Here is a 57,671-nt window from a genome sequence, read left to right on the forward strand (position 1 = left end):
GGATCGATCGGTTTCGTCAGGAAATCATTCATTCCCGCAGCAATCGCTCGTTGTCGCTCTTCTTCGAGGGCGTGAGCCGTCAGGGCGATGATCGGAATGTCATTGCGGATCTGGCCATTCCGGATGCGACGGGTTGCTTCCAGGCCATCCATGGTCGGCATCTGGATATCCATGAGGATGAGATCGATTTTTTGGCCAGTTTCGGCAAGCTGTTGAATGGCCTTGGCACCATCGCCCGCCATGACGACTGATGCACCGAGGGATTCAAGCAAATCACGCATGATCAGTTGATTGGTTGGAACATCCTCCGCCACAAGGATATGTAGCCCATCCAATGCTGTTGTCGTTCCCGTCGGCAAAACATTGCTCAATGCGACCTTGCCTTGCAATTCCCCAAGGACATCAGTCAGGCGGGCTGCCGTCACTGGCTTCTCGATCACTTGGTCAAAGTCTTCCAGAGCATCGCGATAGCACGCTGCATGCACATCGGCGCCGGTGACCATGACCAGCTTTGTGGTTTGGTGCCATTCAGCGCGAATTCGGCGGGCTAGTGCCAGTCCGTCCATATTTGGCATGTTCAGATCTATCATGATGCAATCAAAAGGCATGATCGTTGCCCCGTGCAACTCGATTAGCGCTGCCTCGCCTGAGTCAGCAGTACGGACGGCACAGCCGTTGTTGATCAGCAATTGCTCAAGTACTTTTCTCGCCAAAGCATTGTCATCAACGACTAAAACGCGATAGCCGGGTTTGGTTAGCAATTTGGTTGGAGAATTGTCGACGCCGACCCAGACCGTAAAGCCAAATGTCGAGCCGCCTTCCGGCTGGCTATAAGCGGTAATCGTTCCGCCCATCATCTCGATCAGTCGCTTGCAGATCACCAACCCCAAGCCAGTGCCACCAAATTTTCGGGTGACTGAACTGTCCGCTTGCGAAAATGCCCGGAAAAGATTGCTCAATTGCTCCTTGGAGATGCCGATTCCAGTGTCAACAATCCGGATGGACAGCTTGAAGCGTTCACCAGTCGGCGGCTCTGCGTCGACGTGGACGGTAATTGATCCTTCGGCGGTAAACTTGATCGCATTACCGACCAGGTTGATCAGGATTTGCGACAGGCGCAAGGCGTCTCCGCGGAGCGTCTGAGGGGTGTTGGCTGCGACGACGTATTGGAGGACAAGGCCTTTTTCCTGGACCCGATTGCGGAGCAGATTTGATAGATTATCGAGAACGTCATCGAGTCGAAATGGTGCCTCCTCAAGCAGCATCCGACCTGCATCAATCTTTGAAAAATCAAGAATGTCGTTGACGATTGCCAGTAATAACTTGCCTGCACTATCGATGCGTTGGACATACTCGGTCTCACGGTGCCCGAGCGTACTTTGTTGCAATAGATAAGCGAGACCGATCACGGCATTCAGCGGTGTCCGGATTTCATGGCTCATGTTGGCGAGGAATTCGGCGCGAGCACGCGATAGACTCTCCGCTTCATGACGCGCATGCTCTCGCAAGACAGCCAGTGTGCGCTCACGCTCGCTTTCGAAAGCCAGTCGGTTGCGCAGGGATTCCAGTCCCTGAAAAACCTGCGAAATTTCATCGCTGCCGCGTATGTCCAAAGGTGTATTGAAGCGTCCGTCTGCCATGGCCTGAAAAGTCGGCAACACCGCCGTGTTCAGAGGTTTCAGCACCAGCTTCCTGAGCAATATCAAGGTGATGAGGAAAATCGCCATAGCCATTGCGATGCCTCCTGCAACCGCCAATGCGACGATTCGATGCGGTAGCGCCGTGAACTCGTCAATCGGGACGCTTCCGGCGATGATCCATCGGGGATCTTCGAGCGATTCGAAAATTACCAATTTCATGCGCTCAACCGTTTCACCGGCTTCAGCATTTTTCCAGGCGTAGTAAATTTCTCCGTTGTGCAGACTCGCCATCTCGGCAATAAGGCCACGTCCGCCACGTTCCTGCGCATCGGATAAAATCTGGCCTTCGCGATAAGGGTGCAGGATCATCCTTCCGAAATTCGGGCCAGGTGTGCCATCAGCAATGTAGTAATAACCGGTTTCGCCAATTTTCATCGTGCGGATTTGTGTTTTCAGTGTCGCCAGTTGATCGGCCATGTCGATGCCTATGACGCTGATTCCGATCACCGCGCCCGATGCAGAGAATATCGGTGTGTAACTGGTCTGGTATTGGCGGTCGAAAACGCGTGCCGGGCCGACATAGCTTTTTCCGGCGAGTAATTGGGCGTGAGCCGGATGATCCAGGGCGAGCATTGTCCCGATGGCTGAACCGCCGCTTTCATTGACTGCCGTCGTCAAGATTCGCTTGAACCCGTTCGGTGTCAGCACAAAGATGGTAGCAGCACCATGTAAGTCGCGCATAAAGGGGTCGATGGAATTATGCCGGTTGCTGACATCCTGTCCGCTCAGTGCATTGAGCGCCGCCAGGCTCGCCGTTTTCTCACCGCCCATGGCTTCATACACCCGTTTAGACAGGGTTTTTGAATACTCGACCGCTTCGATGTTGGCACTCTCGACACGCGCAGCTACAGCTGCGCGCAACAGGCTGACGTCATGGCGAAGTTGCTGGTGGGCACTGGCATTCAGTGCCTGGGTAACATGCTCTGCCAGAAAGTAGGCGGCGGCACCCAGCACAACGATGGCGGCAATGAGTGAGGAGAAGATGATCTTGGTGGTCAGTCCTGCATTTCTGTATTTTTGCCGCAACTTGTCGGCCAGATTGTTCGAAGTCAGGACACCATGCTTGAACGAAAGTGCGAGCGAGGGGGCGGCGCGCATTGCCGCATAGGATTGCTCAGCCTGCTGAATTTGGGCTCGACTGGCCTTCCGTCGCATCGACATATAACCTGCGATGACGCCGTTTTCAAAAATTGGTGAAACATGGGCCTCAACCCAGTAGGAATCGCCGTTTTTACAGCGGTTCTTGATCACACCAACCCAAGGTCGGCCGCCCTTGAGGTCCCGCCACAAATCGGTAAAGACGGCGCTGGGCATGTCCGGATGACGGACTATGTTGTGCGGATGCCCGAGTAACTCGTCCTCGGAGAAGCCACTGATGGCGGTAAATTGATCATTGACGAAAACGATTCGGCCTTGAACGTCGCTCCGGGAGATGATGATTTGGTCATCACGGATTTCGATTTCATGGCCGTTTGTAAAACCGTTATCGCGCATTGTCCCTGTGCCTGAGAATTCGATCGGCTGACGTCGTATCGCTCGCAGGCAGATTACGTAGTCGTTGGGGTGGGCTTGGCGCAATCCCGGGGACGCCAAGTATCACTTAAGACATAATATCACCATATATATCAAATATTAAAAATCCGTGCTTTTTTCAAAGCCATCCAGAGTTTTTCGATGTTCGATATCGGTCCTGTCAGACCAGTTTACTGTAGCCAGAAAAAGGTAGCCGGCACCATACACGGTCTTGATAAAAGCCGGGCTTTGCGGATCGGGTTCCAGCTTGCGGCGCAGGCGTGAGATGCGGACATCGATGGCGCGGTCATTCGGGGCAAGGTCACGGGTACCCATCAGTTTTTCACGCTGAAGGATACGGTTCGGGTTACTGACGAATACTTTCAGCAGCTCGGTTTCGGCCATGCTCAGTGCGTGCTCGGCGCCGTTCGGGGAGGTGAGGGTGTTGTTGCCCAGATTGAATTGCCAGCCTGCAAACTCCGCGATCTGGCGATTCGGTGCTTCGTTGCCCTCGCGCCGGCGCAGGATGCTTCGGACGCGGGCAACCAGTTCGCGTGGCTCGAAAGGCTTCAGTACGTAATCGTCAGCCCCAAGCTCTAGGCCCATGACGCGGTCGCTGACATGGGCACGTCCGGTCAGGATGAGAATACCGCAACTGGATTGGGCGCGAACACGTTGCATGGCTTCAAGGCCATCCATGTCGGGCAACCCGAGATCGATGATGCAGAGATCGGGGGCCAGTGTACGAAGGCGGCGCAGCAGGTCGGTGCCGCTACGGCACCAGACCGTACGAAATCCGAAATCAGCCAGGACCTGTTCAATGATTTTGGCGACATCAGGATCATCTTCGACGATGGCGACCAGGTGTGCGGGTTCAATATCTCTCATGAATTGCCTTTGTGTGCGCGTTGCAGGGCGCGGGCCAGATCCTGGCGGACGAATGGTTTTGCCAGTACCGGCAACACGTGGGTGCTTTCTGCTTCGGTTTCATCGGCGTAGCCGCTCATCAAGACGAAGCGCATCTCTGGCCGCTCGGCCAGCACGCGGTCGGCCAACTGCCGCCCATTGATGCTGCCGGGCATTATGACGTCGCTGACGACGATGGCGATATCTGCAATGTACTCGATCATTTCCAGTGCCTGCATCCCGTTCTCCGCCTCAATCACCGGGTAGCCGAGATCGATCAGTTGCTGGCGGACGACGCGGCGCACATTCGGCTCATCTTCGACCAGCAATACGAGTTCGCTACGATGGGGCAGGACCGCTTCTTCGCCGGGCTCGTCGGCTTCCGGCTCCGGTGCAGCCAGCGGCAGGACCATCAGAACCGTGGTGCCCTGATCCAGTTGGCTCTGGATCGAGATGCCGCCGCCCGATTGTTTGGCAAAGCCGTAGGCCATGGCTAGCCCCAGACCGCTGCCCAGACCCAGCCGTTTGGTCGTAAAAAAAGGTTCGCAGGCTCGGGAGAGGGTGTCGGCGTTCATGCCTGTACCGTTGTCGGCGACTTCAATCAGGGCGTAAAACCCGGGAGAAACGTCGAAAGCGGCGGCGTCGGCTGACAGTTCAACGGGACGTGCCGCGATGTGCAGGCGGCCGCCTTGCGGCATGGCATCGCGCGCATTCAGTGCGAAGTTGAGCAGGGCACTTTCGAGCTGCCCGGGGTCGACCAGCGCATGCACCGAAGCGCCGGCCAGATCGGTCGATACCGCAATTGACTCGGGCAGCGAGCGGCGTACGAGTTTGGTCAGACTGCCGATCAATTGGCCGATATCGACCGCTTGTGGCTCCAGCGGCTGTTGGCGCGAAAAGGTAAGCAGTCGCTTGATCAGTTGCACGCCGCGTCGCGCTGATTGCAGGGCGGGGTCTACGAATTCGTTGACCCCGGGATCGTCCGGGCGGTGATCCTGCAAGGCGGCAAGGTTTCCGATAATGACGGTCAGCAAGTTGTTAAAATCGTGGGCCAGGCCACCGGTCAGCTGCCCGATAGCCTCCATTTTCTGAGCCTGGATCAGTGCTGCCTGCATTCTTTTTTGCTCGGTGATCTCGTACGAAAACACGAAAAATCCAAGAACGTTCCCATCTGCCGTCACTTCCGGTACCAGCGTGCTGCGGGCGAACAAGGTCTGTCCCTGACGTTCCATCTGGTACTCATAGGTGACTTGCTGACCGCCCAGGGCTCGACGCACCGGGTCGCGTACCTGGCTATAGACATGCGGGCCGATGACGTCGCGTACTGCCCGCCCAGTGACAGCGTCTTCCGGGTGGCCATACCAGTCGGAGTAGCCTTTGTTGGCGTATTGGTAGACTTCGTTCTGGTCCACGTAGCCGATCAGGATGGGAATGGTGTTATTGATCAGGCGCAGGCGTTCTTCACTGCGCCGCAGGGCGCCGGCGATGCGTTCATTTTCCTCGCTGGCCAGCCGCAGGTTGGCATTGGCATTTTCGAGCTGAGCGGTTCGACGGCGCACGCGCTCTTCGAGCTGGATATTCTGGTGCTCGGTCAGGTGCTCGATGTAACGTTGTTCAGTGACATCGCTGTACAGCGTGACGAAGCCCTTGTGCGGCAGCGGTTCGCCGCGCAGGAGCAAAACCCGGCCGTTCGGCCGTTGCCGTTCCGTGACGTGGGGCGCAAAGTTTTTAGCCGCTGCGACACGCTCGGCAACCTGCATTTCGACGTCACCCGGGCCGTATTCGCCGCGCATCGCGTTATGGCGAATGAAGCTGGCAAACGGGGCGCCGATGTAGGCCAGTTCTTCGGGAAACTCGAGCAATACGAGGAACGTCCTGTTCCACGCCACCAATCGTAATTCGGCATCGAAGACGGTAATTCCCTGGTCGAGCAAATCCAGTCCGGCCTGCAACATTTCCGGGCGCGGCATGAGATCGGACGAGGAATTGATCTGAAGCATGCGCCGATTCTAGTGCAGGCTTCAACGGGCAATCTACAATGTAACGATTCGTTACATTCTGCCAATACTTGCGCAAGAGTGTTTTGCGATTCTAGCAACAAATAAAAAACCTTGCCCCAACGAGAACAGCACTCGGCAAGAAAACATGAGGAGATAAACTGTGGTGAACCCGTATTCCGTCGGGCTGGAACAAAATCCGGCCAACTTTGTTTCGTTGTCCCCGCTCAGCTTTCTTGAGCGTTCGGCCTTCGTTTACCCGAAACGTATTTCGGTGATTCAGGGCTCGCGCCAGTATAACCTGGAAGGAAAGCTACGACCGTAGCCGCCAACTCGCCTCCGCCCTGAAAAATCGCGGCATCACCAAGGGCGACACCGTTGCCGTCATGCTGCCCAATACGGCATCAATGTTCGAGTGCCATTTCGGTGTGCCGATGATCGGCGCCGTACTCAATACGCTGAACACCCGCCTCGACGCTGAAGCCATTGCCTTCATGCTGGCCCATGGCGAAGCCAAGGTGCTGATTACCGATCCCGAGTTTACCAAGGTGGTCAAGGCCGCGCTGGCGCTGCTCGAAGGGCCGAAGCCGCTGGTGATCGACAGCCTTGATCCGGATTACACCGAAGGCGAAGCGCTCGGTGAGAAGGATTACGAAGCATTCCTGAATGAAGGCGAACCGGACTTTGCCTGGCAACTGCCCGAAAACGAGTGGGATGCCATCGCGCTGAACTATACGTCCGGCACCACCGGCAATCCGAAGGGCGTTGCTACCACCATCGTGGCGCCTACCTGAATTCGTCCTCCAATATTATTTCCTGGGGCATGCAGCCGCATTCGGTCTACCTCTGGACACTGCCGATGTTCCATTGCAATGGCTGGTGTTTCCCGTGGACGCTGGCCGCCAATACCGGCACCAGCGTGTGCCTGCGCAAAGTTGACCCGGCGCTGATCTTCGGTTTGATCAAGGAGCACAAGGTCAGCCATATGTGCGGCGCGCCGATTGTGTACGGCATGATGATCAATGCCCCGGCCGCCCTTAAGGAAGGTATCGAGCATCAGGTAAACGGCCTGATTGCCGGTGCCGCACCACCCGCCGCCATCATCGAAGGTTGCGAGACCATGGGTTTCAATATCACCCACGTCTATGGCCTGACCGAAACCTACGGCCCGGCGTCCGTTTGTGCCAAGCACCCGGAATGGGACAAGTTGCCGATTGACCTGCGCGCTGCCCGCAACGGTCGCCAGGGCGTCCGTTACCACATGCAGGAAGCGATTGCCGTGCTCGATCCGGTCTCCATGGATCCGGTGCCATGGGATGGCGAGACGATGGGTGAAATCATGTTCCGCGGCAATCTCGTCATGAAGGGCTACCTGAAAAACGAGAAGGCGACTGAAGAGGCATTCGCTGGTGGTTGGTTCCATACCGGCGACCTGGCAGTCGTGCATAGCGATGGTTACGTCAAGATCAAGGATCGCTCCAAGGACGTCATTATCTCCGGTGGCGAAAATATTTCTTCGCTGGAAGTCGAAGACGTGCTTTATCGCCATCCGGCAGTCATTGCTGCTGCGGTTGTGGCCAAGCCCGACGAGAAGTGGGGCGAGGTGCCGGCAGCTTTCATCGAGCTCAAGGTCGATGCCAAGTGCACCGAAGCCGAGATCATCGAGCATTGCCGTGCGCATCTGGCACGTTTCAAGGTGCCGAAAACCGTGGTATTTGGTGAGTTGCCGAAGACATCAACCGGCAAGATCCAGAAATACGTTCTGCGCCAGCACGCCAACTCGGCGCTAGCTATCGAGTAATCCGTGCCCCCTGTCACCTGATGCCGGTCGACAGGGGCTTTTTGTCCGGAAAAGGAATATCCCATGAAGATTCTTGTCCCAGTAAAACGGGTAGTAGATTACAACGTCAAGGTGCGAGTGAAGGCAGACGGCACGGGCGTTGACCTGGCCAACGTCAAGATGAGCATGAACCCCTTTGACGAAATTGCCATTGAAGAAGCCGTGCGGCTCAAAGAAGCCGGCATCGCCACCGAAGTCATTGCCGTCAGCTGCGGCGTTGCTGCCTGCCAGGAAACCCTGCGCACCGCCATGGCCATTGGTGCCGACCGCGGCATCCTCGTCGAAACCGACGTCGACCTCCAGCCGCTCGCTGTTGCCAAGCTCCTCAAAGCCCTCTGCGCCAAGGAACAACCCCAACTCGTCATCTGCGGCAAACAAGCCATCGACGACGACGCCAACCAGACCGGCCAGATGCTCGCCGCCCTGCAAAACTGGCCGCAAGCCACCTTCGCCTCCAAAGTCGTCATCGCCAACGGCAAAGCAGCCGTCACCCGCGAAATCGACGGCGGCCTCGAAACCCTCGAGATCAGTCTGCCGGCTGTCGTCTCCACCGACCTGCGCCTCAACGAGCCGCGCTACGCCACGCTCCCCAACATCATGAAAGCCAAGAAAAAGCCGCTCGACACCGTCAAGCCGGCCGACCTTGGTGTTGACGTCACCCCGCGCCTGACCACCCTCAAAGTTGCCGAACCCGCCAAGCGCAGTGCCGGCATCCGCGTGGCCGACGTCGCCGAACTCGTCAACAAACTCAAGAACGAAGCCAAGGTGATCTGATCATGACTATTCTTGTAATCGCCGAACACGACCACCAGTCCCTCAAGGCCGCCACCCTCAACACCGTCGCCGCGGCTCAAAAGATCGGTGGCGAAGTGCATGTCCTCGTCGCCGGCAGCAACTGCAGCGCCGCCGCCCAGGATGCCGCCACCCTCAATGGGGTCAGCCTCGTCAAAGTTGCCGACGCTGCCCACTACCAAAGCCAGACCGCCGAGAACCTGACCGCCCTGGTCATTGCCAACGCCGTCGGCTACAGCCACATCCTCGCCCCGGCTACCACCTTCGGCAAGAATCTGCTGCCGCGCGTCGCCGCCTTGCTCGATGTCGCCCAGATCTCCGAAATCACCGGCGTCGACAGCCCGGACACCTTCGTCCGTCCGATCTACGCCGGCAATGCCCTGGCCACCGTGCAGAGCGCCGACAAAGTCAAAGTTATCACCGTCCGCACCACCGCCTTTGATGCGGTCAACCGGGAAAATGCCGCAAAAATCGAAAGCATCAGCCCAGCCAACGACACCGCCCAAAGCACCCTGACCAACCGCGAACTGACCAAGTCCGAACGTCCCGAACTCGGGGCCGCCAAGATCATCGTCTCCGGTGGCCGTGGTCTGGGCAGTGGCGAGAACTACCACACCCTGCTCGAACCGCTCGCCGACAAGCTTGGTGCTGCGCTCGGTGCCAGCCGTGCCGCCGTCGATGCCGGCTTCGTCCCGAACGATTACCAGGTCGGCCAGACCGGCAAGATCGTTGCCCCGCAGCTTTACATCGCGGTCGGTATCTCGGGCGCCATCCAGCATCTGGCTGGCATGAAGGAGTCGAAGGTCATCGTCGCCATCAACAAGGATCCGGATGCACCGATCTTTCAGGTGGCGGATTACGGGCTCGTGGCTGATCTGTTTGAAACCATTCCGGCCCTCGTTGCAGCCGTCTAAACAAACAATTCGCAAGAAACACGGAGAGAAACCCATGAGCACCTATATCGCCCCGATTCGCGACATGCAGTTCGTCCTCAACGAAGTGGCCGGCCTCGAAGAAATCTGCGCCCTGCCCGGTAACGAGGAATGTTCCGTCGATCTCGTCGAGTCCATTCTTGACGAAGCCAGCAAGTTCGCCACCGGCGTCCTTGACCCGATCAACAAGGTGGGCGACCAGATCGGTCACGTCTGCAAGGACGGCGTTGTCACGACGGCGCCCGGCTTCAAGGAAGCCTACAAGCTGTTCGCCGAAACCGGCTGGAACTCCATGCCTTTCGATCCGGAATATGGTGGTCAGGGTTTGCCGGCGGTCGTTTCGATGGCCGTCAATGAAATGTGGAAGGGCGCCAACATGGCCTTCGGCCTGTGCCCGATGCTGACCGGCGGCGCTATCGAAGCTATTGCCCACCACGCTTCCGACGAACTCAAGCAGATCTACCTGCCGAAGATGATCGAAGGCACGTGGACTGGCACCATGAACCTGACCGAGCCGAATGCCGGCTCCGATCTGGCCGCCATTTCCTCCAAGGCCAAAGCGGTCGGCGACGGCAGCTATCTGGTCAGCGGCACCAAGATCTTCATCACCTGGGGCGAACATGACGTCGCCGAGAACATCATTCACCTCGTGCTGGCCCGTCTGCCGGATGCGCCGCCGGGACTGAAGGGCATTTCACTCTTCCTGGTGCCGAAATTCCTGGTCAATGCCGATGGTTCGCTCGGCAAGCGCAACGACCTGATCTGCGCCTCGATCGAACACAAGCTCGGCATCCACGGCAGCCCGACCGCCGTCATGTCCTACGGCGAGAACGAAGGGGCCGTTGGCTACCTGATCGGCGACGAGAACAAGGGCATCGGCTACATGTTCACGATGATGAACCACGCCCGCGTCAATGTCGGCCTCGAAGGCGTCGGCATCGCCGAGCGCGCTTACCAGCACGCGCTGTGGTACGCCCGCGAACGCGTTCAGGGCAAGATCATCGGTGACAACTCAGGCGAAAAGAAGACCATCCTGCATCACCCCGATGTCCGCCGCATGCTGATGGACGTCAAGTCGCGCACCGAAGCCATGCGTACGTTGGCTTACTACTCTGCCGCCAACATCGACCGTGCCCATGCCGGCGATGCGGCTGCCCAATCCCGCGTCGATCTGCTGACGCCGGTCGTCAAGGGCTGGAGTACGGAGCAGGGCGTCGAGCTGTCGTCGACTGCGCTGCAGGTTTTCGGTGGCGTCGGCTTCGTCGAAGAAACGGGTGCCGCCCAGTATTACCGCGATTCGCGCATCACGACCATTTATGAAGGGACGACGGCGATTCAGGCCAACGATCTGGTCGGTCGCAAGCTGGCTCGCGAAAAGGTGCCGGGCGCTGCGATGAAGACGCTGATTGCCGAAATGAGCGCAACGGCTGAAGAAATTGCCGGCGACGCGCAACTGGCAACGATTGCGGTCAACCTGAAAAATGGCATCAATTCCTTGTCGACCGCAGCAGACTGGATTTTGGCCAACTACGACAGCGCCCCGGCTGCCGTTCATGCTGGTTCCGTGCCTTTCCTCAAGCTGACCGGTATCGTCGTTGGCGGCTGGTTGATGGCCAAGTCTGCAGCGATTGCCGTCAAGCACCTTGCCGAAGGAACGACCGACGACTTTTACAAGGCCAAGCTGGCGACAGCGACTTACTTCGCTGCCCACCAGATTCCGTTCGCCGCTGCCTATGCCGCTGAAATCATCGGCGGTAGCGACTCGGTCTTCGCCCTACCTGAAAACCTGTTCTGATCATGACCATGCGCACCGATCGCGATGCGATGGAATACGATGTCGTGATCATCGGCGGCGGCCCGTCCGGGCTGTCGTCGGCGATCCGCATCAAGCAACTGGCTGAAGCCGCCGGCAAGGAAATTTCCGTCTGTCTGTTGGAAAAGGGCTCGGAAATTGGTGCCCATATTTTGTCCGGCGCCGTGCTTGAACCGCACGCACTGGCTGAGCTTTTCCCTGACTGGCAGGAACGCGGCGCGCCGCTCAACACGCCGGCGGGTGAAGATCGCCTGCTGTTCCTGACCGAGAGCGGCTCCTGGAAACTGCCGACGCCGCCGCAAATGGGCAATCACGGCAACTACATCATCAGCCTGGGCAATCTGGCCCGCTGGCTGGGTGAACAGGCTGAAGCCCTGGGTGTTGAGATTTACCCTGGTTTTGCTGCGGCCGAAGTTCTCTATCACGAGGACGGTTCGGTCAAAGGCGTGGCGACTGGCGATCTTGGCATTGGCAAGGAGGGGCAGCAAACCCACAACTTCCAGCCGGGCATGGAGTTGCATGCCAAACAGACGATTTTCGCCGAAGGCTGTCGAGGTTCGCTGACCAAGCAGTTGTTTGCCAAGTTTGACCTGCGTGATGGCGTCGATCCGCAAACCTACGGCATCGGCATCAAGGAGCTGTGGGAAATCGATCCGGCCAAGCACCAGCCGGGGCTGATCGTACACACCGTGGGCTGGCCACTGACTTCCGATACCTACGGTGGCTCCTTCCTTTATCACCTGGAAAACAACCTCGTCGCCATCGGCATGGTCGTCGGTCTGGATTACAAGAATCCCTGGCTGTCGCCCTACGAGGAATTTCAGCGCTACAAGACGCATCCGGCGATCTGCGGTTTCTTTGAAGGTGGCCGCCGCATTTCCTACGGCGCCCGTGCGCTGTCAGAAGGCGGCTATCAGTCCATCCCCAAGCTGACCTTCCCTGGTGGCCTGCTGATCGGTGATACCGCCGGCTTCCTCAACGTGCCGAAGATCAAGGGCACGCATATGGCGATGAAGTCAGGCATGGTTGCCGCCGAAGCGGTTTTCGAACATCTCGGCAAGGAAAACGCCGGCAGCGAAGCAACTGAGTACGCCGAGCAAATCAAGAAAAGCTGGCTGTGGGATGAGTTGTATCAGGTGCGCAACATTCGCCCGGCTTTCAAGTGGGGCTTGTTTGGTGCATTGGCCTATGGCGCCATCGATACCTACGTTTTCAAGGGCAAAGCGCCGTGGACCATGCATCACCACGACGACCACAGCCAGCTTGGGGACAAGAACGACTACGCGAAGATCGCCTATCCGAAAGCAGATGGAAAGATTACTTTCGACCGCCTCTCTTCCGTCTTCCTCTCGGCCACGAACCACGAGGAAAACCAGCGCTGCCATCTGCAATTGAAGGATGAAAGCGTTGCGATCAGCGTCAATTACGCCAAGTACGGTTCGCCAGAAACCCGTTATTGCCCGGCTGGTGTTTATGAAATTCTTGGTGAGGAAGAGGGCAAGCCGCGACTGCAGATCAATGGGCAGAACTGCCTGCATTGCAAAACCTGCGACATCAAGGATCCGACCCAGAACATTAACTGGACGGTTCCGGAAGGTGGCGGTGGACCTAACTATCCAAACATGTAGTTGAAATCGAGTCGATCGGGGTCTTCCCACGGTCGACCGGAAAAAATGCAAAAAACGAGAACAGCACAACCGTATTAACCACGCACGTATCAGGAGGGGTCATGTCACTACCCAGTATTCAGGAAAAAATTCGGGCCAACCCGAAATTTGCCGAATTGGTCGGCAAGCGTACGCGCTTTGCGATCATTCTTTCGCTCGTCGTTCTGGTGCCTTACTACAGCTTCATGCTGCTGGTTTCGCAACAGCCGCAACTTTTCGCCGCCAAGATCAGTGAAGGCAGCGTCATCACCATCGGCTGGCCGATTGCTGCGCTGATCGTTATCGGCAGCTGGCTGCTGACAGGTGTTTACATCAGTCGCGCCAATGGCGAATTCGACCGCCTTACCGAAGAAATGCTCAAGGAGGCTCGTAAATGAAGCGCTCGATCACTGCACTAATTGCTGGCAGCCTGCTCGCTATCTCGTTTGCTGTCTTTGCCGCTGGTGGCGCCATCGAAGGCGTCGAGAAGCAGCCGGTCAACGTCAGCGCCATCGCCATGTTCATGGTTTTCGTGCTTGCTACCCTGGGCATCACCAAGTGGGCGGCTGGCAAGAACAAGTCTACTGCTGACTTCTACACGGCTGGCGGCGGCATTACCGGCTTCCAGAACGGCCTGGCCATCGCTGGCGACTACATGTCGGCTGCGACCCTGCTCGGTCTGACCTCGATGGTCTACTTCAAGGGCTACGACGGTTTCATCTACGCCGTGTGCTTCTTCATCGGCTGGCCGATCATCATGTTCATGATGGCCGAACGCCTGCGCAACCTCGGCAAGTTTACATTTGCCGACATCGCCTCCTATCGTCTCGACCAGAACCGCATCCGCACCTTCGCGGCCATCGGTTCGCTGACCGTGGTCTGCTTCTACCTGATCGTTCAGATGGTTGGTGCCGGCCAGTTGATCCAGCTGCTGTTCGGGCTGGAATACAACACGGCTGTGATCGTCGTCGGCCTCCTGATGATGGTTTACGTGACCTTCGGCGGCATGACCGCAACGACTTGGGTGCAGATCATCAAGGCCTGCCTGCTGCTTGGCGGTGGTATTACCCTGATGCTGCTGACCCTGGCGCAGTTTGACTGGTCGCTGGAAAACCTGTTTACCAAGGCAATCCAGAATCACAAGCTGGGCGAGAAACTGATGGTTCCGGGTTCGCTGATGGCTGATCCGATCTCCGCATTCTCGCTGTCGCTGGGTCTGCTCTTCGGTACTGCCGGCCTGCCGCACATCATGATGCGCTTCTTCACCGTGCCGAACGCCAAGGAAGCACGCAAGTCGGTGTTCTATGCAACCGGCTTCATCGGCCTGTTCTTCATGGTGACCATGATCCTCGGCGCCGGTGCGATCTATATCGTCGGTACCAATCCTGCCTTCTTCGAAGGCGGCCAACTCGGTGGCAAGGTCATCGGCGGCGGCAACATGCCGGTCATGCACCTGGCCAAGGCAGTCGGCGGCGACATCTTCCTCGGCTTCCTGTCGGCAGTTGCCTTCGCCACCATCCTGGCCGTGGTTTCCGGTCTGGCTCTGGCTGGCGCATCGGCCATCTCGCATGACCTGTACGCCCGCGTGATCAAGAAGGGTACGGCAACCAGCCAGCAGGAAATGAAAGTTACCCGTATCGCTTCCGTCGGTCTGGGTATCACCGCCATCCTGCTCGGCATCGCCTTCAAGGACCAGAACGTGCTGTTCCTGGTTGCGCTCGCTTTCGGCGTCGCTTCCTCGGTCAACTTCCCGATGCTGATCCTGTCCATGTACTGGAAGGGTCTGACCACCCGCGGCGCGCTGTGGGGCGGTATTGCCGGTCTGGTTTCGTCGGTCGGCCTGGTTGTCCTGTCGCCGACCGTGTGGGTCAAGATTCTCGGCAACAAGGCTGCCATCTTCCCGTACGACCACCCGGCCATCGTTTCGATGACGCTTGCCTTCTTTGTTACCTGGCTGCTGTCGGTTACCGACAAGAGCGTCCGTGCTGACAAGGAAAAGGAAGCTTTCGAAGAGCAGTACATCCGTGCCCAAACCGGCCTGGGTGCTTCGGGAGCCCACGCTCACTAAGCTCCATATGAAACTCTGCGGGTGAGATATCGGGAGAACAGCGCCCGCCGTCTCATTCTTTTCGGGGCCTTCGGGCCCCTTTTTTTGGAGGTCGTATGAATGCCGATATCGATATTCCCTTTCGTGGCATCGTCGAGCAATCCCTGGCCGGCATGTACGTCATTCAGGACGAAGTCTTTCAGTATGTGAATGCGACTTTCGCCGGGATGCTGGGCTACACGCCGGAGGAAATGACCGGCATGCATCTGCGGGAAGCGGTCATTCCGGCTTTGCAGGATGAAGCCGTTGCCAATTTTCATCGTCGCATCAGTGGTGCCGTCCCGAGTATCCGCTACACCACGGCGGGGCAGCACCGGGATGGCCACGCTGTGCAGCTTGAAGTGCACGGCTCCAACCTCTTGTATCGCGGCCGGCCGGCAGTGGTCGGTGTCGGCATCAATATCACTGAGCAGTTGCGGCAGCAGGAAGAGTTGCGCCTGTCGCGCGAACGCCTGCGCGAACTGGCCGCCTATATCAATACCGCCCGTGAAGAGCAAAGGGCGCGCATTGCCCGCGAACTGCACGATGTGGTTGGCGGCATGCTGACCTCGATGAAACTGGACATCCACCGGATCAACCGCCGCATCGATGATCCCGAGCTCAAGGAGATCACCGCCGATCTGTCGCAACTGGTGCAGGAAAGCATCGATACCGTACGAACCATCTCCGAACACCTGCGCCCCGGCGTGCTCGACCACCTTGATCTGGCCGCCGCCCTGCAAAGCGCCTTGCGCGAGTTTGCCGAACGGACCGAGATCAACTGCGAACTGGACGCCAAAGATTTTGCCGAGAGCCTCTCGCAGCCGCGCGAGACAGCCGTCTATCGGATCTGCCAGGAGGCGCTGACCAACATTGCCCGTCATGCCCACGCCAGTCGCGTGATCGTGCGCCTTAGAGCCACTGATGGCTGGTTGCATATGGACATCGAAGATAATGGCCGCGGCATGCCAAGCACGACGCCGACCGGCAAGAGCATCGGGCTGATCAGCATGGCCGAACGGGCCAGGGAGTTCGGTGGCCGGTTGTCAGTTCACCCCAGCACGGCCGGGGGCGCTTGCCTCCGGGTCGCGATACCGCTGGAGGACGCGATATGATCGAAATCCTGATGGCCGATGATCATGCCATTTTCCGAAGCGGTGTTCGCCGCCTGCTGTCGGATGAACCGGACATGCGCATCGTTGCCGAGGCGGCCAATGGCCAGGAAGCCCTCGATTGCCTGCGCCAGCGCCCATTCGGTCTGGTCTTGCTCGACGTCAACATGTGTGGCCGCAGCGGTCTGGATACGCTGCGCCGCATTCATGCAGATTGGCCCAGCCAGTCGGTCATCATGCTCTCGATGTACCCAGAGGCCCAGTACGCGTCCATCGCCCTGCAGTCCGGGGCGCACGGTTATTTGTCGAAGGACCGGGATGCGGACGAGCTGGTGGCTGCCATCCGAATTGCTGCCGGTGGGGGGTATTACCTGCCGCCCGGCATCGGCCCCGGTACGCTACTGCAAAGGGGTGACGTTACAGCAACGCCGGCCTGGAAACGTTTGACCGAGCGGGAGTGGCATATCCTGCGCCTGATCGTCAAAGGGGTCTCGCTGACCGATATCGGCGAAGAGCTCAGCCTTAGCGTCAAGACGGTCAGTACCTATCGCGGTCGCGTACTGGCCAAGCTCGGATTGCACTGCAACGCCGATCTGGTCCGCTATTGCCTGGAGCACGGCATCGCGGAATGAGTGAAATCGTCATCCAATTTCAATATCAGAAAGTTCTGACAGCAACGATGGAATTATCCGGCATGAATTGATCGGCAACCGGCCTAGGCTCCTTGTTCTAAACCAACAACAAGGAGACAAGCATGTCGTTTGAGCCAATCGCCACGACCCCCTCAGCCTATGCCTACCCGCTGCTGATCAAGCAGTTGCTACATTCGGCGCGGGCGACAGCAGGTGAGCAGGAGATCGTTTATCGCGATCAGTACCGCTGCAACTATCGCCAGTTTTTCGCGCGCATTTCCCGTCTGGCCAACGCACTTTCCGGGCTCGGCATCGGCCCGGGCAATACGGTGGCGGTGATGGACTGGGACAGCCATCGCTACCTTGAAGCCTTCTTCGCCGTACCGATGATGGGCGCTGTGCTGCAGACCGTTAACGTCCGCCTGTCGCCGGAACAGATCCTCTACACGCTGAATCACGCCAAGGCTGACATTGTTGCGGTCAACGTCGAATTCATCCCGATTTTGGCCATCATCAAGGACCAGCTCGAAACGGTGAAACAGTTCATCCTGATCACCGATGACGGCGCAACCATGAGCAGTTTCAAGGTGCCCTACGCCGGCGAGTACGAAGCCTTGCTGGCCGCCGCACCGGCCAGTTACGATTTCCCCGATTTCGACGAAAACACCCGCGCCACGACCTTCTACACCACCGGTACCACCGGTCTGCCGAAGGGCGTCTATTTCAGCCATCGCCAACTCGTGCTGCACTCGCTGGGCGTGGCGACGGCGCTGGGCACGGCAGCCGGCCAGGGGAGGGTGGATCGGAGTGACGTCTATATGCCGATCACGCCGATGTTCCATGTTCATGCCTGGGGCATGCCTTATGTCGCGACCATGCTCGGCTTGAAGCAGGTCTATCCCGGTCGCTATACGCCGGAGATGCTGTTGCAGTTGATTGCTAGCGAAGGCGTTACTTTTGCCCATTGCGTGCCGACCATCCTGCACATGCTGTTGAGCAACAAGGCCGGCGAGAGCGTTGATCTGTCGCGCTGCAAGATGATCATTGGCGGCGCGGCCTTCCCCAAGGGGCTGGCGGCGGCCGCTTTGGCCCGAGGAATGGACGTTTTCACCGGTTATGGCATGTCGGAAACCTGCCCAATCCTGACCATTGCCCATGTCCGTGGCGAATTGCCGGACGCCGATGCCCAGGCGGCCGAACGCATCAAGACCGGCTACACCATTCCGCTCGTTGACCTGCACACGGTCGACGCCGAGATGCTCGATGTCGAGCGCGATGGCAAGGCGACCGGCGAAATTGTCGTTCGCGCCCCGTGGCTGACCCAGGGCTACCTGCATAACCCGGCGGCCTCCGAAGAGCTGTGGGCCGGCGGCTACCTGCATACCGGCGACATCGGCAGCATCGACCCGCGCGGCATGTTGACCGTGACCGACCGCCTGAAGGACGTCATCAAGACCGGCGGTGAATGGGTTTCCTCGCTCGAACTGGAAAGCATCATTTCACAGCACCCGGCGGTCAATGAAGTCGCCGTCATTGGCGTCAAGGATGACAAGTGGGGCGAGCGCCCGATGGCCATGATCGTCCTCCGTGCAGAGCACACGGCCAGCATCGAGGACATCAAGCAGCACGTCCACCGCTTTGCCGAGGAAGGCCATATTTCCAAATTTGCCATCCCCGACCAGGTTCGCTTTGTCGACAGTCTGGCCCGGACCAGTGTCGGCAAGCTCAACAAGAAGGCCATGCGCGAGCAACTGGCCTGATAACGTGATTCAGGAGATTCAGCAATGAAATTAGTGGTCAATAAAGCGGCGGTACTTGGCGCCGGGGTCATGGGTGCGCAGATTGCCGCCCACCTCGCCAACGCCAACGTGCCGGTGGTGCTGTTCGACCTGCCGGCCAAAGAGGGCGACAAGAACGGCATCGTCAAAAAGGCCCTCGACAGCCTGAAGCGTCTGCAACCGTCGCCGCTGGTGACGCGTGACAAGCTGCAATACATCGACGCCGCCAACTACGAGGAACATCTGGAACTGCTCTCTGGCTGCGATCTGATCATCGAAGCCATCGCCGAACGGATGGACTGGAAGAACGATCTTTATTCGAAAATTGCCCCGTTTTTGCCGTCGACCGCAGTGATCGCCTCCAATACCTCCGGCCTGTCGATCAATGCCTTGGCAGAAGGCTTGCCCGAGGCGTTGCGCCCGAACTTCTGCGGCATCCACTTCTTCAACCCACCGCGCTACATGCCGCTGGTCGAAATCATCGCTACCCGCGGCACCGACCCGGCGACGCTCGACGGGCTCGAAACCTGGCTGACTTCGCGCCTCGGCAAGGGTGTCGTCCGGGCGCTCGATACGCCCAACTTTGTGGCCAACCGGATTGGCGTCTTCTCCATTCTGGCGGTCATGCACCACACCGCAGCCTTCGGTCTCGGTCTCGATACGGTCGACGGCCTGACCGGCCCAAAAATAGGTCGCCCGAAGAGCGCGACCTATCGCACCGGCGATGTCGTCGGCCTGGATACGCTGGCCCACGTCGTCAAGACCATGCGCGACACGCTGCCGGATGATCCCTGGCATGGCTACTTCAATGTTCCGGCCTGGTTCGATGGCCTGATCGCCAAAGGCGCGCTCGGCCAGAAAACCAGGGGTGGCATCTTCCGCAAGCAGGGCAAGGCCATTCAGGTCTTCGATCCGGCCAGCGGCGATTACCGCGACAGCGATGACGGTCTGGCGCCGGAAGTCGACGCCATGCTCAAGATGAGCGACCCGGCGGCCCGCCTGAGCGCCTTGCGCACCTCGCACCATCCGCAGGCGCAATTCCTGTGGTCCATCTTCCGTGACCTGTTCCACTACTGCGCCGTGCAGCTGGAAAACGTCGCAGACAATGCCCGCGATGTCGATTTCGCCCTGCGCTGGGGCTTCGGCTGGGCGCAGGGGCCGTTCGAATTGTGGCAAGCCGCTGGCTGGGCCGAAACGGCGCAGGCGATTGCCGCTGATATCGCCGCCGGCAAGGCCATGAGCAGCGTGCCGCTGCCGGCCTGGGTGATGACCAAGGGGCGCAGTGGCGTGCATGGCGCCGCCGGTTCCTGGTCGGCCAGCCGCCAGGCCAATGTGCCGCGCTCAACACTGCCGGTCTATGGCCGCCAGCTCTTCCCGGAAATGTTGCTGGGTGAAACCCTGGCCCAGCCGGAGAACAGCGGCAAAACCCTGTTCGAGAATGACGGAGTCCGGCTGTGGTCTCTGCCGGCGGTTGATGCCGGCATCGGCATCATTTCCTTCAAATCGAAAATGCACGCCATTGGTGACGAGGTGCTCGACGGCGTGCTGGCTGCGCTGAAACAGGCGGCAGGCAGTCTCGATGGCCTGGTCATCTGGCACGACGCACCGTTTGCCGTCGGCGCCAATCTCAAGCAGATCAGTGATGCCTACGCTGCTGGCGATTTCGAGCGGCTCGAACAGACGGTCGGCAGGTTCCAGCAGGCGACGATGGCGGTCAAGTACGCACAGTTGCCGGTCGTGGCGGCCGTGCAGGGCATGGCACTGGGTGGTGGCTGCGAATTCGCCATGCACGCCGCAAAGCGTGTAATGGCGCTGGAAAGCTACCTCGGTCTGGTCGAAGTCGGCGTCGGCCTGATCCCGGCGGGTGGCGGCTGCAAGGAGCTGGCGCTGCGCGCGGCCCGCTGGGCGGCACAGTCTGGCACTTCGGGCGAAGTGCTCGGCAACCTGTCGCCAACCTTCATGACCGTGGCCATGGGCAAGACGAGCAAGAGTGCACATGAGGCGATCGATCTTGGCTTCGCCAAGGCCGGCGACACGATTTTGTTCAATGCCCGCGAACTCCTCTTCGTCGCCCTCAAGGAGGCCCGCCTGCTGGCCGATGCCGGTTATGTCCCGCCGGTTCCGGCGCGTGGCATACCGGTCGCGGGTCGAACCGGCATTGCGACGATGGAAATGACGCTGATCAACATGCGCGAAGGCGGCATGATTTCGGTCCACGACTATCGTGTTTCCCGTGCCGTCGCGGTCGCCTTGTGTGGCGGTGAGGTTGAATACGGCAGCCTGGTCGATGAGGCCTGGCTACTGGCGGTTGAACGCCAGCAATTCCTCGAACTCCTCAAAACCCCGGAAACCCAGACGCGCATCAAGCACATGCTGGACACCGGCAAACCCCTGCGTAACTGAGACGGCGGAGAACAACCATGAGCAAACAGATTCAAGACGCCTATATCGTCGCCGTGACCCGTACGCCGGTCGCCAAACGCAAGGGCATGTATCGCAACGTACGACCGGACGACCTGCTGGCGCACGTCCTCAAAAGCGTCATGGCGCAGGCACCGGGGCTGGACCCGGCCCTGATCGGCGATGTCATCGTCGGTTGTGCCATGCCGGAGGCCGAGCAGGGCATGAACGTCGCCCGCATCGGCGTGCTGCTGGCTGGCCTGCCGAACAGTGTGCCGGGCATCACCATCAACCGCTTCTGTTCGTCCGGCCTGCAGGCCGTGGCTGATGCGGCCAACCAGATTCGCCTTGGCCAGGCCGACGTGATGATCGCCGCCGGCACCGAGTCGATGACAGTGATGACCAACATGATGGGCAACAAGGTGGTGATCAATCCGGCCGTCTTCGGTGGCGACGAGCAGCGCGGTATCGCCTTCGGCATGGGACTGACCGCCGAAAAGGTTGCCCAGCAGTGGCAGATCAGTCGCGAGGCACAGGATGCCTTTGCTGCCGAATCGCACCGCCGCGCCTGTGCGGCGATTGCCGCCGGCCATTTCAAGGCAGAAATCACGCCGTATGCGGTCAGCGAACATCTGCCCGATCTTAAAACGGGGCAGGTCAAGATTCGCCAGCGCCTGACCGAGAACGATGAAGGGGCGCGTGCCGATGTCACGGCCGAAGGCCTGGGCAAGCTGAAGCCGGTTTTCCACGCCAAGGGCACGGTGACGGCCGGGAACGCCTCGCAGATGTCGGATGGCGCTGCTGCAGTACTGCTCGTCTCCGAGAAAATTCTCAAGCAATTCAATCTGACGCCGCTCGCCCGCTTCTGCAGCTTTGCGGTGGCCGGCGTGCCGCCCGAAATCATGGGCATCGGCCCGGTGCTTGCCATTCCCAAAGCCTTGCAACAGGCCGGCATCACGCAACAGCAACTTGACTGGATTGAACTCAACGAAGCCTTCGCCGCGCAGGCCATGGCCGTCATGCATGACTTGCAGCTTGACCCGAGCAAGATCAATCCCCTCGGCGGTGCCATTGCTCTTGGCCATCCGCTCGGCGCGACCGGTGCCATCCGCACCGCCACGCTGGTCCATGGCATGCAGCGAGTCGGCGGCAAGTACGGCATGATCAGCATGTGCATCGGTACCGGCATGGGTGCCGCCGGCATCTTCGAGCGGCTGTGAGGGGGCGACCATGAGCGACTACCGCGCCCCGATTGAAGACATGCGTTTCGTCATGGACGAGCTGGCCAATCTGCCCGACATTGCCCGCCTGCCCGGTTTCGAGGAGGCAACGCCCGACATGGCCGACGCCATTCTCGAAGAAGCGGCGAAATTCACCGGTGAAGTGCTGGCCCCGCTGAATGCCGTCGGCGACCGTGAAGGATGCCGCTGGCAGGACGGCGCGGTGAGCACGCCGCCAGGCTGGAAGGAAGCCTATCGCCAGTATTGCGCAGGCGGCTGGAACGGCATTGCGTGTTCCCCGGCCTTTGGCGGGCAGGGCTTGCCCGGTGCGCTGGCCGTCGCCGTCAAGGAAATGGTCTGTTCGGCCAATCTGGCTTTCTCGGTCTGTCCGCTGCTGACGACTGGTGCTATTGAAGCCTTGATGACCTGCGCCAGCGGCGAGTTGATCGAGACCTATCTGGCCAAAATGATCAGCGGCGAATGGACGGGGACGATGAACCTGACCGAGCCGCAGGCGGGTTCCGACCTCGCGCTGCTGCGCAGTCGGGCCGAGCCGCAGGCCGATGGCACCTACCGCATCTTTGGCCAGAAGATTTTCATCAGCTACGGCGAGCACGACATGGCTGAGAACATCATCCATCTCGTGCTGGCCCGCCTGCCCGATGCGCCGGCCGGGGTGAAGGGGATTTCGCTGTTCCTGGTGCCCAAATATCTGGTCAATGCCGATGGTTCGCTCGGTGCGCAAAACGATGTGGCTTGTGCATCGATCGAGCACAAACTGGGCATCCACGGCAGCCCGACCTGCGTCATGGCCTTCGGCGAGCAGGGCGGAGCTGTTGGCCATCTGCTTGGCAAGGCCAATCGCGGTCTGGAATACATGTTCGTGATGATGAATGAAGCGCGCCACGGCGTCGGCCTGCAAGGCGTGGCGCTGGGTGAACGGGCCTATCAGCACGCGCTGGCTTATGCCGCCGAGCGCAAGCAGGGGCGTGATGCGGTGACCGGCGAGGCCCTGGTGACCATCGACCGCCATCCCGACGTCAAACGCATGTTGATGCTGATGAGAACCCGGGTCGAGGCGGCGCGGGCATTGGCCTATTACACGGCCGGCCTGCTCGATCGGGCGCATGCAGAAACCGATGCCGGCGTTCGCCAGCAGCAGTTGTTCATGGCTGAATTCCTGATTCCGCTGGTCAAAGGTGGCAGCACCGAGATGGGCATCGATGTCACCTCGCTGGGGATCCAGATTCATGGGGGCATGGGCTTCATCGAAGAAACCGGTGCGGCACAGTTCTGGCGTGATGCCCGGATCACCACGATCTACGAAGGCACCACCGGCATTCAGGCCAACGACCTGATCTTCCGCAAGCTGCTGCGTGATGGCGGGGCGACGGCACAACGTTTGTTTGTCGAAATTGATTCGACGGTCGCGGCGTTGCAGCAGGACTCGGCGCCCTCCTTGCAGCTGGTTGGCCAGCGTTTGCAGGAAGGCCTGGCGCAGTGGCGCCAGGTGACCGAACGCTTGCTGCTGGTGGTCGAAAACCAGCCCGAAGGGGTGTTGACCGCAGCGGTGCCTTATTTGAGTCTGGCTGCAACCGTCAGCAACGGCTGGATGATGGGGCGCGCAGCGCTAGCCGCTGGCAAGCGCCTGGCAGGTGGTGATAAGGCCACCGATTTCCTGAACGGCAAAACTCACAGTGCGCGCTTTTTTGCCGATCACCTGCTGCCGCAGGCCGGGGCGCTTGCCGCGACAGCCTTGGCCTGCATGGCTATGACTTGAGCATCCAAAGGAGGCTTTGAGGCTTTGGTTGCGATAGCAACCGAATCACTCAGGCTTTCTCTCCCGCAAATGTAGTCGAGCTACCGATGCCCTTGATCCGGCAACGGTCGGGCGCCTGACGCCGCAAAAATTGGTGAGCAGCAAGTTTTGAAGAAAAAGCCCGGGCAGTCATCGCTTGATGACGGCTTAAGGGCTGGCCACGGTGGCCAAATTAATTAAAAGCCTTATAAGGAGGAGTAAAAATGAAAGATGGAATTTTTCTGAGCAGTCGCCAGCGAATTTTGGTCCAGGTGCTGTCCGCAACATTTGGCTGTTTGGCCGCGATGCCGGTACTGGCCGACGCCGAGATAGAGGCGTTGAAGCGGGAGTTGGCGGAACAGAAGCAACTCATCGGGAAGCTGCTTGCGGCACAGGAGGGGCAGAAGCAGATCAACGCAAAAATGGAAGCGCAAACGGTTGCCAAAGCGCCGCCGGCCGCCGAAGCAAACACGTCAGGAATTTCGGTATACGGGGTCGCAGACGTCAATGTCTCCAGCATGAATAGTGGCGCCGGCCATAAAGCAAGTTTTGGTTCTGGCGGGCTTGCGTCTTCCCGTATCGGTGTCAAGGGCGAGCGTTCGCTTGGTGGCGATCTGAAAGTGCTTGGTTTGGCGGAGGCAGGCGTTTTGCTGGATACCGGTAATACCGGTAATGCCAGTGTGGTGCCTGGCATCAACAATTCAGCGGCTTCGTCCGGCGGGCAATTGGGCACGGGGTCACAACTGTTTTCCCGTCAGGTTTACGCTGGCTTGGCGTCGGGCCGATATGGCTCGGTAACGATTGGCCGTCAATATGCCGGTTCCTATCTTGCCGCAGCCGTGACCGGCAACGCGATGGGGGTCGGGTTTTACGGGTATTCGGGTTCCATTTTGCCGGTGGCCGGCATGCCTACCCGGGTGAATAATTCGATGGTCTACCTGACGCCGAATCTCTACGGCTTTACTGGCCATCTGACTTATACGACAGGCAGCGAAAACAATGTACTCAGCGATACGGTGGTTTCCGGGACGACCAAGACCAACGACAAGGCTGGCCAAGGTTACGATCTTGCATTGTTCTACAAGAACGGTGCATTCAACGCCGCAGTCACCGGCTGGAATATTTACAACGCGAGCTTTGAGTCGGCGGGTGAAATCGGTTTGGCCAGAAAAACGGGTTGGCAAGTCGCGGCAAACTATGACTTTGGCGTCGTGAAAGTTCACGCTACGGCAGTTGGCGGCAAGATATCCGGTGGCAACTATGAGAGCGTGACGAAGTCCTTGTCCAAATCGTCAGGCTGGAGCGTCAGTGCCTCAGTGCCCATCGGCAGCCACAAAATTTATTCGAGCTATACCAATTTCAACGATCGCTCGCCGCTCAACCGAGATGCCAAGTTGATCGGTCTGGGCTATGCCTATGACCTCTACCCGAACACCAAACTCTACGCATCGTGGGGCAAGATGCTGAACAGCCAGAATGCGAGGTACAGCCTGGCCGATGGCGGTAATTTGGTGGGTAATGTGCTCACGCCGGGGTTTGATCCGGAGGGCTATATGGCCGGTTTGAATTTCTCGTTCTAAACGACTGTTTTTCCTTGCGTCTTTGGGCCTTCGGGCCCTTTTTTTCGTGCTGCTTCGTATAATCCTTGCCGTTGGCGTAGCGGCGACTTTCTCGCTGATATTTGCAACAAACCCTGCGCGGTTAACCAGCTCAAACCTGATGGCCATATTTTCGCCTGCTGACCCACATGATCGGAACTCACGCTGGCTGACCTACGGGCTGGCCGTGTTATCCCTTGCGATCTGTTTCGTCGTGGCCTCTTTCCTCTTCGGTCGGCTGATTGGCTTTGTCGTCTGCGTGCCGATTCTGGGTGGTTTAGTGGCTCGCCTCATTCTCAACCACGGCTCGGCGGGTTATCGCGGCTTTCGCTGGCTGGCGCTGCAAGAGTTTAATGGCAGCTACCACGCGTTCAATGACCTGCAGGTGAGGGTTGAGTGGGATGTGGATCAGTGCCGGGTGATGGCCAAGGATGTCTTTAATATCATGCGCGAGCGTCCGGATGAGCAGACCCGGCGGCGCATGTGCATTGCTTATGGCGAGCACGGGTTTTTTCAGGATGAGCGCGGCGACTGGTGGTTTGGCGAGGCGGCGGTGCTGGCATGGCTGAATCATCGCGCCCACAAATTTGATGAGCGGGCGCAGCGTTTTCATCGCTGGTTCGAGAAGGATGTTTTCCCGCCCATGCATAAAAAGTCTGAAATCAGGGCGCGGGGTCAGGTGCCTGAATAATCGTCATCAGGAAATTTCAATTTTGGGCATTTTTTCCGGTTGACCGTGGAATCGGTGCTTGCCGCCTAAACAGTGGAAATTTCTGCCCGCTCGAACAGCGAGCGAATCACCACCCGCCGAATAGCCGGATTGTCCGGCACGGCGTACATCACGTCGGTCATCATCTCTTCGAAGATGCCCCGCAAGCTGCGCGCCCCGGCCTTGTATTCGATGGCCAGCTCGGCCATCTGGCGAAAGACGGTGGGGTCGATCTGAAGGTCGACGCCGTCGGCTGCCAGCATGGCGCGGAACTGGCGGTAGATGGCGTTCTTCGGCTCGGTCAGGATGCGGATCAGCATGTCCTGCGTCAGGTCGTGCAGGCGGGTGACAATGGGCAGGCGGCCGGCGAATTCGGGGATCAGGCCGAATTCGAGCAGGTCGGTCGGCTTGATGCGGGCATTCAGGCGTTCGAGGATTTTCTGATCATCGCCGCCGGTGGTCGAAATGAAGCCGAAGGTTTGTGTCTTGGTCAGGATGCGGTCAAGTTCGACGAAGGCGCCACCGCAGATAAAGAGGATGTTCGTCGTATCGATATGCCGGCCGTCCTTGAGCCGCACCGGCGCACCTTCCATGATCTTGAGCAGCGCGTGCTGCACGCTTTCGCCCGAGGTGGCGCGTGCTTCGCCGCCGACGGCCTTGAGCTTGTCGACTTCATCGACGAAGACAATGCCGCGCTGGGCGCGCTCAATCTCGCCGTTGGCACGGTCGAGCAGACGATGCAGGATGGCCTCGATCTCGTCGCCGACGAATTGCGTCTGGGCCAGTGACGTGGCGTCGGCGGTCACAAATGGAACGTTGAGTATCCGGGCCAGCGTTTCGCAGAGCAGCGTTTTGCCGGTGCCGGTCGGTCCGATGAGCAGGATGTTGCTTTTAGTCAGTTCGACGCTGTCTTCCATAGCGTTTGCCGCCATGCGCCGGAAGTGCCCGTAGATGGCGACGGCCAGCGTGCGTTTGGCCTCTTCCTGTCCGATCACATGTTCGGAGAGCAGGCGGACGATTTCACTGGGTTTGAGCTGGGCTGACATCGGGTTTTCCATGGGTTTTGGGCGGTGCGAAAGGTAAAATACTGCTTTTCCCTCGCTGCCGGAACCCATCATGCTGCAGAAGCTCACCAATTTCCAAGGAATTCAAGGCCCTGTCGTCATTATCGTGATGGACGGCTACGGCTTGCCCAAGACCGACGTCGGCAGCGCCATCGCCGCTGCGAAGAAGCCGACGCTGGATCGCCTGTTCGCCAACTACCCGAATATCCGCCTGCGCGCCCATGGCACCGCCGTCGGCATGCCGTCCGACGACGACATGGGCAATTCGGAAGTGGGGCATAACGCCATTGGGGCTGGCCAGATTTATAGCCAGGGCGCGTCGCTGGTTGCTGACGCAATTGCCTCTGGCGCGATCTGGCAGGGGGAGGCGTGGCACCAGATCATCGCTGGCGCCAAGGATGGCCGTAGCGTCATCCATTTCCTCGGCCTTTTCTCTGATGGCAATGTGCATAGTCATATCGATCATCTCAAGGCCATGGTCGTTCAGGCCAAGGCCGAAGGCATCAAGACCGTGCGCGTCCACGCCTTGCTTGACGGTCGCGATGTGCCGGAGACCAGCGCGCTTGAGTATGTAATTCCGTTCGAAGCCTTCCTCGCTGACGTCAGTACCGACGGCTTCGATGCCCGTATCGCCTCGGGTGGTGGCCGCCAGTTCATTACGATGGACCGCTACGATGCCAACTGGCCGATGGTGGAGAAGGGCTGGAAGACCCATGTGCTCGGTCAAGGTACGCAGTTCCCGAATGCGACCGCAGCCGTCAACGGCCTGCGCGAGCAGCATCCGGGCACCATCGACCAGGATCTGCCGGAATTTGTCATTGCTGATAACGGCAAGGCCATCGGCACCATCGAGGATGGCGATTCGGTGGTCTTCTTCAACTTCCGCGGCGACCGGGCCATTGAAATCACCCGCGCCTTCGAAGAGGCTAATTTCGACAAGTTCGACCGCGTCCGCGCCCCGAAAGTGACCTACGCCGGCATGCTGCAATACGACGGCGACTTGAAGCTGCCGGCCCGCTTCCTCGTTGCCCCGCCGGCGATCAAGGACACCACCGGTGAATGGTTCAGCAAATCCGGCATCGCCCAGTTCGCCTGCTCGGAAACGCAAAAATTCGGCCACGTCACCTATTTCTGGAATGGCAATCGCTCCGGCAAGTTCGAGGGCGAAACCTGGCAGGAAGTACCAAGCGACGTCGTTCCTTTCGAGCAGCGCCCGTGGATGAAGGCGGCCGAAATCGCCGATGCGATGATCGCCGCCATCCAGTCCGGCCAATACAGGACGCTACGCTGCAATTTCGCCAATGGCGACATGGTTGGCCACACCGGTAACTTCTACGCGGCGACACTGGCCGTCGAGGCGGTAGACCTGTCGCTGGCCCGCGTGCTGCAGGCCGTCGATGCGGCGGGCGGCGTGGCGCTGATCACGGCTGACCACGGCAATGCGGACGAAATGTTCGAGCTGGATAAAAAGACCAAGCAGCCAGCGCTGAACAAGGACGGATCGTTCAAGGCCAAGACGGCGCATACGCTGAACCCGGTTCCGTTGATCCTTTACGACAATGCCAGCGGCGGCAAACTGGGCCTGAAGCAGACCGACACGGCCGGCCTCTCGAACATCGCGGCAACTGTTGCCAATCTGCTCGGGCTGGAAAAGCACGCCGCTTGGGATGACAGCGTGCTGGAAATTCGCTAAGCCGTTCTGGTCAGACGCCTAAACGCTTTCATGGCGCCCGGTGTCGGCCTTGCTGCTTATGTTGGTTGCGACTTCAGTCCGGTTGCGACCCGCAGACTTGGCACTGTAAAGCGCTGCGTCGGCGCGAGCGAGGGCTTGGTCAGTTGTCGTATCGGTTGCATTGAGGGCAGCAATGCCGATGCTGACGGCGATGGCAAGTTTGCCGTTCCCCATCGAAACCGTAGTTTCGGCAATTTTTTCACGCAGGCGCTCAGCAAAAGTGGTAGCCGAGTGCAGATCGGATCCTGGAAGCAGGATGGCAAATTCATCGCCACCGATACGGGCAGCGGTATCCTCTCGGCGTAGTTCGTCGCGCAGCAGCGATGAAAACAGACAGAGCGCAGCATCACCGGTCGCATGCCCGTGCGTGTCGTTGACGTTCTTGAAGTGGTCGATGTCGAGAATCAGTACGGAGGCGATCTGCTCTGGGTCACGATGAAACCTGGACAATGCTTCGGCCATCCGCTCCATGAATTGCCGCCGGTTGGCCAGTTCCGTCAAGGAGTCCGTCGTGGCCAGTCGTCGCAATTCGGCGTGGGCAAATTGGCTCTCGGTAACTTCCTCGAAAATGGACATGTTGGCGATGCGGCCTTCCCATTCCACCGCACTGGCCCGGACACGAAATTGGATGGCGTGACCCTGTTTGTGGAGAATTCTCACGTCATATTGCGCCGTTGAGGTATCCCCTGCCATTCGCCGGCGGTGAACTTCTTTGGCAACAGGGTGGTCTGCTTCATGGATGAGTGACAGAAAGTCACGGCCGATACAGTCCTCCGGGTTATAACCGATTAAATCAGCGCCTTTGGGGTTGATGAATTTGATCTGGCCATCCTGGGTGATGGAGATGCCGAGCGGGATGTTTTCTATAAATCGCCGAAAGCGCTGTTCACTTTCCTTCAGTGCTTCGATCGCGAAATGGCGCTCGCTCACGTCACGAGCAAAGCCCATGGTGCCGGTTGACTGCCCATCGATGCTGATCGGGCTGTTGTAAATCTCGAAGCAGTGCTGTTCCCCGTCGATTTCAACGATCTTTTCCGTGTGTTGAGGTGTGCCTCCCTGCCGTACTGAACGGTCTTCATTTTGGCGGGATACCGCGTTTTCCCGGGAGGTGATGTCGAAATCAGTCTTGCCAACCAGCGCTTCGGCTGTAGAGCATTCATAATTTTTGGCAAAAGGCGTGTTGACCGCAAGAAAGGCGCTGTCCTTGTCCTTGAGCCAGACGCTGAACGGGAAATTGTCCAGCAAAGCCCGCTGGTACTGGCTGCGCTCAAGTATCGCTTTCTCGGCCGCCTTTTCCACCGAAATATCGATGATGACCATGCGGCACTCCTGCTCGGCTTCATCGTGAACCGCGTCTATCCTGACCATGGTTTCCGGGCGCTGTCCGGTGGGTAGCAACGCAATCTCGCAGCTTTCCTTGTTGCGAGAGATGAGCGCAGCAGCGAGAAATTGATTAAAGATCGGCAAGTATTCCGGTTTGATGGCGGCGGCAAAGCGCTTGCGGCCTTTTTGCGAGCGCTTGATTCCGAGCAGGATGGCGCCGGCCAGATTAACGTCGAGGATGGTGCCTTCGGGGTCGATGGTGACGTAGCTAATCGGCTCGAAGTCATAGATGTCGGCATAACGCGCACGCAAGGCATCGGCTTCGTCGTAGGCGATACGAAGTTCTTCGTTGTGCATTTCCAGTTCGATCTGATGGACCTGGAGTTCGTGCACCAGATGTTCGGTATTCCTGGGCTGTACCGCTAATTCGGCTATGTCCGTTTGCTGCAGGCGTGCTTCAGCCCGCCGCCGCAATGTTGCGGGACTGGGCCGCGCCCGGGGGGCGAGCGGCAGCGGAGGGGGGATTTCAAGAAACAGGCGGTCGAGCTCGGACTTGACGACCTTGTAGCATTCACAAACCCGTACTTCGAGGCCTGGTCGGTCGATGACGGTAATGCGTCCCCGGCGGTACTGGATCAGCTCCGCCGCCTGCAGTTTGCCGGCGGCTTCGGTGACCGCTTCGCGCCGTACGCCCAGCATGTTGGCGATCAGTTCCTGGGTCATGTTGAGCTGGTTGCCGGGCAGTCGGTCGAGGCTGAGCAGCAGCCAGCGGCACAGTTGCTGATCTACCGTATGGTGGCGGTTGCAAACGATGCTTTGCGCCATCTGCGTCATCAGTGCCTGAGTGTAGCGCAGTGCAAGTTGCCGCAAGACGCCGTCTTGATGGAGTTCCCAGCGGATGACGTCAGCCTTGATTCGATAGGCTTTGCCGGCACTTTGCACGACGCTCCGGTGATTCGTTCTTTCTCCGCCAAGCACCAGCGGAGTGCCGATCAGTCCGTCATTGCCAGCGATGGCGAGTTCGGCCGAGGCGCCGCTTGGTGGTGAATACCAGGGAAACGATGCACGTTGTCGGGAAATAGATGTACTTGAGGCTGTCGCCTGGCTCATAAAGGACATGGCCAAGTTCAAGCGCGATGAGTTCAAGATCGTCGAGCAGGCGTGCGTATTCTTCCACCGGAAGCGCCGCCAGAATGCGATTCTGCTTCGGGTGGTCTATGACTATCAGGCTGGTTTGCATATGGGCCTCCGTGTGAAACATTCGCAAGGCAAATGTCCAGAACAATATCCAGAACGTACAACTATTTAGCATAGTTCAAAATTTTGGGTGCGTATGTACGGCACCGCACATAGCGTTTTGGTGGCAAGGACAGTGTCGGATTTATCGATAAAACGAGAATGGGTGGCAATGTGCGATGGCGCACAGATGCGAGCGATACCCGGGTGGATAGTGAAATTTGGTAAATCTAGGAGCTTCTTAATGGCAAATGAAATATTGATATCAATGTCTCAATTGGTGCAGCCGTGCGCCAGTAAGGCGAGGGTCGCAGCATGATCCGCATGGAATTACGAATTGAGCTGGACTATGAGGTCGAGGCACAAGGCGCCGATTTCATCCTGAATGTCCAGGCTGCTTATACGCCAAGCCAGACGGTGATCGTCGAAAGCATGACTGTGAACCAGCCGATTGCCCAGCGAGTGCATACGGACCCGGCAAGCGGCAATCGATACTTGTATGTGCATGCCTTGCCAGGCGAATTGAAGCTGGTTTACATGGCGACCGTGGATCTGGCGCATCACTTCGCCGAACCGGCAGAGATCGCCGAGGTGCCCGTGTGTAATTTGCCACCCGAGGTGATCAGTTACATCTATCCCAGTCGCTATTGCCAATCGGACTTGCTGACCAAGCTGGCGACTGGCGAATTTGGCAACCTGCCCCAAGGTTATAGCCGCGTACTCGCTATTCAGAGCTGGGTGCGAAGCAACGTTAAGTTCACCTCGAACTGTTCGAACTCCAATACCTCGGCTATCGACACGCTGGCGCAGCACGTTGGCGTCTGCCGGGATTTCGCCCACCTGATGATCGCGCTGTGCCGTGCAGTCAATATCCCGGCGCGTTTTGCTTCCGGTACCGACTATGGGGCCGATCCAGCGCTTGGGCCATCTGATTTTCAAGCTTACGTCGAGGTCTATCTGGGCGATCGTTGGTACATCTTCGATCCCTCCGGCGAGGCCGTACCGATGGGCTTTGTGCGCTTTGGTACAGGTCGCGACGCCGCCGACGTGGCTTTCGCTACTATTTTTGGCGGGGCTAGGTCGCGTGCTCCAATCATACGCGCCGTGGCCATTGAGGATTTGGCGCGCGGCATGGTCATTCCGTATCTCACCAACCAGGCGCTGTCGACAGATGGCATACGGGAAGTGAGCTTGTCGTGAGAAATGAAGTACCGCTTGGTGAGTAGGTTTAAGCAACCCGATGTCTAGAAAAGGAAGATAGTCATGACCCGTTACCGTACTTTGTTTTCCACTGTGCTTCTCGCCTCCTGTCTGACCGGATTCGCCGTGCCGGCCATTGCCGCGCCCTATGAATGCTGGCCCAAGGGAGATCACGGCAGCTTTTACGAGCACCGTGGTGAGCGGCTGGAGCGTCATCACAACAAGGTGCTTGAGGCCCTGAAGCTGTCGCCGGATCAGGATGGTGCGTGGAAGAAATTCGTCGCCGCCGAGAGTCCCATGGTGAAGAACCGAAACGATCCGAAGTCGGAAGCCTGGGCAAAGCTGAGCTCTCCCGAGCGGGCCGACATGATGCTGGAACGGATGAAGGATAACCAGGCTCGCATGGTTGAACGTGTTGCCGCGCTCAAGGAGTTTTATGCGGTGCTGACGCCAGAACAGAAGGTGACATTCGACGAACTTTATGCCGGTTCAAGGCGCGGAATTCATCGCAAGCACGGCCATCGTACGGGCATGGATAAAGGCGCGGCCAAGTAGACCCCGCGCTGCTTTAGCATTCAGCCACGCCGAAGCGCTTGTGCTGCCTTGAAACGAAGATCTGCGCGTCAGCAGGTTTTCGTTTTTGGCACTTATTTCCGGTTGACCGTGGCGGTGGATAAATCAGGCTGACTGTTGACCGAGCAGCAGTTCGCCATGCTATAAAAGCGGCTGATTCTCGCAATGAAAATGAAGGTTTTTTAAGGTTTCAATTTTTCTGTTTTTTTCCTGTTGACCGCGGAAGATGGGCCACGAACTCAAACCGTAAAATTCAGGATCAAATAAAATTGTTGCAGTGCACAATTTTTCGAATTTGTGCGCTATACTCAGTACCGAACACACCGACAACCTTATCCAGGAGACATCCATGTCTATCAATACCGAACAATTCACCGCCGCCAACAAAGCAACCGTTGACTCCCTGCTGTCTGTTGCCAATACCGCCCTGGCTTCTGCCGAGCGCATCGCTGCACTGAATCTGAATACCGCCCGTGCCGCTCTGGAAGATACCGTTTCCGGCGTCAAGTCGGTCATGGATGCCAAGGATCCGAAGGCTGCCCTGGCTGCTCAAACCGCCCTGGCTCAGCCGGCTGTCGAGAAGGCTGTTGCTTACTCGCGTTCGGTGTACGAAATCACCGCCCAGACCCAGCAAGAACTGGCCAAGATGGTTGAAGCCCAGTTCGGCGACTTCAAGAAGTCGATGGCTGGTATGGTCGAAATGGCCACCAAGTCTGCTCCGGCTGGTTCTGAAGGTGCTGTTGCCGCGATTCAGAGCGCAATTGCTGCTGCCAATTCCGCTTTTGGCAACATGAACACCGTCGCCAAGCAATTCGCTGACGCTGCTCAAGCCAACATGGCTGCCGTGACCAAGAAGTCCAAGTAATTTTTCGGTCCTCCGAAACAAAAAGCTCCGCGTAATCCGCGGAGCTTTTTTATTTCCAGCCTATATTTGTCTAATTGATTGTTCAGGCAGTGCAGCAACGCTGCAGGTGTACTTATTAAGGATAAGGTAACAATTCGATACAAAAATATTGTTGCGGCGCACAATGTTTTTGGAGATAATTGGGCTGTCTCCTCCATCTCCTCCAGGAAGTGGATTCAAGCCCGCCTAGCGCGGGCTTTTTTTCTTGATCCAGTCAACCGCTCTTTGCTTCGATCCAGTCTCGTTCGCTGTTTGGGACGCATTGGTGGTATTAGCTGCTTAAAAAGCGGTTATGCTGATGCGATTACTGGTCAAGCTACAGAAAGGAATCCTGATGAACACTGCAAAGGTTCTCGAACACCTTAAGAAACACGGCCAACTGCTCGATTTTGATATTGCCGAGGCAACCAATATTTCGCTGGATGAAGTCCGGGTTTCCCTGTCTGAACTATCTGCGCGCGGCGATATCTCACGCTGTACGTTTACCAGTTACGTTAAAGGCAAGGCGATAGAAGGTTTTCAGTGTCGCCTCTCCGGGTATATTCCACGTCCGGCTCCAGGCCGGAAGCCTGGCGTAAAGTAAAACCAGCGGGGTCGAATCGTCGACCCGGTTGTCGCCCCCTTCTGTGGCGCGAGTAAAGGTGCCATCTTCTGATGGCACCTTTACTCGCGCCACAGAAACGGTAAAGAAGTTCGCCGACTCACATGGAGAATCGAATGTCGGAAGAAGAAATAGAGAATCCAATGTCGGAAGAGGATCTCGATGCAAAAGCCGATCAGATGCTGGATGCCGCCTTGGGCGGTCTGACGCCTCACGAGGCGCTGGTGCAGGCATCGTTGGCCGATTCAGCCAATGTTGCGGAACGTACTGCGGCCAATGAAAAAAATCGGGAGCGCGCCTTGAAGCTGCTGGCAGCCCTGGAAAAGGCGCTGGACAAATAGTTCTGCGCTTAGCTGTTTCTCAGGCGAACGATAGGCGGCACGAATTTGACGGAGAATTTCCAGCCGTCTGCCGTTGCCTTGAGAATCAGCGACTTTGACTTGGCTCCCTCTTCAAAAGCCGGTTCTTCGCCGAGAAGCTCCAGCGCGCCAATGCCTTTGATGACACAGGCGCCAGGCAGCGTGACGAAGGCCGCTTCGGATGCAACCAGGACGAACTGTCCTTCTTTTGACTCCGAGCACGCCAGTCCCCGAGGTATGCTGGACGGTGCCTCCTTCCAGCTCTGCCGCAGTTTGTCCAATGCAGCATTCAATTCGTCGGTTATTTTGACTGCCAGCGTGACTTCACGGGATTTTGCGTTGCCCATCTTTACTCCTTGGTGGAATGAATGGCCCGGTCGGGGCTTTGCAAAAAAATGCCAAGTATCGACGCCTGCCGCGTCTCTCTCAGAGCCCGGAAAAACAATACTCACCGCCCAATGCCAGCAAGAGCGGCAAGTAGGGCAGCGTGACGGTCGGGCGGCAAGCGCTGCCGGCATAGCCGGCCAATAGTCGCAGCAATCCCGGGCGCTTGAGCAACCATGCCGAGTGAAGTTGCATGGCTTCCATGTCTTGTGGCGCTTGCCTGAGCAGAGTCTCAATGCGTAGCAGGCGCTCGCCCAGTCTGGCTTGATAGGTCTTGAAGACGCCTTCCTGCAGCCAGCACAGTGCGATGCCGAACGCTATCCATCGCAGCGGGAGGCCGAATACCAGACCGCTCAGACACAAAACGATGCTGGTCAATTTGATGACTAGCGCGAACTTTTCGTACTGCTCATGGTTATTCTGCAGGGTCTGCCATTCCTGTCCAAGTTGTGTGTGCTGGTCCATGTTTGATGTCTGTTTAACGGGAAGTGTATCGGTGATGGAAGGTGGTTCGTCCACGGCAGTTCGACGCTGCGGGCGTTGAATGGGCAGCCTTGAACAATGTTCCCGTCAATACTGCACGCTTTTTCCGCCACCATACCCTGAAAGTCAGTCACGGATATTCGTTCACCTGATTTTGGCGTGAATTATTGGCAATCTGCCTTCGTTTATTCGAGCGGCTAGTCGCTTCGAGCTGGCCATGACGAAGTGCAGTCTGATCGTGCCCCAAATGACCCTTCGGCTTTTTCGAAGTGATGCTTATGGCGAATCGGTGGCGCTACATTCCCTTGCTTTCTACAATGGGCGCCTGATCATTTATCGCTCTTCCTCCCATGCTCGAGTTCCTGCTCTCGCCCGAAATCTGGATCGCTTTCTTCACGCTGACTGCGCTGGAGCTGGTGCTTGGTATCGACAACATTATTTTCATTTCCATCCTGGTCGACAAGTTGCCCAGGGAGAAGCAGGAGATGGCGCGCCGGATCGGCCTTTTTCTCGCGATGTTCATGCGGATCGGCTTGCTGTTGGTGCTGTCATGGATCGTTGGCTTGACCGAGCCGGTGCTGACCCTGTTTGACTATGGCATTTCGGGCCGTGACATGATTTTGATTGCTGGCGGTCTCTTCCTGATCTGGAAGAGTACCGGAGAGGTTCACCAGTTGCTCGAAGGCGAGGAGGGCGAGGCTTCCAGCAAGGTGGCATCAAGTTTCGTTGGCGTCATAGCCCAGATCATTGTCATCGATCTGGTTTTTTCACTGGACTCCATTATCACTGCCATCGGTATGGTCAGTCAGGTTGGCGTGATGATTGCCGCCGTCGTCGCTTCGGTTGGCTTGATGATGCTGTTCGCACGATCAATTGGCGAATTCGTCTCGAATCACCCGACGATCAAGATGCTTGCCTTGTCATTCCTCGTCGTCGTCGGCGTGGTGTTGATTGCCGATGGTTTCGGCCACCATGTGCCGAAAGGTTACATCTACTTTGCCATGGCTTTCTCGGTAGGCGTCGAGATGCTGAACATTCGCATGCGCAAGAAGAGTATCAAGCCGGTTGATTTGCGCGAGCCCTACGCCCGCGAATTTGGATCGGACTGATTTCTTCAGACGGGCGACAGGATGGCGGCAACGCGGCCCGGTTCGATGCGGATCGAGCGGAGGAGCCAGCGGGCCGCCTGTTCCTGGGCGGTGCCATTTTCGCGCAGAACATAGACAGGCTTGGCGCGAAAGTACGAAGTCATCAATTGGGTGATGGCTTGCCGGGCCATCGGTTCGGTTTCCCGCGAAATGGCTTGTGACTGCACCGAGTGGGCGACTGGATTGTCCAGAAAGAAGGCCTTCGTATGGTCGTCGTAGCGCAACCCCGATGTGCCTTCGACTAATACCGGCACCGGCGGATTGCCGAGCAGCGAAATATTGATGTGAGCGGATAGTGCCGCCCGCCCTTCCGGGGTACCCAGCGTGATCCTGGGGGGCTCGATGAAGGAGACAATTACCAGGCCGTTGCCGTAGCTTTTCTGCATAGTGCCGCTTTTCTCGACCTGCGTTTGAATATCCGCTTCCGAGAAATAGATTTCACGCTCAAGAAAACCGGCGCTCCAGGCGAGGCTGCTTAGCAACAAAGATAGCGCTAAAAATGCAGATTTAAGTTTCATCGTCGATATCCTTCAATTCGATCAGGCAGATTTTCCTGCCCATTTTTGTCGATAGTGTAGCGGTGCCATGCCTGTCCAATCTACAAAGGCCCGATAAAAGGCCGAGGTGTCGGCGTAGCCGAGGTCGGCAGCGACTTTGGCGATGGAATCCTTGGTCTTGGTGAGGCGGGATAGTGCCATGTCGCGGCGCAGGGCGTCCTTGATGCCGCGGAAACTGGAGCCTTCTTCTTCCAGTCGGCGGTGGATGGTGCGCGGGGAAAGATGGATGCGGCCGGCTATGTCATCGAGACTGAGCGTGTCGGGCAATGCGGCCCGTAGCAAATCACGGACACGAATGACCATTTCCCGGTCGCGCCGGTAAAGCGTGGTGATCTTGCCGGGAGCGCCTTCGAGGAAAGCGGCGAGGGCGGCTTCATCGCGCCGTATGGGCAAGTCGAGCAGATTTGCGTTGAAGCTGGCAATCAGCGTCCCGGTACCGTTGGCAACTGTCGGCGCGAAGCGCGAGTCCTCGGTGAAGATCAGCGGGTAGTCGGCAAAGTGAAGGGGCTTTGGATAGGGGAAAATGACGCTGTCCAAGCCGATGCCGCGTCCGGCCAGCCAGCTTGAAAGACCGTGCAGCAGGCGAAGTAGCCATTCGAAGGCGAAGACACGCCCAAGGTCGTCAGGCTTGTCGGCAAGTTTGCGCGTTTCGGCGATGACTAGTTCGGCGCGACCTTGCGAACGGCGGACGCTGACGGCTAGATCGGGCAGAACAATACGCAAAAATCGGCTGGCGCGCATCAATGCGTCAGCCAGTGTGGGCGCGCTCAGGCAGCCTCGGCACATGAACTCAAAACTGCCAACGCGCATGGGCTGGGCGAAAAGACCGAAGCCTTCGTCGTCCAGTTCGTGGTTGAGCCGGTTGTAGAGAGCAGCATAGCGTTCGATGGGGATTCGGCTGGCGGTGTCTGCAATATCAATCCCGGTCGCCTGTAGAAGTGGTAGCGGGTCAATTCGTCGTCGATTGAGGCCGGACAGCATTCCGACAACAAAGCCCATTGCAACAGTGGCTTGTGTGCCTAAGGTTGAATCTGTATTGGTGCGATGCAGCATTTTGCTCGATTTTTCCGGTTGACCGTAGCACTCTATCATCTTGGCGGAATTTGCACGATTGTCGTCGTTCTCGGCAATGGTCAGACCAATAATGCGGACTAATATGGCGCCTTCACCACTTTTCGATGAGACCGCCGATATGACCAATCTTTCTGTTGCCAAGAAGCTCTCCCCGTACAAGCCCAAGAACAAGGTGCGTTTCGTGACTGCTGCCGCGTTGTTCGATGGTCACGATGCCTCGATCAACATCATGCGCCGCATCCTGCAATCGACTGGCTCGGAGGTGATCCACCTTGGTCACAACCGGTCGGTGCAGGAAATCGTCAATGCGGCATTGCAGGAAGATGTGCAGGGGATTTGCATCACCTCGTACCAGGGCGGTCACGTCGAATTTTTCAAGTACATGATCGACCTGCTCAAGGCAAATGGTGGCGAGAACATCAAGGTGTTCGGCGGCGGCGGCGGGGTGATCGTGCCTTCTGAAATCAAGGAGCTGCACCAGTATGGTGTAACCCGCATCTACGCGCCGGAAGATGGTGTTCATCTTGGTCTGCAGGGCATGATCAACGAGGTTGTGCAGAATGCCGATTACGATCTGGCAACAGAAGGTGTGCCCGGGGTCGAACAGGTGCTCGCCGGCCTGAAGGCAGGCGACAAGCGCTTGCTGGCCCGCGTCATTACGTTGCTGGAAAATGGTGAAGCGCCGGCGTTGAAAGAGCCTTTGCTCAAGGCGGCCGCCGAGATGAGTGTGCCGGTGCTTGGCATTACCGGCACGGGTGGTGCTGGCAAGTCGTCGCTGACCGACGAAATCGTTCGCCGCTTCCGCCTCGATCAAAATGACACCGTGAAGATCGGCCTGATCTCCATCGACCCGTCGCGCAAGCGTACTGGTGGCGCGCTGCTCGGCGACCGAATTCGCATGAATGCCATCGAGCATCCGAACATTTTCATGCGCTCGCTGGCCACTCGCGATACCGGTTCAGAAATTTCCGTCGCGCTGCCTGAGGTGATTGCCGCCTGCAAGTTATCAGGATTCGATCTGGTGGTGGTTGAAACCTCCGGCATCGGCCAGGGTAATGCGGCGATCGTACCTTTCGTCGATCTGTCGCTATACGTGATGACGCCGGAATTCGGCGCCGCCAGCCAGCTCGAAAAGATCGACATGCTCGACTTCGCCGATTTCGTGGCGATCAACAAGTTTGATCGCAAGGGCGCCGAAGACGCGCTGCGTGACGTACGCAAGCAATATCAGCGCAACCGCGAAGCCTTCTCGACATCCACTGACGAAATGCCGGTGTTCGGCACCCAGGCAGCACGCTTCAACGACGACGGCGTGACCGCGCTATATCAGGCGCTGGTACCGGCCCTCACCGAAAAAGGCTTGAAACTGAAGCCCGGCAAATTGCCGATCGTCACCGTCAAGCAGTCCTCGGCCCAGCGAGCCATCGTCCCGGCTCAGCGCGTCCGCTACCTGGCGGAGATCGCCGAAAGTGTGCGTGGCTACCACGCTCATACCGAGACACAGGTCATGATTGCCCGCGAGCGCCAGTCGCTGCGTATTTCCAAGGGCATTTTTGCCGAGTGCGACAAGTCGATCGCCGACTTTGATGAACTGACCGCGGTAAAGGATGGCGCGCAGGACCCTAAGGCGAAGAAGCTGCTCGACATGTGGCCGGATACCGTCGCCGCCTATTCCGGTGACGAATACGTGGTGAAGATCCGCGACAAGGAAATCCGTACCCAGCTGACCAGCCTGTCGCTGTCCGGCACCAAGATCCGGAAGGTCATCCTGCCGCGCTTCACCGACGATGGCGAAACCCTGCGCTTCCTGATGAAGGAAAACGTTCCCGGCTCCTTCCCCTTCACGGCAGGCGTTTTCGCCTTCAAGCGCGAAGGTGAAGATCCGACCCGCATGTTCGCCGGTGAAGGCGATGCCTTCCGCACCAACCGTCGCTTCAAGCGCGTTTCCGAAGGCATGCCGGCGCATCGCCTCTCCACCGCTTTCGACTCGGTCACGCTGTACGGTTGCGATCCTGACGAGCGTCCGGACATCTACGGCAAGATCGGCAATTCCGGCGTATCGATTGCTACCCTCGACGATATGAAGGTGCTCTACGACGGCTTCGACCTGGTCTGCCCGACGACCTCGGTTTCGATGACCATCAATGGCCCGGCGCCGATCATTCTGGCTTGCTTCTTCAATACTGCCATCGACCAGCAGATGGCCAAGTTCAAGGCTGACAACGGTCGTCAGCCGACCGAAGATGAAGCCCAGAAAATCCGCGAATGGACCCTGTCTTCGGTGCGTGGCACAGTGCAGGCCGATATTTTGAAGGAAGACCAGGGGCAGAACACCTGCATCTTCTCGACCGAATTTGCCCTCAAGATGATGGGTGATATTCAGGAATTCTTCGTCCATCACCAGGTGCAGAACTTCTACTCGGTGTCGATCTCCGGTTATCACATTGCCGAAGCCGGTGCCAACCCGATCAGCCAGCTCGCCTTCACGCTGTCCAACGGCTTTACCTACGTGGAGTCGTATCTGGCGCGCGGCATGCACATCGACGATTTTGCCCCGAACCTGTCCTTCTTCTTCAGCAACGGCATGGACCCGGAATATTCCGTGATTGGCCGCGTTGCCCGTCGCATCTGGGCGATTGCGATGAAGAACAAGTACGGTGCCAACGAGCGCAGCCAGAAGCTGAAGTACCACATCCAGACCTCCGGCCGTTCGCTGCACGCTCAGGAGATGGACTTCAACGACATTCGCACCACGCTGCAGGCCCTGATCGCCATTTACGACAACTGCAATTCGCTGCACACCAACGCCTACGACGAAGCGATCACCACGCCGACCGAAGAGTCCGTGCGCCGCGCCATGGCCATCCAGTTGATCATCAACCGCGAATGGGGCGTCGCCAAGAACGAGAACCCGAATCAGGGCGCCTTCGTCATCGACGAACTGACCGATCTGGTCGAAGAAGCCGTGCTAAAGGAATTCGAAGCCATCGCCTCGCGCGGCGGGGTGTTGGGCGCCATGGAAACCGGCTACCAGCGCGGCAAGATTCAGGAAGAGTCGATGTACTACGAGCACAAGAAGCACGACGGCTCCTACCCGATCATCGGCGTCAATACCTTCCTGAATCCCAAAGGTATGGCCCAGCAGGAAATCGAACTGGCCCGTTCGAGCGAGGATGAAAAGCAGGGGCAGATCAAGCGTCTGCGGGACTTCCAGATGCGTAATGCCGATCAGTCACCGGCCATGCTGGCCAAGTTGAAACAGACGGTGATAGAGGATGGCAACGTGTTTGCCGTGCTGGTCGATGCCGTGAAATGCTGCTCGCTCGGTCAGATCAGCACTGCGCTGTACGAAGTAGGTGGCCAGTACCGCCGCAGCATGTAAGACAGCACTTCGAGAGGAGCGCAGCCAACCAGTCCCGATTGGGATGGAGGAGAAAATAACGGCGAGGCTATGTACCTCGCCGTTTTCTCGTCTGCTTGGCGGGAGTGGCCAAGGCATGGGTTGCGACTGCAAGGCACTGTTTACGAGTGATGCTTGTGGGCTGGCGCCCAATTATGGCTAGCAATGTCGAGTTGTCTTTCGATATTCGATAATGGCATCCAGGCGGCTGACTGCGATGTCGATATCTCCTTGCTTCAAGGTCTCGACTGCGCTCATCTGGTTTGCTATCTCGCTCATCCTTGCGCTCGCTTCTCCGCGATTTACCAGATGCGCTTCAATATCGCCAGCACCCCGGGTTCTGGAACGCAAATCGAAATAACATTGCCCATCAGCTACCCCGACTAGTCGCAACCTGATCGAAGAATTTTCGAATTCGGGCTAAATTTCCGGTTGACCGTAGCTACCCATGCTGATCATCTCCTTTCGCTGTGTCGGCGCTAGTTGACGGGCGAAACGGGCGGGGCGACCACGGTCTGTTAAAATCCGGCAGGAAATCCCGTCGCGATTGCCGCCAGAGCGGCACCGGCCCCGAACAACGCGTGTGGGATGAAAGTTCCGTTCTCCGTCAGCCCGGAGAAAGCGCTCTGCCATCAGTCGAGCATCGTGAATGAATACAGCTACCCTTCTTCTGACACTACTCTTTGCCGGGCTTTCCAGCCAATGGCTGGCCTGGCGTTTCCAGGTGCCGGCCATTGTCGTCCTGATTACGGTCGGGCTGATCCTCGGGCCTGTCACCGGCTTTATTGCGCCTGGCATGTCGCCGCACGATCTGTCAGAAATGATCGGGCTTGGCGTGGCGATCATTCTGTTCGAAGGCGGCATGGACTTGAAGCTGGAGGAGTTCCGTCGGGCCGGCAAGGGGATACGTCGCCTGACCCTGCTTGGACCGCCGCTGGCCTGGGTATTCGGCAGCTTTGCCGCACACCATATCGCCGGACTTAGCTGGCCGGTGGCCTCGGTACTCGGGGCTATTCTTGTCGTCACCGGCCCAACTGTCATCCTGCCCTTGCTGCGCCAGGTTCGCCTCAACAAGGAATCGGCATCACTGCTCAAATGGGAAGGCATCGTTAACGATCCCATCGGCGTTTTGCTCGCCGTATTGGCATTCCAGTATTTCACGATTGCCGGCAGTGGCTGGGCTGAAACCGTCGCCGGTCTCGGTCTGGCGCTGGCCGTCATGGTCATTCTCGGTGGTGGTGGCGGTTGGCTGACTGGTTGGCTTTACCAGCGCGGCCTCGTTCCCGAGCATCTCAAAGCGCCCTTGTTGCTGGTGCTCGTCCTCCTCGTCTATTCGGCCAGCAATATGGTTCAGAAGGAAGCCGGACTGCTCAGCGTTACGGCAATGGGGCTGGTGCTCGGTAACATGAAGCTGGTCGACCGCGAAGACTTGATGCGCTTCAAGGAAAACCTGACGGTCATTCTGCTGTCGGTGCTGTTCATCGTCATTCCCTCGCAGCTCGACCGAGAGCTGATTTACCTGATGGACTTCAGAATTCTGATGTTTGTCCTGGCCGTGGTTTTCCTCGTCCGCCCGCTGACCATTATGTTGGCCACCATTGGCGCGCCGATGCGGATGGCCGATCGCAAACTGCTGTCCTGGATTGCCCCGCGTGGGATAGTCGCGGCGGCGACGGCCGGTATTTTTGGCCCCGCTCTGGTGGCGGCCGGTTATCCCGATGGCGAGAAACTGCCGTTCATCGTTTTTCTCGTCATCATCACCACCGTGCTGGCTCATGGCCTGACCATCGGCCGCTTCTCGCGCCGCCTCGGTCTCGCTGCCAAGACGGCGAATGGACTACTCATTGTCGGGGCCTCGCCATGGACCACTGAGTTGGCCAAGGCCTTAAAAAAGTACGAAGTTGAGGTGCTGCTTGTCGATGGCGGCTATCACCGGCTAAAAAACGCGCGCATGGATGGCATCGATATCTATTACGGCGAAATTCTCTCCGAGCATGCCGAAAATACACTGGAGACACTGCATTTGAACCATCTCCTGGCGGCGACCGACAACGATTTTTACAACGCCCTGGTGTGCAAGGCGATGGGCCGCAGTTTTGGCCATCACCGGTCCTTTCAACTGGCCACCCATCAGGAGTCGCGTCATGAGCCGAAGCGCTTGACGCTGCAACGGCGGGGCCATATTGCCTTCAACGCCAGCGCCGATTTCGAGACGCTGAATCAGCGCCTCGACGAAGGCTGGAAAGTCCAGACATCGGTCCTGAGCAAAACCTACACCTTTGAGAATATGCGGCAGCGCCTCGGCGAACCCGGCGTCGACTGGCTGCTCGTTGCTGCCGTGACGCCTGACGGTACCTTCCGTCTTTACTCCAGCGAGCAGCCTTTTACGGCTGAACCGGGCTGGAAGGTGCTCTACTTTGCCGCCGATAACAAGCGTGAACCGAGGGAACTCGTCAAGGAGGCTGCCCGGGATGAAGCTAACAAAGTTGGCAGCGCCGATGACGTTTAGCTATAGCCTAGTCAGCGATCTGAACAAACAGCACGTCGAGAGGTGTGCAGCCAACCAGTCCCGATTGGGATGAGGAGAAAAACGGCGAGGCTATGTACCTCGCCGTTTCCTGGTTTACTTGGCGGGAGCGGCCAAGGCAGGGGCGGCCACTGGTGGGGTCAGGGGCGGGGCGACGGCCGGGGCGGTCGACACCGGCTGTTCATTGACGGCACGGGCGTCGGTGACGAAGTACTCGGTTTCGCCAAAACACTTGGTTGGAACGAACTTGTGCTGCGAGTAAATCAGCACAATGCGTTGGCCGGCCATGGCGTTGATCTTGGCGGCAACCGCCTCATCGCGCACGGAAAATTCAAAGCGGTCCGGAATGGCGCCGGGCATGGTGACCATGGCGACTTCGCCCTCCCAGGTCTTGCACAGCCAGCCCTTGCGCGACAGCTTTTGAATATAGCCAGCCCGTTCACCTTCGGAATAGCTCCAGGTCAGGGTTATCCACACCTAGGCAACGGCTGCCAGCAACGCCGCCGCCAAAAAGATAAAGAATGCGCGCATTTTCAACGACCTCAATTTTTGTCAGAGTGCCATTATGACAAAGGACGCCCGGAATGTTTGTGAAGGTTTTTGCGGGGGGCGGGCTTGGCTGTCTGGACTGAATGCCTGTGGCGTCATTGCGCTGACGCCGGTGGCGATTGCGGTGGATCCCGCGGTCAACCGGGAAAATGGGCAAAAATTGAAATTTGCCGATCAAGGTTTTCACCTCGCTTGATTTGAGGGCAGAATTCGAATGGCCGTTTGTCCTCGAATCCGGAGCGCCGCATGAATCCTCTCGAACTTGCCTCAAGTCTGCAACACCGTCGCATTACCCGTCGCCAGATGCTTTGGCTTCTCGGCGCCAGCGCCTTGTCCGGGTGCGCCAGTTCGCCGGTCGGTGGCGGTTCGATCCTGGTCGGTCAGTCGCGGAAGGAGCGCAGCCCGTCGAGGTCGAGGATATTGATTCCGCCATACTCGCTGCGTACCAGCCCGGCGTCTTCGAGTACTTTCAGCGCCTGATTGGCCCGCTGCCGTGAAACCCCGGCCAGATAGCCGAGTTCCTCCTGCGAAATCTGCAGCAGGCGGTTGGTGCCGGGGTAGAGCACGGGGTTGAACAGGGCGGCCAGGCCACGCGCGATGCGGGCATCGGTGTCCAGCATGCGCTCATTTTCGATCATGCCGACGAACTGGCCGAGGCGTTCGTTCAACTGCGCGATGATGTGCCGATTGAATGGAATGCTGTGGTCGAGCAGCCACAGGAAGGTGCTGCGACTCATGAAGGCAACCCGGGTTTCGCGCAGCGCCATGACGTCGTAGCGGCGGGTTTCGTTCTTGAGCAGCGAGCCTTCACCGAACCAGCCGCCGGTGCTGATGCCGGTCAGCGATGTGGTCTTGCCCGTGGTCCAGTGGCTGGCCATCTTGCCCAGGCCGTCGATGATGCCCATCCAGTAAGCGACCGCCTCGCCTTTCATGCAGATGAAGGCGCCGGCGCTGAAAGAACGCTCGATCGTTCCGGCCAGGGCGCGAGTCATTTCCTCTTCGGTGAGCGATTGCCCCCAGGCGGATGTTCGGAGCAGTTCCTCTGCATTTCTCAATTTATTTCCTGGATTGTCTGCCGGATGACAATTATAAGCGCCAGTCGTGCATACACTGGGCGGCAACTGTGAGAGATTGTCCGGGTGTAGCAAGGTCTGTGTAAGCCAGTTGCGCCAACAATGATTCGAACGAAGGTCAGACCGCGAACAATGAGTCGCGGCGGAGGAGACAAGAAATGCCAAAGCAGGCGAATTTCGCCGCGGTGGATGGTTTGCACACCTTTCCGCGCTTGTTGTTCCATCATGCCCATGTCCGTCCCAATGCGCCGGCCATGCGTGAAAAATATCTCGGCATCTGGCAAACCTGGACCTGGGCCGATGTTGCCGACCGCGTTCGTGCGTTGGCCTGTGGCTTGGCCTCGCTGGGCTTCAAGCGTGGCGACAATCTGGCGATCATCGGTGACAACCGGCCGCATCTGTACATGATGATGACTGCTGCCCAATGCCTGGGTGGTGTGCCGGTGCCGCTTTACCAGGATGCCGTGGCCAACGAAATGTTGTTCGTCTTGCAGGATGCGAGCATCCGTTTCGTCGTCGTCGAAGATCAGGAGCAGGTCGACAAGATGCTCGAGGTCATGCCGGAAGTTGGCAGCCTCGCCCACATCATCTACGACGATCCGCGCGGCATGCGTCATTACAGCCAGCCTTTCCTGCATGACATCCATGAGCTCATGGAAATGGGCCGGATTCATGATCGGAACCATACGACTTTCCTGAACGAGGAAGTCGAGCAAGGTCATTTCGACGACATCTCGGTGATGCTCTACACCTCGGGTACCACCGGCAAGCCGAAGGGCGTCTGCCAGACGCACGCCGCCTTCATCTCCGCCGCTCAGGGTGGCGTACAGGTCGACAAGCTGGGCGCTGACGGCGACATCCTGTCCTACCTGCCGATGGCCTGGGTTGGCGATCATCTATTTTCCTACGCCCAGGCACTGGTCGCCGGTTTCACCATCAACTGCCCGGAATCCGGCGATACGGTGATGAGCGATCTGCGCGAAATCGGCCCAACCTGCTATTTCGCTCCGCCACGCGTTTTCGAAAGCCTGCTGACCTCGGTGATGATCCGCATGGAAGACGCCGGCAAGATCAAACAGAAAATGTTCCACCACTTCATGGCCGTGGCCAAGCGTTGTGGTTCGGACATTCTGGATGGCAAGTCGGTTGGCTTTGGCGACCGGCTGCAATACTGGCTGGGCAATATCCTGGTCTACGGCCCGCTGCGCAATGTGCTCGGCATGAGCCGCATCCGCGTCGCTTATACGGCTGGCGCGGCGATTGGTCCGGAGTTGTTCCGCTTCTATCGTTCGATGGGCATCAACCTCAAGCAGTTCTATGGCCAGACCGAAACCTGTGCCTACGTCTGTCTGCAGCCGGATGGCGCGATCAAATTCGATTCCGTCGGTCAACCGGCCCCGGGCGTCGAAATCAAAATCGCCGACAACGGCGAGGTGCTGGTCAAGGGACCGATGCTGCTCAAGGAATACTACAAGCGTCCGGACGCGACAGCCGAGGCGATCGATGCCAACGGCTACTTCATGACCGGTGACGCCGGCTTCCTCGACGAGGATGGCCACCTGAAGATCATCGACCGCGCCAAGGATGTCGGCAAGCTGACGAACGGCGCGATGTTCGCGCCCAACTACATCGAGAACAAGCTGAAGTTCTTCCAGCACGTCAAGGAAGCGGTCTGCTTTGGCAATGGTCGTGACATGGTCTGCGCCTTCATCAATATCGACGTCAGCGCCGTCGGCAACTGGGCTGAACGCCGTGGCATTGCCTATTCGGGCTACGCCGACCTGGCCGGCAAGCCGGAAGTACTCGAACTGATCCGCGAATGCGTTGAACAGGTCAATGCCGATCTGGTGCACGACACGATGGTGGCTGATTCGCAGATTCACCGCTTCCTCGTGCTGCACAAAGAGCTTGATCCAGACGACGACGAGCTGACCCGGACGCGCAAGGTGCGCCGCAATTTTGTGGCCGAAAAATACAAGGTGCTGATCGATGCGCTCTATGCGGGCAAGGCGAATCAGTTCATCGAAACCGAGGTCAAGTTCGAGGATGGTCGGCGCGGCAAAGTTTCTGCCGATCTGACGATCATCGAGGCCAAGACCTTTCCGATCGTGAAGAAGGCTGCCTGATATGTCCAAGAAAATAGGCGACGTCATTCTCGACCTGCAGAATATTTCCCTGCGCTTCGGCGGCGTCAAGGCGCTGACCGATATCTCCTTCAACGTTCGCGAGCATGAAATCCGCGCCATCATCGGCCCGAACGGCGCCGGCAAAAGCTCGATGCTCAACGTCATCAACGGCGTCTATCACCCGCAGGAAGGCAAGATTTTCTGGCACGGCAAGGAGCGCAAGAAGATGGAGCCGCACATGGCGGCCCAGCAGAACATTGCCCGCACCTTCCAGAACATCGCGCTGTTCAAGGGCATGAGCGTGCTCGACAACATAATGACCGGGCGCATCACCAAGATGAAGGCCAACTTCATCGAGCATGCGCTGTGGTTTGGCCGGGCCCGGAAGGAAGAGCTGGAGCACCGCAAGAAGGTCGAGGAGGTGATCGACTTCCTGGAAATTCAACACATCCGCAAGACCCCGGTCGGTCGCCTGCCTTACGGCCTCCAAAAGCGGGTCGAGCTGGGTCGGGCGTTGGCGGCCGAGCCGTCGATGCTGCTGCTCGACGAACCAATGGCCGGCATGAACGTTGAAGAGAAACAGGACATGTGCCGTTTCATCCTCGACGTCAATGACCAGTTCGGAACAACGATTGTGCTGATCGAGCATGACATGGGTGTCGTCATGGATATTTCCGACCGCGTCGTGGTGCTCGACTACGGCAAGAAGATTGGTGATGGCGAGCCGGAAGACGTCAAAAATAACGAGGATGTCATCAAGGCATACCTCGGTGCTGGCCATTAGGAGAGACCGAGATGAATTTTTTCCTTGAAGTTCTGATTGGCGGCCTGCTGTCCGGCGTGATGTATGCGCTGGTCGCCCTCGGTTTCGTGATGATCTACAAAGCCTCCGGCGTCTTCAACTTTGCCCAGGGCGCCATGGTCTATCTCGCTGCGCTATCGGTGGTTGGCTGCATGGAGAAGGGCGCGCCGCTGTGGCTGGCGATCATCCTCGCTTTCGTCATCATGACCTTGTTCGGCATCGCCACCGAGAAGTTTGTGCTGCGCAAACTGGTCAATCAGCCGCCCATCGCGCTGTTCATGGCGACCATTGGTCTGGCCTTCTTCATCGAAGGTCTGGCGCCGATGATTTTTGGCAGCGAACCGCGGGCGCTGGAACTGGGCATTGTCGACGAGCCGATTCCCTGGATTCTCGACAACTGGAACATGGTGATTTCCAAGTTCGATCTGGTTGCTGCCGGCGTGGCTGCCGTGCTCGTCGCCACACTTGCCCTGTTCTTCCAGTACACCCGGATCGGTCGGGCTTTGCGAGCCGTGGCAGACGACCATCAGGCCGCCTTGTCGATCGGTATTCCGTTGCAACACATCTGGGCGATTGTCTGGGGTGTGGCCGGGTTCGTGGCACTGGTTGCCGGCATGATGTGGGGGGCGCGCAATGGTGTGCAGTTTGCGCTCACTTTCACCGCACTCAAGGCGCTGCCAGTGTTGATCCTCGGCGGATTCACCTCAGTGCCGGGGGCGATCGTCGGTGGCTTGATCATCGGCGCTTCGGAAAAGCTGGCTGAAATCTACATTCCGCCGGTCATGCAGGATCTGTTTGGTGGCAACTTCGGCGGCATTGAGGGCTGGTTCCCTTACGTGCTGGCACTTCTGTTCTTGCTGATTAGACCTGAAGGTCTGTTCGGCGAACGCCATATCGACCGGGTTTAAGGGAGAGAACACATGCTTTATCGTGAAGCCGGTCAATTCAAGACGACCTACGCGGCCGACCAGCAAATTTTTCCGATTCGGCAGGACCGGATCGGCATCATTGCCCTGCTGGCAGTTGCTTTCATCGGGGTGCCGCTGTTTGCCAGCGAATACTGGTTTTCGGCCATTCTGATTCCCTTCCTTATTTTTGCCCTTGCCTCGCTGGGCCTGAATGTCCTGACCGGTTATGCCGGCCAGCTTTCGCTGGGTTCGGCGGCGTTCATGGCGGTGGGCGCCTATGCAGCCTATAACTTCCAGCTGCGCATCGAGGGCATCCCGATTTTGCTTTCCTTCGCTTTTGCCGGGTTGACCGCAGCAAGCGTCGGTATCTTGTTCGGTTTGCCGTCCCTGCGCATCAAGGGCTTTTATCTGGCAGTCGCGACGCTTGCCGCGCAATTTTTCATCGTCTGGTGCCTGACCAAGTTTCCGTGGCTGTCCAACAACTCGTCGTCGGGCGTGATTTCGACACAAAAATTGATCATGTTCGGTCATGAGCTGGATACGCCGGTCGAAAAATACCTGTTGGTGCTTTCCATCGTGGTGGTCATGGCGCTGGCGGCGAAAAACATGGTGCGCTCCTCGACGGGCCGGGCCTGGATGGCGGTGCGCGACATGGACGTGGCGGCCTCGGTCATTGGTATCAAGCTGATGCCGACCAAGCTGCTCGCCTTTGCCGTCAGCTCCTTTTATTGCGGCGTGGCCGGCGCGATGTACGCCTTCTGCTACCTTGGCTCGGTTGAGCCGGACGGCTTCTCGCTCGATATGTCGTTCAAGATCCTGTTCATGATCATCATCGGCGGGGTCGGCTCGATCATGGGCAGTTTCCTCGGCGCCGCTTTCATCCTGCTGCTGCCGATCTTTCTCGATATTGCCCTGCCTTTCTTCGCTGAAGTGCTCGGTCTACCGTTTTCCAGCGCTACCGTGTCGCACATCCAGATTCTGGTGTTCGGGGCGCTGATCATGTTTTTCCTGATCGTAGAGCCGCACGGGCTGGCCCGTTTGTGGCAAATCGCCAAGGAGAAGCTGCGCTTGTGGCCGTTCCCGCACTAGGAGCGACTGCACTCGAAGTGGCGATGGCATCGTCGCTTATTTGTAATAACTGGAGGAGACACTCAATGATTAAAAAATTCAAACCCGCTATTGCCGCCGCTGCGGTGTCCCTGGCCATGCTGTCGCAGATGGTCGTGGCTGCCGAAGAGCAGTTTTTTCCGCTGATTAGCTATCGTGTCGGTCCTTATGGTTCTACAGGGCAACCGTGGTTTTCAGGGTTTATCGACTACCTCAACTATGTCAATCTCAAGGAAAAGGGTGTCAATGGCGTCCTGATGACCTACGAAGAGTGCGAAACCGAATACAACAACGCCAAGGGCGTCGAATGCTACGAGCGCCTGAAGAGCAAGGCCGCCAAGTCGGCCGGTCCGCTGCACACGATGTCAACAGGAGTTTCTTACGCGCTGATCGACAAGTCGGCCCAGGACAAGCTGCCGCTGGCCATGATGGGTTACGGCCGCACCGATGCGGTGGATGGCTCGGTCTTCCCCTACGCCTTCCCGCTGGTCACGACTTATCAGATGCAGGCCTCGGCCATTATCAAGTTCCTCAAGGACAAGAATGGCGGCAGCCTGGCAGGCAAGAAGATCGTTTATCTGTACCACGACTCGGCCTACGGCAAGGAAGCCATCGTTGCACTCAATGCCGAGGCGGCGCTGAACAAGTTCTCGCTGGTCCAGATTCCGGTGGCGCATCCGGGCAATGAGCAGGGCGCCCAGTGGCTCAAGATACGTCAGGAAAAGCCCGATTTCGTCGTTTTCTGGGGCTGGGGCGTCATGAACCAGACGGCGATCAAGGCGGCCCAGAAAGTCGGCTTCCCTCGTGACAAGATGATTGGCTCCTGGTGGGCAGGTTCAGAGGAGGATACCGTGCCGGCCGGCGAAGCCGCCAAGGGCTACATGGCTGCGACGTGGAACGTGGCGGGCAAGCAGGTGCCGGTCATCGCCGACATTGAGAAGGTTGTCTACGGCGCCGGCAAGGGCAATATGGAAGACAAGGCGAAGATCGGCACCGTCCTCTACAACCGTGGCGTTTCTGCCGCCGTGCTGTCGGTCGAGGCCATCCGCAAGGGGCAGGAAAAGTACGGCAAGGGCAAGGCACTGACCGGCGAACAGACCCGTTGGGCGCTGGAAAACCTGAACATCACGGATGCCCGCCTGAAGGCGATTGGCGCCACCGACCTGTTGCCGGAAATCAAGACTTCCTGTGCCAATCATGAAGGCTCGGGCAAGGTGAAGATCCAGCAATGGGATGGTGCCAAGTGGGTCCCGGTCTCCGGCTGGATCGAGGGTAACAAGGGGTTGATCCACCCGCTCTTCCAGGCTTCCGCCAAACAGTACGCCAAGGAAAAGGGCATTACGCCGCGCGATTGTTCCAAGGAAAAGTGAACCGTCAGGCGGAAAGCGTGGGGGCGTGAGCCCTCACTCTTTCTCGTCGCCCCTTGAATCGGAAACGATGATGAATACACAAACTGCCGCCGTAGCGCCGGATCAGTACCTGAGCATCAATAATATCGAGGTCATCTACGACCACGTGATTCTGGTGCTCAAAGGCGTGTCGCTGAACGTGCCGAAGGGCAAGATTGTCGCTTTGCTGGGGGCCAACGGCGCCGGCAAATCGACGACGCTGAAGGCGATTTCCAACCTGCTGCACGCCGAGCGCGGCGATGTGACCAAGGGTTCCGTCGAGTACAAGGGCAACCGCATCGATCAGCTGACGCCGAACGAACTGGTCAAGCGCGGGGTCATCCAGGTCATGGAAGGGCGGCATTGTTTTGGCCACCTGACCATTGAGGAAAATTTGCTGACCGGCGCCTACACGCGCAGCATTTCGCGCGGCGAGTTGAAGGACAGCCTGGAAAAGGTCTATCACTACTTCCCGCGGCTGAAAACGCGGCGCACCTCGCAGGCTGGCTACACCTCCGGCGGTGAGCAGCAGATGTGCGCCATTGGTCGGGCGCTGATGGCCAAGCCGGAAATGATCCTGCTCGATGAGCCGTCGATGGGCCTGGCGCCGCAGATCGTCGAGGAAATTTTCGAGATCGTGAAAGACCTGAATAGCCGGGAGAACGTCAGTTTCCTGCTGGCCGAGCAGAACACCATGGTGGCGCTGAAATATGCGGATTTTGGCTACATCCTGGAGAACGGGCGGGTGGTGATGGAAGGGGATGCGGAAGATCTGCGGACGAATGAGGATGTTAAGGAGTTTTATCTGGGACTCTCCTCGGCCGGGCGCAAATCCTTCAAAGACGTCAAACACTACCGTCGCCGCAAACGCTGGCTCTCCTGACGGTTGCAGTGCGCGTTCCATGGCGGCGTTGTCGGCCGGCTTGTTGGCAGGAGCCAACGGCGCCGGCCTCCGCCTTGCCCTGAAACGCTACTTTGCAACCCTCGGGCTGTGTGGGTGCTTTGGCTTGACTGAAAAACCAAATGCCACGGTCAACCGGAAAAAACGGAGAAAAATGAAATGAGCTATTACGACCCGCTCGAAACCCGCGATCCGGAAGAGCGTGAAGCAGATTTGATGGACAAGCTGGCGCGCCAGGTGGCGCATGCCAAGGAAACGACGCATTACTATTTTCAGTCGTTGGCCGGCATCAATCCGTTCGACTGTGTCAGCCGCGGCGCGCTGGCCAAATTGCCGTTGACGCGCAAGCGCGATCTGATCGACCTGCAGAAAAAGACACCGCCTTTCGGGGGCTTGAACGCACTGGCCCGCAGCAAGGCCAAGCGGGTGTTTGCATCGCCCGGCCCGATCTATGAGCTGCAGGGCGGCGAGATGGACCATTGGCGGCTGGCGCGTGCACTTTATGCAGCCGGTTTCCGGCATGGCGACCTGATTCACAATTGTTACGCCTACCATTTCACGCCCGGCGCTTTCATGATGGAGGGCGGGGCGCGCAAGCTCGGCTGTTCGGTATTCCCCGGCGGTACCGGGCAGACCGAACAGCAGGTCCAGGCCATGGTGGACCTGCGGCCGGAAGGCTATGTGGGCACGCCGTCCTTTCTGCGCATCATTGTTGAAAAGGCAGAAGAGCTGGGGGCCGATATTTCGTCACTGAAGAAGGCCCTGGTGTCTGGCGAGGCCTTGCCCGGTGCCACCCGCGCCTGGCTCAACGAGCGCGGCATCACCGTACGCCAGTGTTATGCGACGGCAGATATCGGTGCCATTGCCTACGAAACCGAGGCGGAGCAAGGGATGATTGTCGAGGAAGAGGTGCTGCTCGAGATCGTTCGCCCCGGCACCGGGGAGCCGGTTCCCCCCGGCGAAGTCGGCGAGGTCGTGGTGACGACTTTCAACCCGGATTACCCGCTGATTCGTTTTGCCACCGGCGACCTTTCGGCAATTTTGACCGGACGTTCGCCCTGTGGTCGCAGCAATATTCGTTTGAAAGGCTGGATGGGCCGGGCTGATCAGACGACCAAGATCAAAGGTATGTTTGTCCATCCCGAGCAGATCGCCGAAATCGCCAGCCGGCATCCTGAAATTCAGCGCATGCGCCTGGTGGTCGACAACATGAGCGGGCAGGATCGCATGGTGCTCCATTGCGAAATCGAGCCCGGCCATGAAGCGCTAGACTCATCCTTGCTTGGCAGTTTGCGTGACGTGACGAAACTGCGTGGCGAAGTGGCCTTTTCGGCTCCCGGAGGCTTGCCCAACGACGGGAAGGTGATCGAAGATAGCCGTATCTATTGATCCGGGTGTCTTTCATGCGAATCCTTGTGCTTGCCATGGCGTGGTTGGCAATCTCGGTGCAGGCCGCCGAGCCGGTATTGCGCCCTTCGGCACAGCTGTTGTTCAAAGACCCGGGCATGCTGAAAGTGGGTCAGTGCGTACGCTACGACGAGGGGGGGGCAGGTTGGGTCATTACCGAGCCGGTGTTCTACCTGAAAGGCGAGGTCCTCTCCGCTGAGGTGGTGACTCGGCATCTCGGCCACTGTCCGGTGGTGCCCGGCAAGAACATGGATCAGTACACCCGGGCCGAGTTCAACCGCCATGCACGGGCTTATCCCTGCGTCTCAACGGATGTGGCGGAGCGCGACGAGCAGATTGGCATTGTTCGCGTCCGGGTTGTCGATTGGGAGACGCCTCACGCCAAAAAGGCCGAAAACGCAGGCCGTCTCTATCGCGGTACTTTCATTGATCAGCCTCTGCAGCAAGGCATGGAGATCGAGCTGGAAGCTGATTTGCTGGAAGTTTGCGGCCTGTGAGCCACCGGGCAAGCGGGCTGAATTGCTGGCCCCGCCGTGGACGGTAGTACATGCAGCGGATGAAGTTGGCACACGCTTAGGGCATGATTATCAAGCCAGCTTGGAGAATGAGGTCAGGAAATCACGCCATGAACAAGAATATCGATGAAATACTGACCAAAATCCGCGAGCTGGAAGACGAGCTGGAAGATGAATACCGTCAGACCCGCAACGAATGGGGCCGGAAAAAACTGGAACTGGCCGAGGAATTCCAGCGCCAGCAACGTCGCTACAAGACCGGACTTTTCCGCTTTCTGTTGTGTAGCCGGCTACTCGTTGCACTGACAGCACCGATTATTTACGCTGGCTGGATTCCATTTTTGGTGATGGATGTTTTTGTCACGTTTTATCAGGCAATCTGTTTTCCGATCTACCGGATTCCCAAGGTTCGCCGCTCAGATTATCTTGTGTTCGATCGCGAAGACCTGCCCTACCTGAACATCATCGAGAAGTTCAACTGCTTCTTCTGTTCATACGGCAATGGCGTCGCCGCCTATACGCGGGAAGTGGCGGCACGAACCGAACAATACTGGTGTCCGATCAAGCACGCCCGGCGCCTCGCAGCGGCGCATGACCGCTACCCGAATTTTTTCGATCACGGGGATGCACAAGCTTACCAGCAGGGCTTGAACCGGCTGCGCAAGCAGTACGAGAACACCTAGGGTTTTCGACCGAACAGGCCGCGCACGGCTTCCTGCAAATCGGCTGGCAGTACGATGACCTTGGCGTTGTCCTTCTCGCCCATGTGTTCCAGCGCCTTGATATATTTTTCGCCAAGCATGTAGGACATTGGCCCGGTCTGGTCGCCGATGGCGGCGGCGATCCGGCGGATGGCCTCGGCTGAGGCTTCAGCCAGCATGACCTGGGCGTTGGCATCGCGCTTGGCCGACTCAAGGCGTGCCTCGGCTTCGAGAATGGCGGCCTGCTTGGCACCTTCTGCCCGGATCACCACGGCCTTGCGCTCGCGCTCGGCGGCGGCCTGCATTTCCATGGCCTTCTGCATTGACAGTGAGGGCTTGATGTCCTGAATTTCTACGGATTTCACCGTCAGACCCCAATCCACCGCTTCATCGGCGATGCTTTCGCGCAGCCGGGCCTTGATCTTGTCGCGCGAGGATAGCGCCTCGTCCAGCTCCATTTCGCCGACGATGGAGCGCAGCGTGGTCATGATCATGTTGCGGATCGCTTCAGAGAAGTCGGTAATGCCATAGACCGCCTTGACCGGGTCGGTAACCTTGATGAAGGCGATGGCATTGGTCAGGATCACAGCATTGTCGCGGGTGATCACTTCCTGCTCCTGCACGTCGAGGATGATGTCCTTGGTCACCAACTGATACGCCACTTTGTCCAGATAGGGGATGACGATGTTGAGGCCGGGCTTCAGCGTGCCGTGATACTTGCCAAGGCGCTCGACGATCCATTCCTCGCCCTGCGGCACAATGCGCACGCCCTTTGCGATGGTGACGACCACAAAGACCAGAATGGCCAGGGTGACGATAAATCCTGCGTTCATGTCCATTTTTTCAACCTCTCTACGTCTTGCTGACTTTCAGAAAACTGCCTTCTACTGCGACCACCTTGACCCGGTCGCCCGCCGCAATTGCCGTATCGGCCACGCAGCTCCATTCTTCGGAACCCAGCACCGGCCGCTGGAAACGGACCTTGCCCCGTTCAAATGGCGCCACAGCGTTGACCAGCAGACCAATTTCGCCGATGACTTCGCCATCCGCCGTGCCGATGCGCGTCTTCACAAAGCTCTGTTTGAAAACCCGGAACCACAGTACGACCATGGCGAGCGAGGCCAGTGTCCATGTGGCCAGTTGGGCGGTCGCCGACAT

General features: G+C 58.2%; 45 protein-coding genes and 3 pseudogenes (2 of these 48 running past the window's edge). 33 read left to right on the forward strand and 15 right to left on the reverse strand.

Going from position 1 to position 57,671, the window contains the following annotated elements:
* The 3 genes from IPJ12_10920 to IPJ12_10930 all read right to left on the reverse strand — a co-directional run.
* Positions 1-3,194, reverse strand: the 5' portion of a protein-coding gene (locus IPJ12_10920; protein ID MBK7647657.1) for a Cache 3/Cache 2 fusion domain-containing protein. The gene continues 454 nt to the left of window position 1, outside the view; the window shows 3,194 of its 3,648 coding nt (coding positions 1-3,194); it begins with the start codon at positions 3,192-3,194; its stop codon lies beyond the left edge, outside the window.
* A gap of 138 nt (positions 3,195-3,332) precedes the next feature.
* Entirely contained in the window at positions 3,333-4,100 is a 768-nt protein-coding gene (locus IPJ12_10925) for a response regulator transcription factor (protein ID MBK7647658.1), read from the reverse strand.
* Positions 4,097-6,118, reverse strand: coding sequence for a PAS-domain containing protein (locus IPJ12_10930; protein MBK7647659.1), 2,022 nt, complete (start codon positions 6,116-6,118; stop codon positions 4,097-4,099). Before IPJ12_10930 ends, IPJ12_10925 begins: the two co-directional genes overlap by 4 nt.
* A gap of 160 nt (positions 6,119-6,278) precedes the next feature.
* On the opposite strand from IPJ12_10930, the pseudogene IPJ12_10935 reads away from it, so the two are divergent.
* The 15 genes and pseudogenes from IPJ12_10935 (at position 6,279) to IPJ12_11005 (ending at position 26,453) form a co-directional block, all read left to right on the forward strand.
* Positions 6,279-7,916: pseudogene (locus tag IPJ12_10935) on the forward strand (acyl-CoA synthetase).
* 63 nt (positions 7,917-7,979) lie between these two features.
* The gene (locus IPJ12_10940) at positions 7,980-8,729 is read left to right on the forward strand and encodes an electron transfer flavoprotein subunit beta/FixA family protein (GenBank protein ID MBK7647660.1); all 750 of its coding nucleotides are present in this window, start codon (positions 7,980-7,982) and stop codon (positions 8,727-8,729) included.
* Between the two features lie 2 nt (positions 8,730-8,731).
* Positions 8,732-9,661, forward strand: coding sequence for an electron transfer flavoprotein subunit alpha/FixB family protein (locus tag IPJ12_10945; protein ID MBK7647661.1), 930 nt, complete (start codon positions 8,732-8,734; stop codon positions 9,659-9,661).
* A gap of 34 nt (positions 9,662-9,695) precedes the next feature.
* A complete protein-coding gene (locus tag IPJ12_10950) occupies positions 9,696-11,474 on the forward strand; it encodes an acyl-CoA dehydrogenase C-terminal domain-containing protein (protein ID MBK7647662.1) in 1,779 nt (592 codons plus the stop codon).
* Positions 11,475-11,476: 2 nt separating this feature from the next.
* Positions 11,477-13,120 (forward strand): electron transfer flavoprotein-ubiquinone oxidoreductase, encoded by a 1,644-nt coding sequence (locus IPJ12_10955; GenBank protein MBK7647663.1) that lies wholly within the window; start codon positions 11,477-11,479, stop codon positions 13,118-13,120.
* A 101-nt stretch (positions 13,121-13,221) separates the two neighbouring features.
* On the forward strand, positions 13,222-13,536 hold the full coding sequence (locus IPJ12_10960) for a DUF485 domain-containing protein (GenBank protein ID MBK7647664.1): 315 nt from the start codon (positions 13,222-13,224) through the stop codon (positions 13,534-13,536).
* Positions 13,533-15,206, forward strand: coding sequence for a cation acetate symporter (locus IPJ12_10965; GenBank protein MBK7647665.1), 1,674 nt, complete (start codon positions 13,533-13,535; stop codon positions 15,204-15,206). The genes IPJ12_10960 and IPJ12_10965 overlap by 4 nt, the downstream gene beginning before the upstream one ends.
* A 95-nt stretch (positions 15,207-15,301) precedes the next feature.
* Complete coding sequence (locus tag IPJ12_10970; protein MBK7647666.1) at positions 15,302-16,339, forward strand: PAS domain S-box protein; 1,038 nt, start codon at positions 15,302-15,304, stop codon at positions 16,337-16,339.
* On the forward strand, positions 16,336-16,968 hold the full coding sequence (locus tag IPJ12_10975; GenBank protein ID MBK7647667.1) for a response regulator transcription factor: 633 nt from the start codon (positions 16,336-16,338) through the stop codon (positions 16,966-16,968). The genes IPJ12_10970 and IPJ12_10975 overlap by 4 nt, the downstream gene beginning before the upstream one ends.
* A gap of 122 nt (positions 16,969-17,090) precedes the next feature.
* Positions 17,091-18,728, forward strand: a complete 1,638-nt coding sequence (locus IPJ12_10980; protein ID MBK7647668.1) for a fatty acid--CoA ligase — start codon at positions 17,091-17,093, stop codon at positions 18,726-18,728.
* A 24-nt stretch (positions 18,729-18,752) separates the two neighbouring features.
* Positions 18,753-21,149 carry a 3-hydroxyacyl-CoA dehydrogenase/enoyl-CoA hydratase family protein gene (locus IPJ12_10985; protein MBK7647669.1) on the forward strand — a complete coding sequence of 799 codons (2,397 nt, stop codon included), beginning with the start codon at positions 18,753-18,755 and terminating at the stop codon, positions 21,147-21,149.
* Positions 21,150-21,166: 17 nt separating this feature from the next.
* A complete protein-coding gene (locus IPJ12_10990) occupies positions 21,167-22,366 on the forward strand; it encodes an acetyl-CoA C-acyltransferase (GenBank protein MBK7647670.1) in 1,200 nt (399 codons plus the stop codon).
* Positions 22,367-22,376: 10 nt separating this feature from the next.
* Positions 22,377-24,146, forward strand: a complete 1,770-nt coding sequence (locus tag IPJ12_10995; protein MBK7647671.1) for an acyl-CoA dehydrogenase C-terminal domain-containing protein — start codon at positions 22,377-22,379, stop codon at positions 24,144-24,146.
* A 242-nt stretch (positions 24,147-24,388) separates the two neighbouring features.
* Positions 24,389-25,744, forward strand: coding sequence for a porin (locus tag IPJ12_11000; GenBank protein ID MBK7647672.1), 1,356 nt, complete (start codon positions 24,389-24,391; stop codon positions 25,742-25,744).
* A 139-nt stretch (positions 25,745-25,883) separates the two neighbouring features.
* Entirely contained in the window at positions 25,884-26,453 is a 570-nt protein-coding gene (locus IPJ12_11005) for a hypothetical protein (GenBank protein ID MBK7647673.1), read from the forward strand.
* Positions 26,454-26,518: 65 nt separating this feature from the next.
* Here the strand turns inward: IPJ12_11005 and clpX are convergent, their stop codons facing one another.
* Positions 26,519-27,589: an ATP-dependent Clp protease ATP-binding subunit ClpX gene (gene clpX, locus IPJ12_11010; protein MBK7647674.1), complete on the reverse strand. Its 1,071-nt coding sequence runs from the start codon at positions 27,587-27,589 to the stop codon at positions 26,519-26,521.
* On the opposite strand from clpX, the gene IPJ12_11015 reads away from it, so the two are divergent.
* Positions 27,588-29,228, forward strand: coding sequence for a 2,3-bisphosphoglycerate-independent phosphoglycerate mutase (locus tag IPJ12_11015; GenBank protein ID MBK7647675.1), 1,641 nt, complete (start codon positions 27,588-27,590; stop codon positions 29,226-29,228). The genes clpX and IPJ12_11015 overlap by 2 nt on opposite strands.
* 18 nt (positions 29,229-29,246) lie before the next feature.
* On the opposite strand, the gene IPJ12_11020 is transcribed toward IPJ12_11015, so the two are convergent.
* On the reverse strand, positions 29,247-29,843 hold the full coding sequence (locus IPJ12_11020; GenBank protein MBK7647676.1) for a GGDEF domain-containing protein: 597 nt from the start codon (positions 29,841-29,843) through the stop codon (positions 29,247-29,249).
* Positions 29,844-30,569: 726 nt separating this feature from the next.
* Positions 30,570-31,830: pseudogene (locus IPJ12_11025) on the reverse strand (helix-turn-helix domain-containing protein).
* Positions 31,831-32,141: 311 nt separating this feature from the next.
* On the opposite strand from IPJ12_11025, the gene IPJ12_11030 reads away from it, so the two are divergent.
* From IPJ12_11030 to IPJ12_11050, 5 genes are all read left to right on the forward strand, one after another.
* Complete coding sequence (locus tag IPJ12_11030; protein ID MBK7647677.1) at positions 32,142-33,026, forward strand: transglutaminase family protein; 885 nt, start codon at positions 32,142-32,144, stop codon at positions 33,024-33,026.
* Positions 33,027-33,089: 63 nt separating this feature from the next.
* Positions 33,090-33,581, forward strand: a complete 492-nt coding sequence (locus tag IPJ12_11035; GenBank protein MBK7647678.1) for a Spy/CpxP family protein refolding chaperone — start codon at positions 33,090-33,092, stop codon at positions 33,579-33,581.
* Positions 33,582-33,948: 367 nt separating this feature from the next.
* The gene (locus IPJ12_11040) at positions 33,949-34,464 is read left to right on the forward strand and encodes a phasin family protein (GenBank protein ID MBK7647679.1); all 516 of its coding nucleotides are present in this window, start codon (positions 33,949-33,951) and stop codon (positions 34,462-34,464) included.
* Positions 34,465-34,837: 373 nt separating this feature from the next.
* Positions 34,838-35,086: a transcriptional regulator gene (locus IPJ12_11045; GenBank protein MBK7647680.1), complete on the forward strand. Its 249-nt coding sequence runs from the start codon at positions 34,838-34,840 to the stop codon at positions 35,084-35,086.
* A gap of 134 nt (positions 35,087-35,220) precedes the next feature.
* On the forward strand, positions 35,221-35,445 hold the full coding sequence (locus IPJ12_11050; GenBank protein ID MBK7647681.1) for a hypothetical protein: 225 nt from the start codon (positions 35,221-35,223) through the stop codon (positions 35,443-35,445).
* 8 nt (positions 35,446-35,453) lie between these two features.
* On the opposite strand, the gene IPJ12_11055 is transcribed toward IPJ12_11050, so the two are convergent.
* The gene (locus IPJ12_11055) at positions 35,454-35,810 is read right to left on the reverse strand and encodes a hypothetical protein (GenBank protein ID MBK7647682.1); all 357 of its coding nucleotides are present in this window, start codon (positions 35,808-35,810) and stop codon (positions 35,454-35,456) included.
* Between the two features lie 79 nt (positions 35,811-35,889).
* Complete coding sequence (locus tag IPJ12_11060) at positions 35,890-36,312, reverse strand: hypothetical protein (GenBank protein MBK7647683.1); 423 nt, start codon at positions 36,310-36,312, stop codon at positions 35,890-35,892.
* A 368-nt stretch (positions 36,313-36,680) separates the two neighbouring features.
* On the opposite strand from IPJ12_11060, the gene IPJ12_11065 reads away from it, so the two are divergent.
* Positions 36,681-37,439 (forward strand): TerC family protein, encoded by a 759-nt coding sequence (locus IPJ12_11065; protein MBK7647684.1) that lies wholly within the window; start codon positions 36,681-36,683, stop codon positions 37,437-37,439.
* Between the two features lie 5 nt (positions 37,440-37,444).
* Here the strand turns inward: IPJ12_11065 and IPJ12_11070 are convergent, their stop codons facing one another.
* Positions 37,445-37,996, reverse strand: a complete 552-nt coding sequence (locus tag IPJ12_11070; GenBank protein MBK7647685.1) for a DUF1439 domain-containing protein — start codon at positions 37,994-37,996, stop codon at positions 37,445-37,447.
* Positions 37,997-38,017: 21 nt separating this feature from the next.
* Positions 38,018-39,088 carry an AraC family transcriptional regulator gene (locus tag IPJ12_11075; protein ID MBK7647686.1) on the reverse strand — a complete coding sequence of 357 codons (1,071 nt, stop codon included), beginning with the start codon at positions 39,086-39,088 and terminating at the stop codon, positions 38,018-38,020.
* A 139-nt stretch (positions 39,089-39,227) separates the two neighbouring features.
* On the opposite strand from IPJ12_11075, the gene IPJ12_11080 reads away from it, so the two are divergent.
* Together IPJ12_11080 and IPJ12_11085 are read left to right on the forward strand one after the other, a co-directional pair.
* The gene (locus tag IPJ12_11080; protein ID MBK7647687.1) at positions 39,228-42,491 is read left to right on the forward strand and encodes a cobalamin-dependent protein; all 3,264 of its coding nucleotides are present in this window, start codon (positions 39,228-39,230) and stop codon (positions 42,489-42,491) included.
* Between the two features lie 667 nt (positions 42,492-43,158).
* Positions 43,159-45,018, forward strand: a complete 1,860-nt coding sequence (locus IPJ12_11085) for a sodium:proton antiporter (GenBank protein ID MBK7647688.1) — start codon at positions 43,159-43,161, stop codon at positions 45,016-45,018.
* A gap of 201 nt (positions 45,019-45,219) precedes the next feature.
* Here the strand turns inward: IPJ12_11085 and IPJ12_11090 are convergent.
* The 3 genes and pseudogenes from IPJ12_11090 to IPJ12_11100 form a co-directional block, all read right to left on the reverse strand.
* Positions 45,220-45,513 (reverse strand): annotated as a pseudogene (locus IPJ12_11090) (hypothetical protein).
* On the reverse strand, positions 45,476-45,763 hold the full coding sequence (locus IPJ12_11095; GenBank protein ID MBK7647689.1) for a hypothetical protein: 288 nt from the start codon (positions 45,761-45,763) through the stop codon (positions 45,476-45,478). The pseudogene IPJ12_11090 and the gene IPJ12_11095 overlap by 38 nt, the downstream one beginning before the upstream one ends.
* A gap of 202 nt (positions 45,764-45,965) precedes the next feature.
* Positions 45,966-46,640 carry a Crp/Fnr family transcriptional regulator gene (locus IPJ12_11100; protein MBK7647690.1) on the reverse strand — a complete coding sequence of 225 codons (675 nt, stop codon included), beginning with the start codon at positions 46,638-46,640 and terminating at the stop codon, positions 45,966-45,968.
* Positions 46,641-46,816: 176 nt separating this feature from the next.
* Between IPJ12_11100 and IPJ12_11105 the strand changes: the two genes are divergently transcribed.
* From IPJ12_11105 to IPJ12_11145, 9 genes are all read left to right on the forward strand, one after another.
* Entirely contained in the window at positions 46,817-48,784 is a 1,968-nt protein-coding gene (locus IPJ12_11105) for an AMP-binding protein (GenBank protein ID MBK7647691.1), read from the forward strand.
* 1 nt (position 48,785) lies between these two features.
* Positions 48,786-49,568 (forward strand): ABC transporter ATP-binding protein, encoded by a 783-nt coding sequence (locus IPJ12_11110; GenBank protein MBK7647692.1) that lies wholly within the window; start codon positions 48,786-48,788, stop codon positions 49,566-49,568.
* Positions 49,569-49,579: 11 nt separating this feature from the next.
* Positions 49,580-50,494, forward strand: a complete 915-nt coding sequence (locus tag IPJ12_11115) for a branched-chain amino acid ABC transporter permease (protein MBK7647693.1) — start codon at positions 49,580-49,582, stop codon at positions 50,492-50,494.
* Positions 50,495-50,506: 12 nt separating this feature from the next.
* Entirely contained in the window at positions 50,507-51,583 is a 1,077-nt protein-coding gene (locus IPJ12_11120) for a branched-chain amino acid ABC transporter permease (protein ID MBK7647694.1), read from the forward strand.
* A 65-nt stretch (positions 51,584-51,648) separates the two neighbouring features.
* On the forward strand, positions 51,649-52,971 hold the full coding sequence (locus IPJ12_11125) for an ABC transporter substrate-binding protein (GenBank protein MBK7647695.1): 1,323 nt from the start codon (positions 51,649-51,651) through the stop codon (positions 52,969-52,971).
* 70 nt (positions 52,972-53,041) lie between these two features.
* Complete coding sequence (locus tag IPJ12_11130) at positions 53,042-53,872, forward strand: ABC transporter ATP-binding protein (protein ID MBK7647696.1); 831 nt, start codon at positions 53,042-53,044, stop codon at positions 53,870-53,872.
* A 177-nt stretch (positions 53,873-54,049) separates the two neighbouring features.
* The gene (locus IPJ12_11135; protein MBK7647697.1) at positions 54,050-55,279 is read left to right on the forward strand and encodes an AMP-binding protein; all 1,230 of its coding nucleotides are present in this window, start codon (positions 54,050-54,052) and stop codon (positions 55,277-55,279) included.
* A 14-nt stretch (positions 55,280-55,293) separates the two neighbouring features.
* A complete protein-coding gene (locus tag IPJ12_11140) occupies positions 55,294-55,794 on the forward strand; it encodes a hypothetical protein (GenBank protein MBK7647698.1) in 501 nt (166 codons plus the stop codon).
* A 128-nt stretch (positions 55,795-55,922) separates the two neighbouring features.
* On the forward strand, positions 55,923-56,495 hold the full coding sequence (locus tag IPJ12_11145) for a hypothetical protein (protein MBK7647699.1): 573 nt from the start codon (positions 55,923-55,925) through the stop codon (positions 56,493-56,495).
* Here IPJ12_11145 and IPJ12_11150 read toward each other — a convergent pair.
* Complete coding sequence (locus IPJ12_11150; protein ID MBK7647700.1) at positions 56,492-57,346, reverse strand: SPFH/Band 7/PHB domain protein; 855 nt, start codon at positions 57,344-57,346, stop codon at positions 56,492-56,494. The two genes, IPJ12_11145 and IPJ12_11150, sit on opposite strands and share 4 nt — an antisense overlap.
* Before the next feature lie 19 nt (positions 57,347-57,365).
* Positions 57,366-57,671, reverse strand: partial view of an NfeD family protein gene (locus IPJ12_11155; GenBank protein ID MBK7647701.1) — the 3' portion only. Its footprint extends 135 nt past the window's final position; 306 of the gene's 441 nt are visible here — the last part of the coding sequence; its start codon lies beyond the right edge, outside the window; its stop codon occupies positions 57,366-57,368.

This window comes from Betaproteobacteria bacterium, assembly GCA_016709965.1.
GTDB lineage: Bacteria > Pseudomonadota > Gammaproteobacteria > Burkholderiales > Rhodocyclaceae > Azonexus > Azonexus amarohabitans.

Coding starts and splice junctions, on each gene's coding strand:
- IPJ12_10955 (MBK7647663.1), top strand. CDS start 11,477: ATGACCATGCGCACCGATCGCGATGCGATGGAATACGATGTCGTGATC.
- IPJ12_11000 (MBK7647672.1), top strand. CDS start 24,389: ATGAAAGATGGAATTTTTCTGAGCAGTCGCCAGCGAATTTTGGTCCAG.
- IPJ12_11015 (MBK7647675.1), top strand. CDS start 27,588: ATGCTGCAGAAGCTCACCAATTTCCAAGGAATTCAAGGCCCTGTCGTC.
- IPJ12_10965 (MBK7647665.1), top strand. CDS start 13,533: ATGAAGCGCTCGATCACTGCACTAATTGCTGGCAGCCTGCTCGCTATC.
- IPJ12_11060 (MBK7647683.1), bottom strand. CDS start 36,312: ATGGACCAGCACACACAACTTGGACAGGAATGGCAGACCCTGCAGAAT.
- IPJ12_11030 (MBK7647677.1), top strand. CDS start 32,142: ATGATCCGCATGGAATTACGAATTGAGCTGGACTATGAGGTCGAGGCA.
- IPJ12_10945 (MBK7647661.1), top strand. CDS start 8,732: ATGACTATTCTTGTAATCGCCGAACACGACCACCAGTCCCTCAAGGCC.
- IPJ12_11040 (MBK7647679.1), top strand. CDS start 33,949: ATGTCTATCAATACCGAACAATTCACCGCCGCCAACAAAGCAACCGTT.
- IPJ12_10980 (MBK7647668.1), top strand. CDS start 17,091: ATGTCGTTTGAGCCAATCGCCACGACCCCCTCAGCCTATGCCTACCCG.
- IPJ12_11075 (MBK7647686.1), bottom strand. CDS start 39,088: ATGCTGCATCGCACCAATACAGATTCAACCTTAGGCACACAAGCCACT.
- IPJ12_11045 (MBK7647680.1), top strand. CDS start 34,838: ATGAACACTGCAAAGGTTCTCGAACACCTTAAGAAACACGGCCAACTG.
- IPJ12_10985 (MBK7647669.1), top strand. CDS start 18,753: ATGAAATTAGTGGTCAATAAAGCGGCGGTACTTGGCGCCGGGGTCATG.
- IPJ12_11035 (MBK7647678.1), top strand. CDS start 33,090: ATGACCCGTTACCGTACTTTGTTTTCCACTGTGCTTCTCGCCTCCTGT.
- IPJ12_10925 (MBK7647658.1), bottom strand. CDS start 4,100: ATGAGAGATATTGAACCCGCACACCTGGTCGCCATCGTCGAAGATGAT.
- IPJ12_11115 (MBK7647693.1), top strand. CDS start 49,580: ATGAATTTTTTCCTTGAAGTTCTGATTGGCGGCCTGCTGTCCGGCGTG.
- IPJ12_11080 (MBK7647687.1), top strand. CDS start 39,228: ATGACCAATCTTTCTGTTGCCAAGAAGCTCTCCCCGTACAAGCCCAAG.
- IPJ12_11135 (MBK7647697.1), top strand. CDS start 54,050: ATGAGCTATTACGACCCGCTCGAAACCCGCGATCCGGAAGAGCGTGAA.
- clpX (MBK7647674.1), bottom strand. CDS start 27,589: ATGATGGGTTCCGGCAGCGAGGGAAAAGCAGTATTTTACCTTTCGCAC.
- IPJ12_11125 (MBK7647695.1), top strand. CDS start 51,649: ATGATTAAAAAATTCAAACCCGCTATTGCCGCCGCTGCGGTGTCCCTG.
- IPJ12_10990 (MBK7647670.1), top strand. CDS start 21,167: ATGAGCAAACAGATTCAAGACGCCTATATCGTCGCCGTGACCCGTACG.
- IPJ12_11145 (MBK7647699.1), top strand. CDS start 55,923: ATGAACAAGAATATCGATGAAATACTGACCAAAATCCGCGAGCTGGAA.
- IPJ12_10970 (MBK7647666.1), top strand. CDS start 15,302: ATGAATGCCGATATCGATATTCCCTTTCGTGGCATCGTCGAGCAATCC.
- IPJ12_11020 (MBK7647676.1), bottom strand. CDS start 29,843: ATGTCCATTTTCGAGGAAGTTACCGAGAGCCAATTTGCCCACGCCGAA.
- IPJ12_11005 (MBK7647673.1), top strand. CDS start 25,884: ATGGCCATATTTTCGCCTGCTGACCCACATGATCGGAACTCACGCTGG.
- IPJ12_10940 (MBK7647660.1), top strand. CDS start 7,980: ATGAAGATTCTTGTCCCAGTAAAACGGGTAGTAGATTACAACGTCAAG.
- IPJ12_11150 (MBK7647700.1), bottom strand. CDS start 57,346: ATGAACGCAGGATTTATCGTCACCCTGGCCATTCTGGTCTTTGTGGTC.
- IPJ12_11070 (MBK7647685.1), bottom strand. CDS start 37,996: ATGAAACTTAAATCTGCATTTTTAGCGCTATCTTTGTTGCTAAGCAGC.
- IPJ12_11105 (MBK7647691.1), top strand. CDS start 46,817: ATGCCAAAGCAGGCGAATTTCGCCGCGGTGGATGGTTTGCACACCTTT.
- IPJ12_10960 (MBK7647664.1), top strand. CDS start 13,222: ATGTCACTACCCAGTATTCAGGAAAAAATTCGGGCCAACCCGAAATTT.
- IPJ12_11050 (MBK7647681.1), top strand. CDS start 35,221: ATGTCGGAAGAAGAAATAGAGAATCCAATGTCGGAAGAGGATCTCGAT.
- IPJ12_11110 (MBK7647692.1), top strand. CDS start 48,786: ATGTCCAAGAAAATAGGCGACGTCATTCTCGACCTGCAGAATATTTCC.
- IPJ12_10950 (MBK7647662.1), top strand. CDS start 9,696: ATGAGCACCTATATCGCCCCGATTCGCGACATGCAGTTCGTCCTCAAC.
- IPJ12_11055 (MBK7647682.1), bottom strand. CDS start 35,810: ATGGGCAACGCAAAATCCCGTGAAGTCACGCTGGCAGTCAAAATAACC.
- IPJ12_10975 (MBK7647667.1), top strand. CDS start 16,336: ATGATCGAAATCCTGATGGCCGATGATCATGCCATTTTCCGAAGCGGT.
- IPJ12_11130 (MBK7647696.1), top strand. CDS start 53,042: ATGAATACACAAACTGCCGCCGTAGCGCCGGATCAGTACCTGAGCATC.
- IPJ12_11120 (MBK7647694.1), top strand. CDS start 50,507: ATGCTTTATCGTGAAGCCGGTCAATTCAAGACGACCTACGCGGCCGAC.
- IPJ12_10995 (MBK7647671.1), top strand. CDS start 22,377: ATGAGCGACTACCGCGCCCCGATTGAAGACATGCGTTTCGTCATGGAC.
- IPJ12_11065 (MBK7647684.1), top strand. CDS start 36,681: ATGCTCGAGTTCCTGCTCTCGCCCGAAATCTGGATCGCTTTCTTCACG.
- IPJ12_11140 (MBK7647698.1), top strand. CDS start 55,294: ATGCGAATCCTTGTGCTTGCCATGGCGTGGTTGGCAATCTCGGTGCAG.
- IPJ12_10930 (MBK7647659.1), bottom strand. CDS start 6,118: ATGCTTCAGATCAATTCCTCGTCCGATCTCATGCCGCGCCCGGAAATG.
- IPJ12_11085 (MBK7647688.1), top strand. CDS start 43,159: ATGAATACAGCTACCCTTCTTCTGACACTACTCTTTGCCGGGCTTTCC.